Origin of the sequence: Variovorax sp. OK212 (assembly GCF_900112425.1) — a bacterium.
Lineage (GTDB): Bacteria > Pseudomonadota > Gammaproteobacteria > Burkholderiales > Burkholderiaceae_C > Variovorax.
In genome coordinates, this window is sequence record NZ_FOLP01000006.1 from 392179 (window position 1) to 445466 (window position 53288).

Consider the following 53288-nt stretch of genomic DNA (forward strand, 5'->3'; position numbering starts at 1 on the left):
CAGGTGCTGGTCGATTCGGCGCCGGGCATGGGCCGCAAGGGTGGGGTGGGGCGCACGTACGCCGATGCACCGGAGATCGACGGCACGGTTCGCCTGCTGCCGCCCGAGAAGATCAGCAAGACGCTCAAGGTCGGTGAGTTCACGCGCGCGCGCATCGTGGGCGCAGAAGGCCACGACCTGATCGCACTGCCGGTTTGATGCGGATTCGTACAGACAAGAAAAAAGCCACCGGAGACCGGTGGCTTGTTTCGAATGACCTGGCGGGGGTCAGCTTGTATTTGGTGCCCAGAAGAGGACTCGAACCTCCACGATGTTACTCGCTAGTACCTGAAACTAGTGCGTCTACCAATTCCGCCATCTGGGCTTCACACCTGCCGAAGCAGCTGTGTTTTTTTGCTTTTCAGCAAAGACTACGAGTATACACAATTTTCTGCGGCTTCCTGACAGAGATGTTCGCTTGCGCGCGCATTTTTGTTTTCGAAGCCGGCGGCATCGCCCGCGTTGCCCGTTTGATGCAGATTCAAACGGCCATGAAAAAAGCCACCGGAGACCGGTGGCTTCAATCGGATGACCTGGTAAAGGTCTGTTTAAACTTGGTGCCCAGAAGAGGACTCGAACCTCCACGATGTTACTCGCTAGTACCTGAAACTAGTGCGTCTACCAATTCCGCCATCTGGGCCCACAGAACTGCCGAAGCAGTTATGTTTTGAATTTCAGGAAAGAAGGAGATCATATCAAAAATAATGTCACTTCCAGCAGCTTGTTGGACGAATTCGAAGGCACTGTTCAAGGACATCGCGACGGGCACGGTTTTGTGCAGCGCGACGACGGTGAAGCAGACATCTACCTGCCCCCGAACGAGATGCGCGCGGTGCTGCACAAGGACCGCGTCAAGGCGCGTGTCGTGCGGCAGGACCGCCGCGGTCGCCCCGAAGGGCGCGTGGTGGAAATCGTCGAGCGTCCCGAGCAGCCGATCATCGGCCGCTTGCTGCATGAAGGCGGTATCTGGCTCGTTGCCCCCGAAGACAAGCGCTACGGACAAGACGTTCTGATTCCCAAGGGTGCCACCGGTCCTGCGAAGGTCGGACAGGTGGTCGTGGTGCAGCTCACCGAGCCGCCGGCGTTGTTCGGCCAACCCGTGGGCCGCGTGAAGGAAGTGCTGGGCGAGATCGACGACCCCGGCATGGAAATCGAAATTGCCGTGCGCAAGTACGGCGTGCCGCACGAGTTCTCCGCGGAGTGCCTGGCCGAGGCCAAGGCATTGCCCGAGAAGGTCCGTCCCGCCGACAAGAAGGGGCGCGTCGACCTCACCGACATCCCGCTCGTCACCATCGACGGCGAAGACGCGCGTGACTTCGACGACGCCGTCTATTGCGAGCCCGCGAAGGTGGGCCGTGGCAAGGGCTGGCGCCTGCTCGTGGCCATCGCCGACGTCAGTGCCTATGTGCGCACCGGTTCGCCTATCGACATCGACGCCTACGACCGCGCCACCAGCGTCTACTTTCCGCGCCGCGTCATTCCGATGCTGCCCGAGAAGCTGTCGAACGGCCTGTGCTCGCTGAACCCCGATGTCGAACGCCTGTGCATGGTGTGCGACATGCTGGTCGCGGCCGACGGCGAGATCTACGCGTACCAGTTCTATCCGGCCGTGATGTTCAGCCATGCGCGCTTCACGTACACCGAGGTGGCCGCCATCCTCGGCAACACGCGCGGCCCCGAAGCGGCCAAGCGCAAGGACCGCGTGAAGGACCTGCTGAACCTCGCCGACGTGTACAAGGCGCTGCTCAAGCAGCGCGGCAAGCGCGGTGCGGTCGACTTCGAGACCACCGAGACGCAGATCATCTGCGACGACGCCGGCCGCATCGAGAAGATCGTGCCGCGCACGCGCAACGAGGCGCACCGTCTCATCGAAGAAGCGATGCTCGCAGCCAACGTCTGCAGCGCCGACTTCATCGCCGAAGGCAAGCACCCGGGCCTGTTCCGCGTGCATGAGGGCCCGACGGCCGAGAAGAAGGAAATCCTGCGCGGCTACCTGAAGGCGATGGGCGTGGGCCTGAGCATCACGGACGACCCCAAGCCGGGCGAGTTCCAGGCGATTGCCGTGGCCACCAAGGAGCGCCCTGACGCGCAGCAGATCCACACCATGCTGCTGCGCTCGATGCAGCAGGCGATCTACACGCCGTTCAACAGCGGCCACTTCGGCTTGGCCTACGAGGCGTACACGCATTTCACGAGCCCGATCCGGCGCTATCCGGACTTGCTGGTGCACCGCGTGATCAAGGCGATCCTCACCAAGTCGCGCTACCAGTTGCCGATGCTGCCCACGCCCGGCGAAGCGCATGCGAAGCTGGCCAAGCGGCTCGCGTCGCGCGTGAAGGCGCCGACGGCCAAGCCGCAGAAAGCCACCATCGCGCCCAGCAAGGAAGTGCTGGCATGGGAAGCCGCGGGCCTGCATTGCAGCGCCAACGAGCGCCGCGCCGACGAAGCCAGCCGCGACGTCGAGGCCTGGCTCAAGTGCAAGTACATGCGCGAGCACCTCGGCGAGGAGTACGGCGGCGTGGTCACCGCGGCCACCACCTTCGGCATCTTCGTCACGCTCGACGCGATGTACGTCGAAGGGCTGGTGCACATCACCGAGCTCGGCGGCGAGTACTTCAAGTTCGACGAGATGCGCCAGGAGCTGCGCGGCGAGCGCACCGGCATCCGCTATGCCATCGGCACGCGCGTGCGGGTGCAGGTGAGCCGCGTCGACCTGGACGGCCGCAAGATCGACTTCCGCCTCGTGCGCGAGGGCGAAGACCTGATGTCGCGCGCGATGAAGGACAAGGGCGCGGCATCATCGGGCGTGCCGGTCAAGGCATCGGCCAAGCGCGGTTCGCGCCACAAGGCCGACGCCTCGGCCGACCAGCCGCGCGCCGAGCGCGGCACCTCGGTTGCGGCCGGGCCGCAGTCGGCGATGCAGGCCTTCAAGTCGGCGGTCAAGAAGGCCGCCAACAAGATGAAGGGGCGCAAGCCGCGCCGCTGATGCCCTGCCGCATGAACCATCGACAAACTGACAAAAGAAAGAGACAGACCGCATGAGCGCTGAAGACAACAAAGGCCGCATCGCCATCGTCACCGGGGCGGGCTCCGGCATCGGCCGCGCCGCCGCGCTGGCGCTGCTGGGCGACGGCTGGAACGTGGTGCTGGCCGGTCGCCGCCTGGAGCCGCTGGAGCAGGTGGCGGAAGAGTCGGGCGCCGGTGCGCGCGCCTTCGCCGTGCCGACCGATGTGGCCAAGGCCGATTCGGTGCAGGCGCTGTTCGCGGCCGCGGTCGATCGCTTTGGCCGCGTCGACCTGCTGTTCAACAACGCCGGCGTGGGCAACCCGCCGGGTCCCTTCGAGGACTGGACGCCGGAGCAGTGGCAGGGCGTGGTCGACATCAACCTGACGGGCATGTTCTTCTGCATCCAGCAGGCGTTCCGCACGATGAAGGCGCAGACGCCGATGGGCGGGCGCATCATCAACAACGGCTCGATCTCGGCCACCGCGCCGCGTCCGAACTCGGCCGCCTACACGTCCACCAAGCACGCGGTCGAAGGCCTGACCAAGACGGCGTCGCTCGACGGGCGCAAGTACGACATCGCGGTGGGGCAGGTGGACGTGGGCAACGCCATGACCGAACTGGCCGCGCGCATGGCCAAGGGCGTGCCGCAGGCCAATGGCGAGCTGGCGATCGAGCCGCTCATCGACGTGAAGATCGTCGGCCAGTCGGTGCTCTACATGGCCAACCTGCCGCTGGAAGCCAACGTGCTGTTCCACACCATCATGGCGACGAAGATGCCCTTCGTCGGTCGCGGCTAAACCCGTCGGTCGATTGGTCGGTTGGTCGGTTGGTCGGTTGGTCAGGCGGGCGCGCGGCGGGCCAGCGTGCCCGCCGTGAGCGGGGCCGCATCGGCCGGCCAGGTGTCGGCGATATGGCCGTGCTGCCAGACGGCCTCGCAGGCCGCCTCGAACGGCGGCCGGCGCATCGCCAGCGCCGCGCCGACCATGCCGGCCAGCACGTCGCCAGTGCCAGCGCTTGCCAGGCGGGCATTGCCGGTCAGGTTGACGACCGGTGGCTGGTTGCCGGTGCCGGCAATCACGGTGCCTGAACCCTTGAGCACCGTCACGGCGCCGAACCGGGATGCCAACTGGCGGGCTGCGGCCAGCCGGTCGCCCTGCACCTCGCCAGCCGTGCAGCCCAGCAGGCGTGCGGCCTCCAGCGGATGCGGCGTGAGCACTGTCGGCGCGCCGCTTTTCCCTCGAGATACCAGCTGCGCTTGAAGCGCGGCATCGGCCGCGATGGCATTGAGCGCATCGGCGTCGAGTACCAGTGCCGCCGCCGTCGACAGCACGCTGGGCAGCAGGTCGCGAACGGCCTCTCCACCACCGCAACCGCACACCGCCGTCATGCCCGAGAGGTCAAGCGCATGGGCGTCTCGCAACATCAACTCCGGTTGCGAAACGTCCACCGGTGCCGCACTCGGATCCAGCAGCCCGACGAACACGCGTCCCGCGCCCGCATGCAGCGCCGCCGAGCCGGCCAGCAGCGCGGCGCCGGCCATCCCCGACGCGCCGCCGATCACCGCGACATCGCCGTAGCTGCCCTTGTGCGAGGCGTGGGTGCGCGGCTGCATGGCGGGCGTGCCTGCGATGCGTGCCGTTGGTGCGTGTTCCTTGGCGAATGCGCCGCAGCCGAGATCGTCGACCCACACCGCGCCCGCCGCATCGCGGCCCTGGGCCGTGAACAGGCCGGGTTTCAAGGTGAGAAAGGTGATGCAGGTGCGGGGCGACGTCTGTGCGTGATCGGCGCCATGGGGCAGGGTGCCCGTGTCCGCGTTCAGCCCCGAGGGCACGTCGACGCTGAGCACGGGCTGCGCACTGGCATGCATTCGCGCCAGCCACTCGGCCATCGTGCCTTCGGGCGGCCGTGTCGACCCGATGCCCAACAGCGCATCGATGGCCAGGTCATGGCTCGACGGCGGCGCCGCTGCGAAAGTGACGCCCGCATCGCGCGCTCGCTGCAGCGAGGCCCTGGCATCCGGCGGCAGCCGGCTTTCGTCGCCCGCGAACGTGACCACCGGAAAGAAGCCGCGATGCCGCAATTGCGCCGCAGCCTCGAAGCCATCGCCCCCGTTGTTGCCCGGCCCGCACGCCACCCAGATCGTTCGCGCATGCGGTGCGATCGCCATGGCGAGGCGCGCCACGGCAAGCCCCGCGCGCTGCATCAGCGTGTGGGCGGGCAGGGCGGTTGCCGCGGCCTGCTCGATGCGGCGCGTGGCGGCGATGTCGAACAGGTCGGCGGCGGTGGCGGACGTGATGCGGTGCATCGATCCATTGTGCCGCCGCGCCTGCGCTCTATCCGCTCTCTCTATCATCGGCCGATGACGTTCAAGACCCTTGGCTGGCTGCTGGTCCTGCTGCTGGCGTTTTTCGCCGGCCTGATCGGCACGGCCCTCGCGCTGATCGCCGGCGCAGCCTGGGCGCTCGGCCTGCTGGCCTTGGTGTGGGGGCTGTTCCTGCTGGCCGAGTCGTTGCGCCGCATCCCGCTGCGCGACGTGGCGTGGACCCTGGGCGTGGGCTATGGCTTCGGCGTGATGCACTGGCTCGACGTACCGGCCGAGGCAGGGTCGAGCCTGGCGAATTGGCTCTTGATCGGCGCGGACCTGCTGTGCCTGGTGTTTTTCGCGCTGGTGGCGCCGGCCATCCTGGGGTGGATTGCCGGCCGGTGGGCGCCGCCGCCCGAGCCCGAACTGCCGGTGGAAAAGGCGGCGACCCCGGAGCAACTGCGCCGCTGGGGCCCTAGAGACTGAGCCGTTCGACGCCGAGGCCTTCGAGGTCGATGCCCGGGTCCTGACCGGCGATCAGGTCGCCCAGCACGCGCGCGCTGCCGCACGACAGCGCCCAGCCGCTCGAACCATGCCCGAGGTTGAGCCACACGCCCGGAATGCCGCTGGGGCCCAGCACGGGCGGGCCGTCCGGCAGCATCGGCCGTGCGCCTTTCCACTGCTGCACACCGGACTGCAGCGTGGCCGCCCCCGGAAACCAGTCGTGAAGCACCTTGTAGAGCGTCTGGATGGCGGCCGGGTTCATCGTGTCCAGCGAGCCGCCGATCTCGGCGCTGCCGGCCACGCGCACACGCTGTCCGAGGCGCGAGATGGCGACCTTGTAGCGCTCGTCCATCACCGCGCTGCGCGGAGCGTTGAGCGGCTCGCGGATCGGCGCGCTGACCGAATGGCCGTAGACCGGCGCCATCGGAATGCGCAAGCCCAGCGGCCGCAGCAGCGAGGCCGAGTTCAGGCCGGCGCACATCACGACCGCGTCGTAGCGCACGGCTTCCGAGCCGCCCGCCAGCGACAGCGAGGTCGGCGCCGCGCGGCTCAGCGGCGCAATGTCGCAGTTGAAGTGAAACTGCGCACCGAAGGCCTCGGCCTCCCACTTGAGCAGCAGCGCGAACTGGCGGCAGTTGGCCACTTCGTCTTCCGGCAGGTGGATGGCGCCGGCCAGCGGCGTGTCGGGGTTCAGGGCCGGTTCGAGCAGCCGGGCCTCGTCGGCATCGACCTCGCGGAACACGCTGCCGGCCTGGCGCAGCACCTCGAGCCCAGGCTGCACCAGCTTCTTCTCGCGCTTGGAGCGCAGCAGCACCAGGTAGCCGTCGCTGCGCTCGTAGCTGAGTTCGCGCGCCTCGGACACTTCGTGCAGCCGGGTGCGGCTGTAGAAGGCCAGGCGCTGCATGCGGGCGCGGTTGGCCAGGTAGGTCTCGAGCTTGCAGGCCTTCTGCCAGCGTGACATCCAGCCGATGTCGCGCGAGTTGAGCGGCCAGCGCAGCTTGATGGCGCCGTGCGACGAGAGCAGCGAGCGCAGCACCTTGCCGCGCATGCCCGGGGCCGCCCAGGGCGTGACATATCCGGGTGCGACCACGCCTGCGTTGGCGAAGCTGGCTTCTTCTGCGGCGGCGCCTCGGCGCTCGAACACGGTCACTTCATGGCCGTCGGAAACCAGTTCCCAGGCGGTGGTGACGCCGATGATGCCGGCGCCCACGATCGCGATTTTCATTGAGGATATTTAGATAAAAGAAGCGGCTGACGCCCGGTGGGCGTGCGATGGCGGCTATTGTTTTTGTAGCGCATGCTCGGTCTGGAGTGCCACCGCGAGCACGGCGTCGTCGTGCAGGGCGGCATGCCACAGCATCAGGCCGACCGGCAGTTCGCCGTTGGCGTGGCAGGGCAGCGAGAGCGCGCAGCCGTCGAGCATATTCACGATCGACGGGTTGCGCAGCAGCAGTGCGTTGACGCGGAAGAATTCGTCGTCGCGCTCGGCGCCGGGGGCCACGCTGGCGATGGTCGGCGCGGTGATCGGCACGGTCGGCGAAAGCACGGCGTCGAACGGGGCAATGGCGGCTTCGACGCGGGCGATCCAGCCGTGGCGGGCGTTCAGCAGGTCGATGTATTCGTGCGCCTTCATGGTGGCACCGCGCAGGATGCGCTGGGCCACGCGCGGGTCGTAGCCGGCGCCGCTGCGCTCGAGCAGCAGGCGGTGCCAGGCATGGGCCTCGGCCGCCGAGAAGCCGCCGGTGGCGTTGATGGTCGCGAGTTCTGCCAGCTGCGGCAGCTCGATTTCCTCGATGCGGGCGCCGGCGGCGCGCAAGGTCTTCAGCGTGCGTTCGAAGGCGGTGGCGACCGCAGGCTCGATGCCGTCGAAGAACACGTTCCTGACCACGGCGAGCCGGTAGGCGGCCAGCGGCGCATTGCCGGCCGTGACGCGCCGCGCGGCGAGTATTTCGTGCGCGGCGATGGCGTCGCGCACCGAGCGGGTCATGGCGCAGACCGTGTCGAGCGTGGTCGACAGCGGCAGCGCGCCGTCTGCAGGCACGAGGCGGGCGGTGCTCTTGAAGCCGACGATGCCGTTGAGCGCCGCGGGAATGCGGATCGAGCCGCCCGTGTCGGAGCCCAGGCCGATGAAGGCGGCGCCGGTGGCCACCGAAATGGCCGCGCCGGACGACGAGCCGCCCGGAACGCGCGGCGTGGCGGCGTCGCTCACGTTGGCCGGTGTGCCGTGGTGCGGGTTGACGCCGACGCCGGAGAAGGCGAACTCCGTCATGTTGGTCCGGCCCGTGAGCACGCCGCCGGCGGCGCGCAGCCGGGCCACGGCCGTGGCATCGGCCTTGGCGGCGGGCGCGTGGGCCAGCACCACCGAGCCTGCTGGCGTCGGCTGGCCCTCGATGTCGAACAGGTCCTTGGCCGTGAAGGCGAGCCCGCAAAGGCGGCTGTCGGGGTTCGACCCGGCGGCGGCCTGGCGGGCCTCGTCGAACATCGTGCGGGTGAAGACGTGGGTGCAGGCCGGCGACTGGGCGATGCCGATGGAGCGCTCCATTTTGGTGCGTGCATCGGAGCCACCTGCCAGAAGGGTGAGACGGGTGGCGTGAAGGTCGTTCATGGGTGGCTGCAGGTGCCGCGCATGCGGCTCGGGTTCAGGAAAGAGGGGAGGCGGGCGTGCTATACTCTTTGGGTTTCGCTGGCCGAGCGACGGCTTCCGTTGCATCCAGCCAAACGCATCCGCAAACCGGCCCAATCAAGGTGTTGTGACTCCGTTCAAGAGAGCACAAAACGGGCTGGATTTTAGACCCAACCTTTGGAGTAATTTTCAATGTCTACCACCATGCGCGAAATGCTGGAAGCCGGTGTCCACTTCGGTCACCAAACCCGCTTCTGGAACCCCAAGATGGCTCCGTTCATCTTCGGTCACCGCAACAAGATTCACATCATCAACCTGGAAAAGTCGCTCCCGATGTTCCAGGACGCGATGAAGTACGCCAAGCAACTCACGGCCAACCGCGGCACGATCCTGATGGTCGGCACGAAGCGCCAGGCCCGTGAAATCGTGGCGGCTGAAGCCCGTCGCGCCGGCGTGCCTTTCGTCGACACCCGCTGGCTCGGCGGCATGCTGACCAACTTCAAGACCGTCAAGACCTCGATCAAGCGTCTGAAGGACATGAAGGCCCAGCAGGAAGCCGGCCTCGACTCGCTGAGCAAGAAGGAGCAACTGACCTTCTCGCGCGAAATCGCGAAGCTCGAAAAGGACATCGGCGGCATCCAGGACATGGCAGCACTGCCGGACGCCATCTTCGTGATCGACGTGGGCTTCCACAAGATCGCCGTGGCTGAAGCCAAGAAGCTCAACATTCCGCTGATCGGCGTGGTGGACTCCAACCACTCGCCCGAAGGCATCGACTACGTGATCCCCGGCAACGACGACTCGTCGAAGGCTGTCACGCTGTACGCCCGCGGCATCGCCGACGCCATCATCGAAGGCCGCAACAGCGCCACCGGTGACGTGGTCAAGGCCATCGCCGAAGGCAACGACGAATTCGTCGAAGTCGAAGAAGGCGCTTCGGCCTGATTGGCGCGCTCGCGAGCCTGAAGAAGGGGCTTTGGTGCCCCTTTTTTTTAACCTGATTTTTGGAATTACGGAGATACACAAATGGCTGCAATCACCGCAAGCATGGTTGGCGAACTGCGCGCTAAGACCGACGCGCCCATGATGGAATGCAAGAAGGCCCTGACCGAGGCCGAAGGCAACATGGAAAAGGCCGAAGAGCTGCTGCGCATCAAGCTCGGCAACAAGGCCGGCAAGGCATCGGGCCGCATCACCGCTGAAGGCGTGGTCACGGCTTTCGTCGACGGCGCTGCCGGCGGCATGATCGAAATCAACTGCGAAACCGACTTCGTCACCAAGAACGACAGCTTCCTGGCCTTGGCCAACGCTGCCGCCATGCTGGTCGCGAAGAACAACCCCGCGGACATCGCCGCCCTGGGTGCGCTGGCCTACGAGCAGGACGGTTTCGGCCCCACGCTCGAAGACGTGCGCAAGGGCCTGATCGGCAAGATCGGCGAGAACATGAGCTTCCGCCGCTTCAAGCACTTCGCCGGCAACGGCAAGCTGGCTTCGTACCTGCACGGCACGCGCATCGGCGTGATGGTCGAGTTCGAAGGCGACGACACCTCGGCCAAGGACGTGGCAATGCACATCGCCGCGATGAAGCCGGTCGCCATCCAGGCGTCGGACGTGCCTGCCGAGCTGATCGAAAAAGAGCGCGCAGTGGCTGCCGGCAAGGCGGAAGAAGACCGCAAGACGGCCGAAGCCGAAGGCAAGAAGGCTCAGCCTGCCGACATCGTTGCCAAGCGCATCGAAGGCGGCGTGCAGAAGTTCCTGAAGGAAGTCTCGCTGCACAACCAGCCGTTCGTGAAGAACGACAAGCAGACCGTCGAGCAGATGCTCAAGGCCGCCGACACCTCGATCAAGGGTTTCACCCTGTACGTGGTCGGCGAAGGCATCGAGAAGAAGGTCGACGACTTCGCCGCCGAAGTGGCCGCGCAAGTCGCCGCTGCCAAGGCAGCCGCCTGATTCTGCTGCCATACAAGCGGCGGTGCGCGAACGCGTGCCGCCGCTTTTTCACCGCTACGTTTTACACTCGCCCCCGCCAACCAAAGGAAATTGCCCATGTCTGATCCCCGCCCAGCCCACAAGCGAATCTTGTTGAAGCTGTCGGGAGAGGCACTGATGGGCGACGACGCCTTCGGCATCAACCGCGCGACGATCGTGCGCATGGTCCAGGAAGTGGCCGAAGTCGTGAACATGGGCGTCCAGGTGGCGGTCGTGATCGGCGGCGGCAACATCTTCCGCGGCGTCGCCGGAGGCTCCGTCGGCATGGATCGCGCCACGGCCGACTACATGGGCATGCTGGCCACCGTCATGAACTCGCTGGCCCTGGCCGATGCCATGGACAAGCAGGGTCTCATCGCCCGCGTGATGTCCGCCATTGCCATCGAGCAGGTGGTCGAGCCCTATGTGCGCCCCAAGGCCCTGCAGTACCTCGAAGAGGGCAAGGTCGTGGTGTTCGCGGCCGGCACGGGCAACCCGTTCTTCACGACCGACACGGCCGCCGCGCTGCGCGGTGCCGAAATCGGCGCCGAACTGGTGCTCAAGGCGACCAAGGTCGACGGCGTCTACACCGCCGATCCCAAGACCAACCCCAATGCGACGCGCTATTCCTCGCTCACCTTCGACGAGGCGATTGCGCAGAATCTCGGCATCATGGACGCCACGGCCTTCGCGCTGTGCCGCGACCAGAAGCTGCCGATCAAGGTGTTCTCGATCCTCAAGAACGGCGCGTTCAAGCGCGTCGTGATGGGCGAGGACGAGGGCACGCTGGTGCATGCCTAGGAGCCAATAAGATGACCATTGCAGATATTCAGAGCACGACCGACGCGAAGATGAACCAATCGCTCGCGGCGTTCCAGAGCAACCTCACCAAGATCCGCACCGGCCGCGCCAATTCGGCACTGCTCGACTCGATCCATGTCGAGTACTACGGTTCGCAGGTGCCGCTGAGCCAGGTGGCCAACGTGTCGGTGCTCGACTCGCGCACCATCAGCGTCCAGCCCTGGGAAAAGGGCATGGGCGCCAAGATCGAGAAGGCCATCCGCGAAAGCGACCTGGGCCTGAACCCCGCCTCGATGGGCGACCTGATCCGCGTGCCGCTGCCCGCCATGAGCGAAGAGCGTCGCAAGGAAATGACCAAGCTGGTGCGCAACGAAGGCGAGAGCGCCAAGATCGCCACGCGCAACCTGCGCCGTGACGCCAACGAAGCGGTCAAGAAGCTGGTCAAGGACAAGCTGGCGTCCGAAGACGACCAGAAGCGCGCCGAAGCCGAGATCCAGAAGGTCACCGACCGCCACATCTCGGAAATCGACCGCCTGGTCACGGCCAAGGAAGCGGAGATCATGGCCGTTTGAGGCCTGCCATGGCCTCTTCATCGCCGCGCATTCCCCACCACGTTGCCATCGTCATGGACGGCAACGGCCGTTGGGCGACGCGGCGCTTCCTGCCCCGCGTCGCGGGGCACAAGCAGGGCGTCGAATCGCTGCGCCGCTGCGTCAAGGCCTGCGCCGACCGCGGCGTGGGCGTGCTCACGGTGTTCGCGTTCTCCTCGGAGAACTGGAACCGTCCCGTCGAGGAAGTCTCCGGACTCATGGAGTTGATGGTCGGTGCGCTCGCCCGCGAGGTGCCCCGGCTCAGCAAGGACGGCGTGCGGTTGCATTTCGTCGGCGAACGAGCCGGCCTGTCGCCGAAGATGGTGGCGGGCCTGGTCGAAGCCGAGGCGGCCACCGCGCACAACGCGCGCATGGTGCTGAACGTCTGCTTCAACTACGGCGGCCGCTGGGACATCGCGCAGGCCGCGGCCAAGCTGGTTGCGCAAGGCGAAGCCATCACCGAGCTCAGCCTCGACCGCGCGATGGCGCTGGCCCACGTGGCCGACCCCGACCTGTTCATCCGCACCGGCGGCGAGCAGCGGTTGTCGAACTTCCTGCTCTGGCAAAGCGCCTACGCAGAGCTCTTCTTCAGCGACAAGCTGTGGCCCGAATTCGACGAGGCCGCGCTGGACGAGGCCATCGCCGCGTTCCAGGGCCGCGAGCGCCGCTTCGGTCAAACCTCGGCACAGGTCTCGGCCCCCCAAGGCCAGACGGCCTGACGGCCCGACAACCCCTCTCGCATGCTCAAACAACGCATCCTCACGGCGATCGTGCTGCTCGCGATCCTGCTGCCGGCGCTGTTCTATCCAAGCCACATTCCCTTTGCCTGCGTGATGCTCGTGCTGATCGGCGCGGCGGCCTGGGAGTGGGGGCGCCTGAACGGCTACGGCCAGCGGCTGTCGGTGTTCCTGGGCATCGAGACGGTGGTGCTGTGCGCGCTGTCGTGGTGGCTGGGCTTGCTGAACCAGCCGCTCGCATTGATGTGGACCCTGGCCAGCGCCGCATGGGTGCTGGGCGGCGCCGCACTGCTGCGCGTGGCGGTGCCGGGCTGGCCCCGCATTCCGCGCGGGCTGCGGCTGGTCGGCGGCCTGCTGGCGCTGTGGGTGGCCTGGCTGGCCGCGGTGCAGGCGCGCATGGTCGGCATCAACTTCCTGCTTTCGATCCTGGTGCTAGTGTGGGTGGCCGACGTGTTCGCCTATTTCGCCGGCCGCGCCTTCGGCCTGAAGTTCACCCGCAACAAGCTGGCCCCCGCGATCAGCCCCGGCAAGAGCTGGGAAGGCGTGTGGGGCGGCATGATCGGCGTGGTGGTGCTGGCCTTTGCCTGGGTCTGGGCCGACAAGGCGGCGGGCGCCACGGTGGCCAGCCTCTACACGCGGCTCCATGAGCGCGGCTGGTGGCTGTTGCTGCTCGGCGCGCTGTTCCTTGCGGCGATGAGTGTCGTGGGCGACCTTGTCGAATCTCTCATCAAACGCAGCGCCGGCGCCAAGGACAGCAGCCGGCTGCTGCCCGGCCACGGCGGCGTTCTCGACCGCGTGGATGCCCTCTTGCCCGCGCTTCCCATTGCCATGATGCTGGCCTTCCTGTGAACACTCCCAGACAACGCGTGACGGTGCTAGGTTCGACCGGTTCGGTCGGTGTGAGCACGCTCGACGTCATTTCGCGCCACCCCGAGCGCTTCGAGGTGTTCGCGCTTTCCGCGGCCACCAAGGTCGACGAACTGCTGGCGCAGTGCGCGCGGTTCTCGCCGCGCTTCGCCGTCATGGCCAGCGCGCCGCATGCGGCGCTGCTGGCCGAGAAACTCAAGCAGAATTCGCTCGATACGGTCGTCCTGACTGGGGATGATGCTCTCGAAAAGATAGCGTCGCACGACGAGGTCGATGCCGTCATGGCCGCCATCGTGGGCGCCGCGGGCCTTGCACCTTGCCTCGCGGCGGCGCGTGCCGGCAAGCGGCTGCTGCTGGCCAACAAGGAAGCGCTCGTGGTCGGTGGCGACCTGTTCATGCGCACCGTGCGCGAGGGCGGCGCCACGCTGCTGCCGATCGACAGCGAGCACTCGGCCATCTTCCAGTCGCTGCCCGAAGACCCGTCGACCTGGCCGCGGCGCATCGACAAGATCATCCTCACCGCTTCGGGCGGCCCGTTCCGCACGCGCGCGCCCGACACGCTGGGCACGGTCACGCCGGAGCAGGCCTGCGCGCATCCGAACTGGGTCATGGGCCGCAAGATCTCGGTCGACTCGGCCACGATGATGAACAAGGCGCTCGAGGTCATCGAGGCCCGGCACCTGTTCGGCGTGACGCCCGAGCAGATCGAGGTGGTCATTCATCCGCAGAGCGTGGTGCATTCGATGGTGCAGTTCACCGACGCCTCGGTCATCGCGCAACTCGGCACGCCCGACATGCGGGTGCCGATCGCGGTCGGCCTGGCCTGGCCGGAGCGCATCGAGAGCGGTGCGGCGCGGCTCGACTTCCGCCAGATGTCGGCGCTGAGCTTCGAGACGCCCGACGCCATGCTGTTCCCGGGGCTGGGCCTGGCCTGGCAGGCGCTGCGCGCCGCGCCGGGCACCACGGCCGTGCTGAACGCCGCGAACGAAGTGGCGGTCGAGGCCTTCCTCGACCGGCGCCTGCGTTTCGACCGCATTCATGCGGTCAACATGGAAACTTTGGAAGCGGTGTCGCCCTCCAAGCCCGCATCGCTCGCCGACCTGCTGGCGCTCGATGCCAGCGCCCGTGCGGCCGCGAATGCCGCGGCGCTGCGTTTCGCGGCCTGACACACCCCCTGGAAACCGAGGACTCCGATGTTGCTCACTGTCATAGCCTTTGTGGTCGCACTCGGTGTCCTGATCGCGGTGCACGAGTACGGGCACTACCGCGTCGCGGTGGCCTGCGGCGTCAAGGTGGAGCGGTTTTCCGTCGGCTTCGGCAAGGCGCTGCTCCGCTGGCAGCCCAAGCGCCAGCATCCGGGGCAGCAGACCGAGTTCGTGATCGGTGCGTTCCCGTTCGGCGGCTACGTCAAGATGCTCGACGAGCGCGAAGGCCCCGTGGCGCCCGAAGAGCGCCATCGCGCCTTCAACACCCAGCCCCTGCGTTCGCGCGCGGCCATCGTGGCCGCGGGCCCGATCGCCAACCTGCTGCTGGCAGTGGCGCTCTACACGGCGGTCAACTGGATCGGCGTTCAGGAGCCGGTTGCCAGGCTCGGGCGTCCCGTGGCGGCCTCGCTGGCCGAGGCGGCGGGCCTGCGCGGCGGCGAGCACATCACGCAAGCCGGCTTCGACGGCGACCTGTCGCCGGTGCAGTCCTTCGAAGACCTGCGCTGGCGCATGACGCGCGGCGCGCTCGACGGCCATGACCTGACGCTGGAGATCGCGGGCGAAGGCGGCAAGCCGGCGCGGCAGGTGCTGCTCCCGCTCAGCCGCATGGAGACCAAGGACGCCGATCCGCAGATGTTCCGCAAGATCGGCGTGCTGGCGCCGCTCACCCGGCCCGAGATCGGCGAGGTGATGGCGGGCAGCGCGGCGGAGCGTTCCGGCCTGCGCAACGGCGACGTGGTTCGCGCCATCGGCGACACGGCGATCGTCGACGGGCAGCAACTGCGCGAGGTGATCCGTGCTTCGGTCGACGGCGACCAGCCGCGCGTGCAGGCCTGGCGGCTCGAGCGCGGCGGCCAGCCACTCACCATCGACGTTAAGCCCGAGGTGCGGGAAGAGGGCGGCGCGAAGGTTGCCCGCATCGGTGCCTACGTGGGCGCGGCCCCTGAAATGGTGACGGTGCGCCAGGGCCTGGTCGACGGCGTCTGGCGCGGCGTGGTCCGTACCTGGGAGGTCTCGGCGCTGACCGTGCGCATGATGGGCAAGATGGTCATCGGCGAGGCATCGCTCAAGAATCTGAGCGGTCCGCTCACCATTGCCGACTACGCGGGCAAGTCCGCGAGCCTCGGTTTCACGCAATATCTGGTCTTCCTGGCGCTCATCAGCGTGAGCCTCGGGGTCCTCAATCTCATGCCGCTGCCGGTCCTCGATGGGGGGCACCTGATGTATTATCTTTGGGAGGGCCTGACCGGCAAGAGCGTCTCTGACGCCTGGATGGAACGGCTTCAGCGCGGGGGTGTCGCCCTGCTGCTGGTCATGATGTCGGTCGCACTCTTCAACGACGTCACGCGGCTCTTTGGTTAACTTTCTGCCGGCCCTTTCCGTGCCGGCTCAATTCACAGATGAACAAAAACTTCAATCGCTTTCGCCTGCGTAGCGTTGCCGCGGTGGTTGTCAGTGCGCTTGCGGCCACTGCAGCCTGGGCCGTAGAGCCTTTCACGGTTCGCGACATTCGCGTCGAAGGCCTGCAACGCGTTGAAGCCGGCACGATCTTCGCATCGCTGCCGCTGCGCGTGGGCGATACCTACAGCGACGAGCGCGGTTCGGCCGCCATCCGTGCGCTGTTCGATCTGGGGTTGTTCAAGGATGTGCGCATCGACGTCAACGGCAACGTGCTGGTGGTGATCGTCGAAGAGCGGCCCACCATCGCCGACGTCGATTTCGTCGGCACCAAGGAATTCGACAAGGCCGCGCTGCAGAAGGCGCTGCGTGAAGTCGGCCTGGCCGACGGCCGCCCGTACGACAAGGCGCTGGCCGACCGCGCCGAGCAGGAGCTCAAGCGCCAGTACGTGAGCCGCAGCCTCTACAACGCGCAGGTCGTGACCACCGTCACGCCCATCGAGCGCAACCGTGTCAACCTGACCTTCACCGTGACCGAGGGCGATTCGGCCCGCATCCGCGAAGTGCATGTGGTCGGCAGCAAGGCCTTCAGCGAATCGACGCTGCTGAGCTTGTTCGACCAGGACAGCGGCGGCTTCATGAGCTGGTACACGAAGTCGAACCAGTACTCGCGCGCCAAGCTCAATGCCGACCTGGAAACGCTGCGCTCGTACTACATCACGCGCGGCTACCTCGAGTTCCGCATCGACTCGACGCAGGTCGCTATTTCGCCGGACCGCAAGGACCTGACGGTCACGGTCAACATCACCGAAGGCGAGAAGTTCGTCGTGTCGAGCGTGAAGCTCGACGGCAACTACCTCGGCCGTGACGACGACTTCAAGTCGCTCATCACCATCAAGCCCGGCGAGCCGTACAACGGCGAGCAGGTCACCGAGACCACCAAGGCTTTCAACGACTACTTCGGCACCTTCGGCTATGCGTTCGCACGCGTGCAGGCGCGCCCGGAGATCGACCGAGTCAACAACCGTGTGGCACTCACGCTGCAGGCCGAGCCGGCGCGCCGCGTGTACGTGCGCCGCGTGTCCGTCGGCGGCAACAACAAGACCCGCGACGAAGTCATTCGCCGCGAGTTCCGCCAGTTCGAAGCCTCCTGGTACGACGGCGACAAGATCAAGCTTTCGCGCGACCGCGTGGACCGCCTGGGCTTCTTCACCGAGGTGAACGTCGACACGCAGGAAGTCGCGGGTTCGCCCGACCAGGTCGACCTGACCGTCAACGTGGCCGAAAAGCCCACGGGCAGCCTGCAACTCGGCGCCGGTTACTCGAGCGCGGAAAAGGTCGCGCTGACCTTCGGCATCTCGCAGGAAAACGTGTTCGGCTCGGGCAACTTCCTGGGCGTGCAGGTCAACACCAGCAAGTACAACCGCACGCTGTCGCTGACGACCACCGATCCGTATTTCACGCAGGACGGCATCTCGCGCACGATCAGCCTGTATCACACCACCACGCGTCCGTACTCGTCGTCGATCGACGGCGACTACAAGCTGGTGAACCAGGGCGGTTCCATCCGCTTCGGCGTGCCGTTCAGCGAAGTCGACACCGTGTTCTTCGGTGTCGGCCTCGAACGCTATGCATTCGACGCCAACAGTTCGACGGCCTTCTCGGGCCTGACCACGCCGCCGTCGTACCTGAGCTACTTCCAGTGCAAGAAAGACCCGACCGGCATCCTGGTGATCGGTTGCGACCAGAAGAGCGTCTGGGGTGTTCCGCTGAGCATCGGCTGGGGCCGCGACAGCCGCGACAGCGCGCTGATCCCGACCACGGGCCGCCTGCAGCGCGCCAACCTCGAGGTGGGCGCGGCTGGCGACATGAAGTACGTCAAGACGAACTACCAGTACCAGCAGTTCTTCGCGATCAACAAGCAGTACACCTTCTCGATCAACGGCGAAGTCGGCTACGCGAAGGCACTGGGCAACAAGGTCTACCCGATCTTCAAGAACTTCTACGCCGGCGGCCTGGGTTCGATCCGCGGCTTCGAGCAGAACTCGCTCGGCCCGCGCGACCTGCCGCTGTTCGGCCAGACCGAAGGCGCTGCCATCGGCGGCACCAAGAAGGCGATCTTCAATGCCGAGCTGAGCACGCCGTTCCCCGGCGCCGGCAACGACCGCACGCTGCGCCTGTACGGCTTCTTCGACATCGGCAATGTGTTCGGTTCGCGCGCTGCCGGCCTGACCGATGCACAGTGGAAGGCCGAGAAAAAGCTGCGCGCTTCCGTCGGCCTGGGCGTCAGCTGGATCTCGCCGCTGGGCCCGCTGCGCCTGGCTTATGCCTTCCCCGTCATGTCTCAGAAGGAAGTGGTCGATCCCAGCACCGGGTTCATCACGATCCCGAAGGATAGAATTCAGCGCCTCCAATTCCAGATCGGAACGTCTTTCTAAATGAAGCATTTGATTCGCGCCGCCGCCGGTGCGCTGTTGATTCCCGCGTTCGTGCTCGCTGCGGCGCCCGCGCAAGCGCAGGAAACCTTTCGCATCGGTTTCGTGAACCCGGACCGCGTGTTGCGTGAGGCTCAACCGGCAAAGACCGCGCAGGCGAAGCTCGAAGCCGAGTTCCTGAAGCGCGAGAAGGACGTGACCGCCCAGGGCGACGCCCTGAAGGCGGCTTCCGAGAAGTTCGAGCGCGAGGCGCCGACCCTGTCGGAAAGCCAGCGCACCAACCGCCAGCGCGCGCTGGTCGACCAGGACCGTGACTTCCAGCGCAAGCGCCGTGAGTTCCAGGAAGACCTGAACTCGCGCAAGAACGAAGAGCTGCAGCAGGTCTACGAGCGCGCCAACCGCGTGGTGAAGCAGGTCGCAGAAGCAGAGAAGTACGACGCCATCCTTCAGGAAGCGATCTACATCAATCCGAAGCACGACATCACCGACAAGGTGATCAAGGCGCTGAACGCGTCAGTCAGCTCTCCTGCGCCTGCGGCTGGCAAGTAACGCCGGGAGCCGGCGTGTCATTGCAGCTCGGAGCCATCGTTGACGCCCTTGGGGGCGAGCTTCATGGCGATGCGGCGCTGTCCATCGAGCGGCTTGCGCCGCTACAGAGTGCACAGCCCGATGCGCTCAGTTTCCTGAGCCATCCCAAATACCAGCAGGAACTGGCGGCCTCCAAGGCCGCCTGTGTCATCGTGTCGCCCGCCATGAGCGAGGCGGCCGCGGCGCGTGGCGCGTACATCGTCACGCCCGACCCCTACTTCTACTTTGCCCGCCTGACGCAGCTCTGGAAGGCGCATCACGCGCGTCCGGAGGCCGACCTGGTGCATCCCAGCGCGGTGATCCACGCCGACGCGCAGGTCGACCCGACGGCGCGCATCGGCGCGTTGTGCGTGGTGGAGCGGGGCGCGCGCATCGGCGCGGGCACCGTGCTGAAGTCGCGCGTGACCGTCAGCGAAGACTGCACGATCGGCGAGCGTTGCCTGCTGCATCCCGGCGTGGTCATCGGCGCGGACGGCTTCGGCCTGGCGCTGCACCAGGGGCAGTGGGTCAAGATCGAGCAGCTGGGCGCGGTGCGCATCGGCAACGACGTGGAGATCGGCGCCAACACCTGCATCGACCGCGGCGCGCTCGACGACACCGTCATCGAAGACGGCGTGAAGCTCGACAACCTGATCCAGATCGGCCACAACGTGCGCGTCGGCAAGAACACCGCCATGGCGGGGTGCGTCGGCGTGGCCGGCAGTGCCGTCATCGGCGCCAACTGCACCTTCGGCGGCGGCGCCATCGTGCTGGGCCACCTGAGCGTGGCCGACGGCGTGCACGTGTCCGCCGCCACGGTGGTTACCCGTTCGATCCACAAGGCCGGCCAATACACCGGCATGTTTCCCATCGATGACAATGCGAGCTGGGAAAAAAATGCGGCAACGCTCAAGCAGTTGCACAGCCTGCGCGAACGACTGAAGGCGCTGGAGAAGGCTCCCTCGAAAAAATGACGACGATGCAGGAACAGAACATCATGACCAAGCCAGCGATTGCGCTCGATATCCACCAAATCCTCAAGCTGCTGCCGCACCGCTACCCGTTCCTGCTGGTGGACCGCGTGCTGGACATGGAAAAGGGCAAGCGCATCACGGCGCTGAAGAACGTGACCATGAACGAGCCGTTCTTCAACGGCCACTTCCCGCACCGTCCGGTGATGCCGGGCGTGCTGATGCTCGAAGCCATGGCGCAGGCGGCCGCGCTGCTGTCGTTCCACTCGCTGGACATCGTGCCGGACGACAACACGGTCTACTACTTCGCGGCCATCGACGGCGCGCGTTTCAAGCGGCCCGTGGAACCCGGCGACCAGTTGACGCTCGAAGTCGAGATCGAACGCATGAAAGCGGGCATCTCGAAATTCAAGGGCCGAGCCCTGGTTGGCAGTGAACTCGCCTGCGAGGCGACGCTGATGTGCGCCATGCGCCAGATCAACTGATCCGGCTGCAGTCACCACAAGGCATGACCCAGGTTCATTCGACAGCCGTCATCGATCCCCAGGCCGAACTCGACGCCTCGGTGTCGGTCGGCCCCTATACCGTGATCGGCCCGCACGTGCGTGTGGGCGCGGGCACCACCATCGGCGCGCACTGCGTGATCGAGGGACGCACGACCATCGGCCGCGACAATCGGATCTTCCAGTTCTCGTCGCTCGGCGCCGTGCCTCAGGACAAGAAATACGCCGGCGAGCCGACCGAGCTCGTCATCGGCGACCGCAACGTGATCCGCGAGTTCTGCACCTTCAACCTCGGCGTGCCGGGGGCAGGGGGCGTGACGCGCGTGGGCAACGACAACTGGATCATGGCGTACACGCACATCGCGCACGACTGCCAGGTCGACAACCACACCACGCTGGCCAACAACACCACGCTGGCCGGGCACGTGCACCTGGCCGACTGGGTCACGGTGGGTGGGCTCACGGGCATCCACCAGTTCGTGTCGGTCGGCGCGCACGCCATGGTCGGCTTTGCCAGCGCGGTCACGCAGGACGTGCCGCCCTTCATGCTGGTCGACGGCAACCCGCTCGCGGTGCGCGGCTTCAACATCGTCGGCCTGCGCCGCCGTGACTTCTCCTCACAGCGGCTCGCGGCCGTGAAGCAGATGCACCGCCTGCTGTACCGCCAGAACAAGACGCTCGACGAGGCGCGAACCGGCATCGCAGCGCTGGCGGCCGAGATGCCGGAAGCATCCGGCGACGTCGCGCTGATGGAAGCCTTCCTCGCCAGCTCGACGCGCGGCATCGCGCGCTGACGTGACGGCGATGCAGAAGGACGGACAGCGGCGTTTCGCGCTGGTCGCGGGCGAAGCGTCCGGCGACCTGCTCGCCGGCCTGCTGCTCGACGGACTGCAAGCCCGCTGGCCTGGCCTCGAAACCGTCGGCATCGGCGGTCCCCGCATGCTGGCCCACGGCTTCCAGAGCTGGTGGCCGCAGGAAAAGCTGGCGGTGCGCGGCTACGTCGAGGTGCTGCGGCACTACGCCGAGATCGCCGGCATCCGCCGCCAGCTGAAGGCGCGGCTGCTGCGCGAATGGGCCGAACTGTTCATCGGCGTGGACGCCCCCGATTTCAATCTCGACCTCGAAGCCGGCCTGCGCAGCCGGGGCATGAAGACGGTGCATTTCATCTGCCCGTCGATCTGGGCCTGGCGCCCCGAACGCATTGAGAAGGTCCGCGCCGCCGCCGACCATGTGCTGTGCATCTTCCCGTTCGAGCCGGCCTTGCTGGCCGAGCACGGCGTGGCGGGCAGCTACGTGGGCCATCCGCTGGCCAACGTGATCCCTATGACGCCCGACCGCGCTGGCGCCCGCGCCGCCATCGGCCTGGCGCCCGATGCGCAGGTCGTGGCCCTGCTGCCTGGCAGCCGCCGCTCCGAAGTGCGCTACCTGGCCGCCCGTTTCTTCGCCGCTGCCGCGCTGATGCACAAGCAGCGCCCCGGCGTGCAGTTCGTGGCGCCCATCCTGCCGGGCCTGCGTGCCGAGGTCGAAGGCCTGCTGCAGGCCAGCGGCATGACCGGCCGCGTGAAGCTGCTGGACGGCCAGTCGCACGCCGCGCTGGCCGCCTGCGACGCCACGCTGATCGCCAGCGGCACCGCCACGCTCGAGGCGGCGCTGTTCAAGCGGCCGATGGTCATCGCCTACAACATGAACGCGCTGTCGTGGCGCCTCATGCAGCGCAAGCAGCTGCAGCCGTGGGTGGGCCTGCCCAACATCCTGTGCCGTGACTTCGTGGTGCCCGAACTGCTGCAGGAAGCCGCCACGCCCGAGGCGGTGGCCCAGGCCACGCTGGCCTGGCTCGACGCGCCCGAGAAGACGCAGGCGCTGCAACAAAGATTTTCAGAGCTGCATGTGCAATTGCAGCGCGATACGCCGACACTTTGCGCCGATGCGATCCAGAAAGTTCTTGAAGGCTGAACAGGCCCCGCTGGTGTGGGACGCTCCAGGCTTGATGGCGGGCGTCGACGAGGCGGGCCGCGGTCCGCTGGCCGGCCCCGTGGTGGCCGCCGCGGTGATCCTGGACGACCTGCGGCCGATCCGCGGCCTGGCCGACTCCAAGACGCTCACGGCGCTGCAGCGCGAACGCCTGCACGACCAGATCCTGGCCAAGGCGCTGTGCTGCTCCATTGCACAGGCCACCGTCGAAGAAATCGACACCCACAACATCCTGCAGGCCACCATGATCGCCATGCGGCGCGCGGTCGAGGGGCTGCGCCTGAAGCCGGTGAAGGTGCTGGTCGACGGCAACCGCCTGCCTACGCTCGACGTTCTGGCCGAGGCCATCGTCAAGGGCGACGCGCGCGTCAAGGCGATTTCCGCCGCGTCGATCCTGGCGAAAGTGCACCGCGACCGGCTCTGCGAACAGCTGCACAACGAGTTTCCGCACTACGGCTTCGCCGGCCACAAGGGCTACGGCACGCCCGAGCACTTGGAGGCGCTGCAGCGCCACGGTGCCTGCGTGCACCACCGCAGGTCTTTCAGCCCCGTGGCCGCGGCGCTCGCGCGCACGGGCGGCACGCTGAGCGTGGTGCTGCCGGCGGATGCGGCGCAACCGGCCATGGTGATCGGCATTGCCGAGCCGGTGCGCCTCGACCTGCGCACGGCGCCCTGAACCCCCGATGACCTCCGACACCGGCGCGAGCCATATCAGCTCGCGCGACAACCCGCTGCTCAAGGACCTGCGCAAGCTCGCGCAAGACCCGGGCGCCTACCGCAAGCTGGGCCGCATCTGGCTCGAGGGCGACCACCTGTGCCGCGCGGCACTGGCACGCGGCGTGAAGCCGGCCATTGCCGTGTTTTCAGAGTCTTTTTGGCCCAATGCGCCCGTCGAATGGTCGCATGGCGCTATCAAAACAGTAGTCGTGAGCGACGACCTGCTGCGCGGCGCCAGCGGGCTCGAGTCGCCCGCGCCGATGGGTTTCGTGCTCGACCTGCCGGCCCGCCCCGAACTCATTCCCGACGCGCCCAGCGTCGTGCTCGACCGCCTGCAGGACGCCGGCAACGCAGGCTCCATCCTGCGCAGCGCCGCCGCCTTCGGCTTCACCCAGGTGATCGCGCTCAAGGGCACGGCCGCGCTGTGGGCGCCGAAGGTGCTGCGCGCCGGCATGGGCGCCCATTTCGGCCTGCGGCTGATCGAGGGCGTGGACGCCGAGGCGCTCGACGCGCTGCGGGTCCCGCTGGTCGCCACCAGTTCGCACCGCGGCGACTGGCTCCACAAGGCCGACTTGCCGCATCCCTGCGCCTGGCTCATGGGCCACGAGGGGCAGGGCGTGTCGGCGGCGCTCGAGGCCCGCGCCACGCACCATATCCGCATTGCGCAGCCGGGCGGCGAGGAGTCGCTCAACGTGGCCGCCGCGGCCGCCATCTGCCTGCACGCGAGCGGAGCAGCCCTGCAGGGCAGATAACACACTCAGACCGAGCTACAATCGGGGGCTTACTCGCAATAGCGTCGCCCGGCCGCCTTCAACGCCAAAATCCCCTTAAGCAGCAGTCCGCAGGCAACGCGCCTGGGGCTCCGGGCGACCGTAACCATTCGGAGAACCCAGTGCTTTTGTCTCTCAAGGGAAGTTTCCCGCCCGCCATCCTGGCGCTCGCAGACGGCACGGTCTTTCAAGGCAACTCGATCGGAGCCGCCGGCTCCACGACCGGTGAAGTGGTGTTCAACACCGCGATGACCGGTTACCAGGAAATCCTGACCGACCCCAGCTACTGCCAGCAGATCGTGACGCTCACGTATCCGCACATCGGCAACTACGGCGTCAACGGGGAAGACATCGAAGCCGACAAGATCCATGCCGCGGGCCTGATCATCAAGGACCTGCCTCTCGTCGCGTCCAACTTCCGCAAGACCGCCACGCTGACCGAGTACCTCGTGTCCGGCAACACGGTGGCCATTGCGAACATCGACACCCGCAAGCTCACGCGCCACCTGCGCACCCACGGCGCGCAGAACGGCTGCATCCTCGGCCTGGCCGCGGGCGAGGCCGTGACGCAGGCGCTGATCGACAAGGCCATCGCCGCCGCCAAGGCCGCGCCGAGCATGGCCGGCCTCGACCTCGCCAAGGTGGTGTCGGTCACGCAGACCTACGAGTGGACCGAAACCGAGTGGAAGCTGGGCGCGGGCTACGGCGTGCAGATCACGCCCAAGTTTCACGTGGTCGCGTTCGACTACGGCGTCAAGAAGAACATCCTGCGCATGATCGCGCAGCGCGGCGCGCGCATCACCGTGGTGCCCGCGCAGACGCCCGCGGCCGACGTGCTCAAGCTCAAGCCCGACGGCATCTTCCTGGCCAACGGCCCCGGCGACCCGGAGCCTTGCGACTACGCCATCAGCGCCGTCAAGGAACTGATCGAGACCGGCATTCCCACCTTCGGCATCTGCCTGGGCCACCAGATCATGGCGCTGGCCTCGGGCGCCAAGACCTTCAAGATGAAGTTCGGCCACCACGGCGCGAACCATCCGGTGAAGGACCTGGACAACGGCCGCGTGAGCATCACCAGCCAGAACCACGGCTTCGCGGTCGACGAGAAGTCGCTGCCGGCCACCCTGCGTCCCACCCACATCAGCCTGTTCGACAACACGCTGCAGGGCCTGGCGCGCACCGACAAGCCCGCGTTCTGCTTCCAGGGCCACCCTGAAGCCTCGCCCGGCCCGCACGACATCGGCTACCTGTTCGATCGCTTCACGGCACTCATGGAAAAGCACAAGACGGAAAAGACGGAGAGCAAGAATGCCTAAGCGCACAGACCTCAAATCGATCCTCATCATCGGCGCCGGCCCGATCATCATCGGCCAGGCCTGCGAGTTCGACTACTCCGGCGTGCAAGCCTGCAAGGCGCTGCGCGAAGAGGGCTACAAGGTCATCCTGATCAACAGCAACCCCGCGACGATCATGACCGACCCGGCCACGGCCGACGTCACCTACATCGAGCCCATCACCTGGCAGACGGTCGAGAAGATCATCGCCAAGGAACGCCCCGACGCGATCCTGCCGACCATGGGCGGCCAGACCGCGCTGAACTGCGCGCTCGACCTGTGGCGCAACGGCGTGCTCGACAAGTACACGGGCGCTTCGACCAACAAGCCGGTTGAGCTCATCGGCGCCACGCCCGAAGCCATCGACAAGGCCGAAGACCGCCTGAAGTTCAAGGACGCGATGACCAAGATCGGTCTCGGTTCGGCGCGCTCGGGCATTGCGCACACCATGGACGAAGCCTGGGCCGTGCAGAAGACGCTCGGCTTCCCGACCGTGATCCGCCCGAGCTTCACGCTCGGCGGCACCGGCGGTGGCATCGCCTACAACCCCGACGAATTCGAGACCATCTGCAAGCGCGGCATCGAAGCCTCGCCCACCAACGAGCTGCTGATCGAAGAATCGCTGCTCGGCTGGAAAGAGTACGAGATGGAGGTCGTGCGCGACAAGGCCGACAACTGCATCATCGTCTGCTCGATCGAAAACCTCGACCCGATGGGCGTGCACACCGGCGACTCGATCACCGTGGCCCCCGCGCAGACGCTCTCCGACAAGGAATACCAGATCCTGCGCAACGCCTCGCTGGCCGTGCTGCGCGAGATCGGCGTGGACACCGGCGGCTCGAACGTGCAGTTCTCCATCAACCCGAAGGACGGCCGCATGGTCGTCATCGAGATGAACCCGCGCGTGTCGCGTTCGTCGGCGCTGGCCTCCAAGGCCACGGGTTTCCCGATCGCCAAGGTCGCGGCCAAGCTGGCCGTGGGCTACACGCTCGACGAGCTGCGCAACGAAATCACGGGCGGCGCCACGCCCGCGTCGTTCGAGCCCTCGATCGACTACGTGGTCACCAAGATCCCGCGTTTCGCGTTCGAGAAATTCCCGCAGGCCGACTCGCGCCTCACGACGCAGATGAAGTCGGTGGGCGAGGTGATGGCCATGGGCCGCACCTTCCAGGAATCGTTCCAGAAGGCCCTGCGCGGCCTCGAGGTGGGCGTGGACGGCCTGAACGAGAAGACGCAGGACCGCGAAGTGCTCGAGAAGGAACTGGGCGAGCCCGGTCCCGAGCGCATCTGGTACGTGGGCGATGCCTTCGCCATGGGCCTGAGCGTCGATGAAGTGTTCGCGCTGACCAAGATCGACCCGTGGTTCCTGGTGCAGATCGAAGAGATCGTGAAGATCGAGCTCGAACTCGAAACCAAGTCGCTCGACCAGATCGACAAGGACACGCTGCTCGCGCTGAAGAAGAAGGGCTTCTCCGACCGCCGCCTCGCCAAGCAGCTGAAGACCACCGACACGGCCATTCGCGAGAAGCGCCGCGCCCTGGGCGTGCGCCCGGTCTACAAGCGCGTGGACACCTGCGCGGCCGAGTTCGCGACCAACACGGCCTACATGTACTCGACCTACGAGGACGAGTGCGAAGCCGACCCGACGGACAAGAAGAAGATCATGGTGCTCGGCGGCGGTCCCAACCGCATCGGCCAGGGCATCGAGTTCGACTACTGCTGCGTGCACGCCGCGCTCGCCATGCGCGAAGACGGCTACGAGACCATCATGGTCAACTGCAACCCCGAGACCGTGTCGACCGACTACGACACCTCGGACCGCCTGTACTTCGAGCCGCTGACGCTGGAAGACGTGCTCGAGATCGTCGACAAGGAAAAGCCGCTCGGCGTGATCGTGCAGTACGGCGGCCAGACGCCTTTGAAGCTCGCGCTCGACCTCGAAGCCAACGGCGTGCCGATCATCGGCACCTCGCCCGACATGATCGATGCGGCCGAAGACCGCGAGCGCTTCCAGAAGCTGCTGCACGAGCTGGGCCTGCGCCAGCCGCCGAACGCCACCGCGCGCACCGAACCCGAGGCCCTCGAGAAGGCCGCGGCGCTGGGCTATCCGCTGGTGGTGCGCCCGAGCTACGTGCTCGGCGGCCGCGCGATGGAAATCGTGCACGAGCAACGCGACCTCGAGCGCTACATGCGCGAAGCGGTCAAGGTGAGCAACGACTCGCCCGTGCTGCTCGACCGCTTCCTGAACGACGCCGTCGAATGCGACGTCGACTGCATCCGCGACGGCGAAGGCGCCACGCTGATCGGCGGCGTGATGGAGCACATCGAGCAAGCCGGCGTGCACTCAGGCGACTCCGCCTGCTCGCTGCCGCCGTACAGCCTGAACGCGGACACCATCGCCGAACTGAAGCGCCAGAGCGCCGCCATGGCGAAGGCGCTGAACGTGGTCGGCCTGATGAACGTGCAGTTCGCCATCCAGCAGAAGGACGGCAAGGACGTCATCTACGTGCTCGAAGTGAACCCGCGTGCGTCGCGCACCGTGCCTTACGTGAGCAAGGCCACGGGCATCCAGCTCGCCAAGGTGGCGGCACGCTGCATGGCCGGCCAGTCGCTGGCGTCGCAGGGCGTGACGAAGGAAGTCACGCCGCCGTACTTCAGCGTGAAGGAAGCCGTGTTCCCGTTCGTCAAGTTCCCGGGCGTGGACACCATCCTCGGCCCCGAGATGAAGTCGACCGGCGAAGTGATGGGCGTGGGCAAGACCTTCGGCGAAGCTTTCGTGAAGTCGCAGATCGGCGCCGGCACGCTGCTGCCGAAGTCGGGCAAGGTCTTCATCTCGGTGAAGAACAACGACAAGGCGCGTGCGGTGGAAGTGGCGCGTGGCCTGGTCAAGCTCGGCTTCGTGCTGACGGCGACCAAGGGCACGGCGGCCGCCATCAGCGCGGCCGGTATCGAGTGCGCGACGGTGAACAAGGTGACCGAAGGCCGCCCGCACATCGTGGACATGATCAAGAACAACGAGATTGCGCTGGTCATCAACACGGTGGAAGAGCGCCGCAACGCGATCACCGACTCGCGGCTGATCCGCACCTCGGCGCTGCTGGCGCGCGTGACCACGTTCACCACGATCTTCGGCGCCGAAGCGGCCGTCGAAGGCATGGGCTTCATGGACGAGTTGGGCGTGATCTCGGTGCAGGAGATGCACGCGCAGCTGGCTGCGGCAGCCTGAGCGTCGCCATGCAAACGCAGCTCGTCGAACTGGGCCTGACGGACTGGAACGCGGCCACGCCCAACGAGGCGTGGATCGCAGAACTCGAAGCGGGCAAGGTGCTGTACTTTCCGCGCCTGGGCTTCGAGCTGCTGCCTGAAGAGCGCAGCCTGCTGACGCCCGGCCTGCTGTCGCCCGACGTGCGCAACATCAGCCTCGACGCCGCCGGCAAGCTCAAGGGCGCGGTGGGCGAGGAGGCCGTGCAACGCATGGCGGCGGCGATGGTGGGGCGCTTTCGGGCGCAGGCCACGCAGCTCATTCACGGGCTGCTGCCGCACTACACGCCGGCCCTGCGGCTGGCCCCCACCAGCTACCGGCCGGCGCAGGTCGAGACGCGCGTGCAGTCGTGGCGCGCGGACGATCGCCGGCTGCACGTCGACGCATTCCCGTCGCGCCCCAACTACGGCGAACGCATCCTGCGCGTGTTCACCAACGTCAACCCCGAAGGCGCACCGCGCGTGTGGCGCGTGGGCGAGCCTTTCGAGGACATCGCCCGGCGCTTCCTGCCGCGTGCCAAGCCGTATGTGCGCTGGCAGGCCAAGGTGCTGCGCGCCTTGCGTGTGACGAAGTCGTTCCGCAGCGAGTACGACCACCTGATGCTCCAGCTGCACGACGGCATGAAGTCGGACATGGCGTACCAGGAAAACTCGCCGCAGGAGACCGCCAAATTCCCGCCGGGTTCGGTGTGGGTGTGCTTCTCCGACCAGACCTCGCACGCCGTGATGGCGGGCCAGTACATGCTCGAGCAGACGCTTCATCTGGCTGCATCGAAGCAATACAATCCCGACTCGAGCCCGCTCGCCATCCTGAGCCGGCTGACCGGACGCACACTCGTCTGATCCTGTCCCTTACTCGACCGCCGAACGGCAGCGTTCGGCGGTTTCGCTTTATGGAGAACCAACAACATGGCCACCATCCCGATCACCAAGCGCGGCGCTGAAAAACTGCGCGCCGAACTGCATCAGCTCAAGACGGTGGACCGTCCCTGGGTCATCAATGCAATTTCCGAAGCACGCGCGCAGGGCGACCTGAGCGAGAACGCCGAATACGAGGTCGCCAAGGACCGCCAGGGCTTCATCGAAGGCCGCATCCAGGAAGTCGAAGGCAAGCTGTCGGCCGCGCAGATCATCGATCCGAGCGAACTCGATGCCGGCGGCAAGGTGGTGTTCGGCTCGACCGTCGAGCTCGAGGAAGAAGAATCGGGCGACGCCGTGAAGTACCAGATCGTCGGCGAGGACGAAGCCGACCTGAAGCTCGGCCTGATCAACATCTCCAGCCCGATCGCGCGCGCGCTGATCGGCAAGGAAGAGGGCGACACCGCCGAAGTGCAGGCCCCGGGCGGCCTGAAGCGCTACGAGATCGTGGGCGTCCGCTACCTGTGATTCGTCGGCAATGAAAGACCGCATTGCGCTGATGCTGGCCGCCTTCTGGTGGGGCAGCCTCACCACGATCGGCTTTCTGGTGGTGCCGATGCTCTTCGCCAGGCTCGGCAACCCGTCGGTGGCAGGCAACTTTGCCGGCCAGTTGTTCGAGGCGCAGAGCTGGATCGCGATCGGCTGCGGGCTGATCCTGCTGATCCATTTCAGGACCAAGGCGGACGAGCGCATGGATGGGCCGACCATGACGGCCATGTTCCTGATCCTGGCCGCACTGCTGCTGGCGCTGCTTCAGCAGTACGCCGTGGCGCCGCGCATCCTGGCGCGCGAAAACCTCAAGCTGTGGCATGCCATGGGCAGCGGCATGTACCTGGTGCAGTGGGTGTGCGCGGGCGTGCTGCTGTGGCGCATGGGCGCCCGCAAGCCCGGCTGAAAACCGGCTGAACAGCAGAGGCGGCAGCCGCAATGGCTGCGCCGCCTGCGCTCCTACTCTTTCCAGTATTTGGCGACCCAGCGCGCCGGCCTTATGTACCGGAAGGCGCGGTTGCGCCGGCCCGCCAGTGCGTCCGGCGGGTTGCACTCGCCATGGAACACCATGATGCGGGCGTCCTCGGGCACGAAGGGCTCTTCCCAGTAGTTGGTCGGCCAGGTCGGGATGCCGTGGTACTTGAAGCTCGGGCACCAGGCTTCGGGCCAATAGGCCAGCTTGCCCTGCTTATGGAGCACGTCCGACAGGTAGGCCTGCTCGTTGCGGTATTCCGCCTGCACCTTCTCCATGTTGGCGCGGAAGTACGCCAGCACGTCGGCATGGGCACCCAGCTCGAAGCGGTAGACCGACGAATTGCCCGTGATCCGCTCGCGCCGCCAGGGGCGGGCGTAGTCGTGAATGATCAGGAACTCGCCGGGCCGCTCGAAGAAGGCGTCCAGGCTGCCCACCACGACCACGTCGAGGTCGAGGAAGAGTGCGGTGCCGCGCAGGCCGTGCAGGTCCTGCTCGAAGGTGGTGAGCTTCTTCCAGGCGCCGTCACGCTGGCCAGGGGCCAGGTGCAGGTTGAGCGGTGGAATCGGCAGGCACGTCACCTCGGGGTGGATGCCATTGCCGTCGTCGGTCAGGCACACGAACTTGAAGTCACCGCGGAGATTGCGGCGGACCATTGCGTAGAGCCGGTTGACGTATTCGGGGCCGTATTTCGTGCCCCATTTCATGCAGAGGATATGGCGCTGGGCGCCTTGCGCTGCCGCCAAGCTCAATCTGCCTGGTTGCGCTTCTTGGCCGACAGCGGCCGCTTGGCCTTGGCGCGCTTGATGGTGCCGCCAGGGGTGAGGCGCTGGTTGCCGAGCACGCGCAGCGTCTTGATTTCGGGGCGCTGGCCGCCGCGCTTGCTGTACTTGACGATCTTCACGTCGCGCGGGCCTGGCATGCGGTCTTCGTCGATCACACGCTCTTTTTCGGGAATCGGACGCCACAGCACCAGCAGCTTGCCGATGTGCTGGATCGGGGCGGCGTCCAGTTCATCGGCCAGCTCGCGCAGCATGGCGTCGCGGGCAAGGCGGTCGTCGGAGAAAACGCGGACCTTGATCAGGCCATGGGCCTTGAGCGCCGCGTCGGCTTCCTTCTTTACGGCAGGGGTGAGCCCGTCTCCACCGACCATGACGATCGGATCCAGGTGGTGAGCTTCGGCGCGGTGCACCTTGCGCTCGGCAGGGGTAAGTTGAATGGCGGGCATCCCCGTATTATCGACGCGTACACGAAGACCCTCATGAGCACCAAAGCCAAAAGCAAAAAAGTCAATAAAGCGTGGCTTCACGACCATATCAACGACCCCTACGTGAAGCTCGCCACGCGAGAGGGATATCGGGCGCGCGCAGCCTACAAACTGAAGGAAATCGACGAGTCGTTCGGGCTGGTCAAGCCCGGCCAGCTGGTGGTGGACCTCGGCTCCACGCCGGGCGCCTGGAGCCAGTACCTGCGCCGGCGCATGTCGCCCGACGGCGCGGCGGCCGGCGCGCTGAACGGCACGATCGTCGCCCTGGACATGCTGGAGATGGAGCCCATCGAGGGCGTGACCTTCCTGCAGGGCGATTTCCGTGAAGATGCGCTTCTGCAACAGTTGCTGGGTGTGCTGGCCGGCCGCAAGGCCGACCTGGTGGTTTCGGACATGGCGCCCAACCTGTCGGGCATCCATTCGGCCGATGGCGCCCGGGTGGCGCACCTGATCGAGCTTGCAATCGAGTTCGCCCAGAACCACCTGAAACCCGAGGGCGCGCTGGTGGCCAAGCTGTTCCACGGCAGCGGCTACGACGATCTGGTGAAGCTTTTCAAGGCGAATTTCCGGACCGTGAAGCCCGTCAAGCCCAAGGCGTCGCGCGACAAATCGTCCGAGACCTTCCTTGTCGGTATAGGCCTGAAGGCCTCGGATACGCCTTGATACCTTGCCAAAGAAGGTGCGCAAGAGGTGCGCAATAGGTGCGCAAAGGGTGCGCTCAGGGCGCAAACCCCTGTCAGCCTATGGCTGCATTAGGGAAATGCCAGCTTTTCGCAGCTTGAAAAGCCTAAAATGGGGCGCAATTGCGTACCCATAGCGCGTTTTTTCATCCGTCTGTCACGCGCTTTCGACTGGAGCTTCGTTTGAACAATCAGTGGTTTTCCAAAGTTGCCGTATGGCTCGTCATTGCGATGGTGTTGTTCACTGTGTTCAAGCAGTTCGACACCCGCGGTGGCGTCGGCTCGGGAGCAGTCAGCTACTCCGAGTTTCTGGACCAGGTCCGGAACAACCAAATCAAGAGCGCCGTCATCCCTGAAGGCGCCGGCGGCGGCGAGATCATCGCCGTCACCAACGACGATCGCAAGATCCGCACGACCGCCACGGTGCTCGACCGCGGCCTCGTGGGCGACCTGATCGACCACAACGTCAAGTTCGACGTCAAGCCGCGTGAAGAGGGCTCGCTCCTCATGACGCTGCTGGTCAGCTGGGGCCCGATGCTGCTGCTGATCGGCGTGTGGATCTACTTCATGCGCCAGATGCAGGGCGGCGGCAAGGGCGGGGCGTTCAGCTTCGGCAAAAGCAAGGCCCGCATGATGGACGAGAACAACAACACGGTCACCTTTGCCGACGTCGCAGGCTGCGACGAGGCCAAGGAAGAAGTCCGTGAAGTCGTCGACTTCCTGAAGGACCCGCAGCGCTTCCAGAAGCTCGGCGGCCGCATTCCGCGCGGCCTGCTGCTGGTCGGCCCTCCCGGCACCGGCAAGACGCTGCTGGCCAAGTCGATCGCCGGCGAGGCCAAGGTGCCTTTCTTCTCGATCTCCGGCTCCGATTTCGTTGAAATGTTCGTCGGCGTGGGCGCTGCCCGTGTGCGCGACATGTTCGAGAACGCCAAGAAGAACGCGCCCTGCATCATCTTCATCGACGAAATCGATGCGGTGGGCCGTCAGCGCGGCGCCGGTCTCGGCGGCGGCAACGACGAACGCGAACAGACGCTCAACCAGATGCTGGTCGAGATGGACGGTTTCGAAACCAACCTCGGCGTGATCGTGGTGGCTGCCACCAACCGCCCGGACATCCTGGACGCCGCTCTGCTGCGCCCCGGCCGTTTCGACCGTCAGGTCTACGTGACGCTGCCCGACATCCGCGGCCGCGAACAGATCCTCGGCGTGCACATGCGCAAGGTCCCGCTGGGCCAGGACGTGAACCCGAGCGTCATCGCCCGCGGCACGCCCGGCATGTCCGGCGCCGACCTGGCCAACCTGTGCAATGAAGCCGCCCTGATGGCCGCCCGCCGCAATGCGCGCGTGGTCGAGATGCAGGACTTCGAGAAGGCCAAGGACAAGATCTTCATGGGCCCCGAGCGCAAGAGCATGGTCATGCCCGAGGAAGAACGCCGCAACACGGCCTACCACGAGTCCGGCCACGCCCTCATCGGCAAGCTGCTGCCCAAGTGCGATCCGGTCCACAAGGTCACGATCATTCCGCGTGGCCGTGCCCTGGGCGTGACCATGAGCCTGCCGGCGCAAGACCGCTACAGCTACGACCGTGAGTACATGCTGAACCAGATCAGCATGCTGTTCGGTGGCCGCATCGCCGAAGAAGTGTTCATGCATCAGATGACCACCGGCGCCAGCAACGACTTCGAGCGTGCAACCTCCATCGCCCGCGACATGGTCACGCGCTACGGCATGACCGATGCGCTGGGCCCGATGGTCTACGCAGAGAACGAAGGCGAGGTGTTCCTGGGCCGCTCGGTCACCAAGACCACGAACATGAGCGAGCAGACCATGGAAAAGGTCGACGGCGAAGTGCGCCGCATCATCGACGAGCAGTACGCCCTGGCGCGCGGCCTGATCGAAGCGAACAGCGACAAGATGCACGCGATGGCGAAGGCGCTGCTCGAATGGGAAACCATCGACTCCGAGCAGCTCGACGACATCATGGCCGGCCGCGCACCGCGTCCGCCCAAAGACTGGACGCCCCGCATCCCGCCGTCGGGCAGCGGCGGCAGCGGCGGTACGCCGGCCGTGTCCACCGACCCGGCTCCCAACGCAGCGTGAGCGAGAGCTTGGCGTCAAACCACAACGGGGCCTCTGGCCCCGTTTTTGATGGTGCGCTCGCAGGAACAACGGGAGCAGCGGGGGCAGGGGGGGGCGCCTGGCAGACCTCACGCTTTCGCATCGACCTTGCGCAGCCGCGCGTGATGGGCATCGTCAACGTCACGCCCGATTCCTTTTCGGACGGCGGCGCCCACGCCTCCACCCAAACCGCGCTGCAGCACTGCGAGCAGCTGCTGAAAGAGGGCGCGGACATCCTCGACATCGGCGGTGAATCGACCCGCCCCGGCAGCCCCGCGGTGCCGCTCGACGCCGAACTGGCCCGCGTGGTGCCCGTGGTGCGCGAAGCCGTGAAGCTCGGCGTGCCGATCTCCATCGACACCTACAAGCCCGAGGTGATGCGCGCGGTGCTCGACCTGGGCGCCGACATCGTCAACGACATCTGGGCGCTGCGCCAGCCGGGCGCGCGCGAAGCCGTTGCGGCGCACCCTTCCTGCGGCGTCTGCCTGATGCACATGCACCGCGATCCGCAGACCATGCAGGCGCTGCCGATGACGGGTGACGTGATCCCCGAGGTGTTGGGCTTCCTCGACGCGCAGGTGCAACTTCTGCGCGCGCTGGGAGTCGATCCGTCGCGCATCACGCTGGACCCCGGCGTGGGTTTCGGCAAGACCGTGGCACAGAATTTCGCCTTGCTGGCACGCCAGCGCGAGTTGCTTTCGTGCGGCTTGCCGTTGCTGCTGGGCTGGTCGCGCAAGTCGTCGATCGGCGCGGTCACGGGCATCGAGACGGCCGGCGAGCGCGTCGTGCCGAGCGTCGCCGCGGCGGTGCTGGCGGTGGACCGCGGCGCGGCCGTGGTGCGCGTGCACGACGTGCGCGACACAGTGGCGGCCATCGCTGTATGGCGCGCCATGAGGGAACAAGAGTCAGAACAATCAAACAAGCAGAAGCAACACCCATGACCCGCAAATATTTCGGTACCGACGGCATCCGCGGCACCGTCGGCCAGACCCCCATCACCCCCGATTTCGTGCTGCGCCTCGCGCACGCCGTGGGCCGCGTGCTCAAGAAAAGCCAGTCCCGTCCCACGGTGCTGATCGGCAAGGACACCCGCATCTCGGGCTACATGCTCGAGTCGGCGCTCGAGTCGGGCTTCAACTCGGCCGGCGTCGACGTGGTGCTGCTCGGCCCGCTGCCCACGCCCGGCGTCGCGTACCTCACGCGCGCCCAGCGCGCCAGCCTCGGCGTGGTGATCAGCGCGAGCCACAACGCGTACCCCGACAACGGCATCAAGTTCTTCAGCGCGCAGGGCACCAAGCTCGACGACGCATGGGAGCTGGCCGTCGAAGCCGCGCTCGAAGAGGCGCCGGTGTGGGTGGATTCGGCCAACCTCGGCAAGGCGCGCCGCCTCAACGACGCGCCCGGGCGCTACATCGAGTTCTGCAAGAGCACCTTCGCCAACGACCTGACGCTGCGCGACATGAAGCTGGTGGTCGACGCGGCGCACGGCGCGGCCTACCAGGTGGCGCCCAACGTGTTCCATGAACTGGGTGCGGAAGTGACCAGCATCGGCGTCTCGCCGGACGGCCTCAACATCAACAAGGGCTTCGGCGCGACGCATCCGCAGGCGCTGGTGGCCGCGGTGACGGCGCAGAAGGCCGACTACGGCATCGCGCTCGACGGCGACGCCGACCGCCTGCAACTGGTCGATGCCAGCGGGCGCTTGTTCAACGGCGACGAGCTGCTCTACCTGATGGTCGCCGAGCGCATTGCGCGCGGCGAGAAGCCCGCAGGCGTGGTCGGCACGCTCATGACCAACAAGGCCATCGAGGTGGCGCTGCGCGGGCAGGGCATCGAGTTCGTGCGTGCCAAGGTCGGCGACCGCTACGTGCTCGAAGAGCTCGACAAGCGCGGCTGGCTGCTGGGCGGCGAAGGCTCGGGCCACCTGCTGGCGCTCGACCGCCACACCACCGGCGACGGCATCGTCAGCGCCCTGCAGGTGCTGCAGGCCTGCGTGCGCAGCGGCAAGACGGTGGCGCAGCTGCTCGACGGCGTCACGCTGTTCCCGCAGACGCTGATCAACGTGCGCATTTCGCCCAACCAGAACTGGAAGGACAACAAGGCGCTGGCCAGCGAGACCGAACGCATCGAGGCCGAGCTCGGCGACGCGGGCCGCGTGCTGATCCGTGCGAGCGGCACCGAGCCGCTGGTGCGCGTGATGGTCGAGGCGCGTGACGCCGCACAGGCCGAGTCCTGCGCCCAGCGCCTCGCGGCCACGCTGCAGCCGGCGCAATGACGCAGATCGACGTTCGCCTGGTGGACTACCGCGACGCGGTGCAGGCCGCGGCGCTGGTCGAGCTGCTCGATGCGTATGCCAGCGATCCGGCCGGCGGCGGCACGCCGCTGGACGCCGCGGTGCGCCAGGGCCTGCCCGCGGCGCTCGCGGCGCGTCCGCAGGCCTTCAGCGTGCTCGCCTACGACGGCGAACAGGCCGTGGGCCTCGTCAACTGCATCGAGGGCTTCTCGACCTTCGCCTGCCAGCCGCTGGTGAACGTGCACGACGTGGTGGTGCTGGCCGGCCATCGCGGACAGCGCGTGGCGCAGAAGATGTTCGCGCTGGTCGAGCAGGAGGCACGCAAGCGGGGCGCCTGCAAGCTCACGCTGGAAGTGCTGTCGGGCAATGCGCCCGCGTTGCGCACCTACGCGCGCGAGGGATTCGAGGGTTACCAGCTGGACCCGGCTTTCGGCCACGCCGTCTTCCTGCAGAAGAAGCTCTGAAAGCAAAAAGGGCCGAGGCGCACTGAACGCCGTCGGCCCTCGTTTCTCGACCCTCTCCCGCAGGAGGAGAGGGAAGAAAAAAACCTGTCAGAAGCGCGTCACGGGCATTTCCGCATCGGCCTTGTTGGGTGCGTACTTGCCCAGCTCCCACTTGGCGATCGCGTTGCGGTGCACTTCGTCCGGACCGTCCGCGAAGCGCAGCGTGCGCGCGCCGGCGTAGGCGGCTGCCAGCGGGAAGTCGTCGCACATGCCGCCGCCGCCGTGGACCTGCATGGCCCAGTCGATCACCTGGCAGGCCATCGACGGTGCGACGACCTTGATCATGGCGATCTCGTTCTTGGCGACCTTGTTGCCGGCCACGTCCATCAGCCAGGCGGCCTTCAGCGTGAGCAGGCGAGCCATGTCGATCTTGCAACGCGCTTCGGCGATGCGCTCCTGCGTGACGGTCTGCGACGCCACGGTCTTGCCGAAGGCCACGCGCGACGAGGCGCGTTTGCACATCAGCTCGAGCGCGCGCTCGGCCAGGCCGATCAGGCGCATGCAGTGGTGGATGCGTCCCGGGCCAAGGCGGCCCTGGGCGATTTCGAAGCCGCGGCCTTCGCCCAGCAGGATGTTGTCGACGGGCACGCGCACGTTTTCGAAGTACATCTCGACGTGGCCGTGCGGCGCGTCGTCGTAGCCCATCACGTTCAGCGGGCGCACGATGCGGATGCCCTTGGCATCGGCCGGCACGATGACCATGCTCTGCTGCGAGTGGCGCGGCGCCTCGGGGTCGCTCTTGCCCATGGTGATGAAGACGGCGCAGCGCGGATCGGCCGCGCCCGAGATCCACCACTTGTGGCCGTTGATGACGTACTCGTCGCCCTGGCGTTCGATGCGCGTCGAGATGTTGGTGGCGTCGCTCGATGCCACTTCGGGTTCGGTCATCGCGAAGGCCGAGCGGATCTGGCCTTCGAGCAGCGGCTTGAGCCAGCGTGCCTTGATTTCTTCCGAGCCGTAGCGCGCAATGGTCTCCATGTTGCCGGTGTCGGGCGCCGAGCAGTTGAAGGCTTCGCTGGCCCATGGCACTGCGCCCATGATTTCGGCCAGCGGCGCGTATTCCTGGTTGGTCAGGCCCGCGCCGGCGTAGCCGGAAGCCGAGGCGCTGTCGACCGGCAGGAACAGGTTCCACAGGCCCTGGGCCTTGGCCTTTTCCTTGAGCTTTTCCACCGTCTTCAGCGCAGACCAGCGCTTGCCCGCCACCGTGTTGGCGGCCAGCTCGGCGTGGTACTCGGCCTCGGCCGGATAGATGTGGTCGTCCATGAACGCCTGGACGCGCTTCTGAAGGTCTTTGGTTTTGGCCGAGTATTCGAAGTCCATCTTGTGTCTCCTGGTGGGTCCTGTGTGAGTGGGGAGGCGCTGAAAGAAGGCTGCTACGCCTTCTGGGCGAACTGCCAGGCCATTTCAGCCATGGGGCGGGCGCCGCGGGCCGAAGCCACGGCTTGTTCGCTCGATGCGGTGCCAGCCTCGACCCGCTTGGCAATGCCTTGCAGGATCGCGGCCATGCGGAACAGGTTGTAGGCCTGGTAGAAGTTCCAGTCGGGCGCCAGCGCTTCCGGCGTGCTGATGCGGGTGCGTTCGCAATAGCGGCGGATGTATTCGCTCTCGGTCGGAATGCCCAGTGAGACCAGGTCCACGCCGCCAATGCCGCGTCCGGTGGTGGGCGGCATGTGCCACGACATGCAGTGGTAGCTGAAGTCGGCCAGCGGGTGGCCCAGCGTGGAAAGCTCCCAGTCGAGCACAGCGATGATGCGCGGCTCGGTGGCGTGGAACATCACGTTGTCCAGGCGGTAGTCGCCGTGCACGATCGACACCTTGCTCTCGTCGCGTGCGCTCGCCGGCATGTGCGCGGGCAGCCAGTCGATCAGCCGCTCCATGGCCTCGATCGGCTGCGAAAGCTCGGCGGCGCCATCCGCCGAAGCCTTGTACTGCTTGCTCCAGCGGCCGATCTGGCGGTCGAAGTAGTTGCCGGGCTTGCCGTAGTCGGCCAGGCCGCGGGCGGCGAAGTCGACCGTGTGCAGCGCGGCAATCACGCGGTTCATCTCGTCGTAGTGGGCCGCGCGTTCGGCGTTGCTGAAGCCCGGCAGCGACTGGTCCCACAGCACGCGGCCCTGCATGAATTCCATGACGTAGAAGGCCCGGCCGATGACGCCTTCGTCCTCGCACAGGCAGTACATGCGCGGCACCGGCACGTCGGTGCCGGCAAGGCCGCTCATCACCTTGAACTCGCGCTCCACCGCATGCGCGGAGGGCAGCAGCTTGGCGACCGGGCCCGGCTTGGCGCGCATCACGTAGCTCTGCGAGGGCGTGAGGAGCTTGTAGGTCGGGTTCGACTGGCCGCCCTTGAACATCTCCACCGTCAGCGGACCCTTGAACCCCTCGAGGTTCTTCTCGAGCCAGGCTGCAAGCGCATCGACGTCGAAAGCGTGCTGTTGCGAGACGGCACGGGTGCCGATGAAGTTGGAGAAGTCCTGGCTCATGTCGGTGGTCTTGTCTGTTCGTTGTTCTAGTCTTCAGCTTCGGAGACGCGCATCAGCGCCGCGCGGTCCAGCACCACGAGGCCGCCCGGCTCGATCCGGATGGTGCCCTCGCGCTCCATCGTCTTCAGCTCCTGGTTGACCCGCTGGCGCGATGCGCCCAGCAGTTGCGCCAGTTCTTCCTGCGCCAGTTGCAGGCCGATGCGCATCTGGCTGCCGTCGTCCAGGTTGGGCACGCCGTAGCTGCGCACGAGGTGAATGAGCTGCTTGGCCAGCCGTGCGCGCAAGGGCAGGGTGTTGAGGTCTTCCACCAGGCCGAACAGCGTGCGGATGCGCCGCGCCTGCAGCCGCATCAGCGCTTCGTACAGCTCCACGTGCGCGGTCAGGATCTTCTGGAAGTCGGCGCGCGCCACGCACAGGATCGTGCTGTCGCCATGCGCATAGGCATCGTGCGTGCGCCGGTCCCCGTCGAACATCGCCACGTCGCCGAACCAGATGCCCGGCTCCACGTAGGTCAGCGTCACCTGCTTGCCCGACACCGCCGTCGAACTCACGCGCACCGCGCCCTTGGCGCAGGCAATCCAATGTTCGGGCGGGTCGCCGCGGGCGGCGATCAGGTCGCCGTCCTTGTAGCGTTTGACGAAGGCGCATCGGAGGATGTCGTGCCGTAGCGATGGAGATAGGGAAGAAAACCAGCGACCACTGTTGATCGCTTCACGTTCTTCGATGGTAAGAATGGGGTCGTCCATTGGTCTGTCCTCTCGGCGACTGGAAAGCTGGTGGGTGTCACGGGAGCGACGCCGTCAGGCGTTACTCGTACTGCGGCGTCTTCTTGTCGAGGAACGCCGCGATGCCGATGCCCGCGTTCGCATGGTGGAGGTTGCGCACGAAGTGGTCGCGCTCCTGCGAGAGCTGCGAGGCCAGCGTGGCGCCGCGCGCGTCGCTCAGCAGTTCCTTGATGCTGGCCAGCGAGTTCGGCGCACGCGCGTTGAGCTTGGCGGCCAGGGCCAGCGCGCCCGCGAGTGCCTGGCCGTTTTCGGTGAGCTCGTTGACCAGGCCCAGCGCATGCAGCCGCGGCGCGCCGATGCGCTCGCCGTTCATGAGCCATTCGCTGGCCAGCTGGCGCGGCAGCTGCTGCCCCAGGTGCCAGCTCAGGCCGCCGTCGGGCGACAGCGCCACGTTGCTGTACGAGGCCGCGAACACCGCGTCGCGCGCCGCCACCACGAAGTCGCAGGCCAGCGCGAGCGAGAAGCCCGCGCCCGCGGCCGCGCCTTCGACCGCCGCGACGATCGGCTTGGGGAAGGTGCGGATCGAATCGATCCAGTTGTGCAGGCCCTCGATGCTCTCGGCCTGCACCGAGCGGTCGAGCTGGCGGTTGGCCAGCAGCCGCTGCAGCGAGCCGCCGGCGCAGAACCAGGCGCCTTCGCCCACGATGACCACGCTGCGGATCTCCGCGCTGCTCTCGGCGCCGTTGAGCGCCTCGATGCCCGCGGCATAGATCTCGGGGCCCAGCGCATTGCGCTGGGTGGGGTTGGCGATCGTCAGCACCATGGTGCTGCCTTCGCTCGTGCTCTTGAGTTCGGCGGTCATGTTCTTCGTTTGCTCATTCTTCTTCGTGCAGCAGGCTCAGGCCCAGCGCACCGCGGCGGCGCAGCCACGGGCTCGGGCGATAGCGCGGGTCGCCGTACACCGTCTGCAGGTTGAACAGCACTTCGAGCATGTTGGTCGGCCCGTAGAGGTTGCCCATGGCGAGCGGGCCGCGCGGATAGCCCAGGCCCAGCTGCACCGCGGTCTCCAGGTCGGCCGGCGTGCACACGCGCTGCTGGCACATGTCGGCCGCGATGTTGACGATGGTGCCGATCACGCGCTGCGTGACGAAGCCGCCGCTGTCGCGGATCACGCTCACGGCCTTGCCGTCGCGTGCGAAGAGGGCGTGCGCCATGTCGCGCATGTCGCGGCGCGTGGCGGGGTTGGTGGCGAGCACGCGGCGCTTGGTGGCGGCGTCGTCGATCAGCATGTCGATGCCGACCGTGCGCGTGGCGTCCAGGCGCTCGACCGCGGCCACCGTGGTCACGTCGAAGCCCAGCGGCGCGACCAGGATCAGCGAATGCGCGGCAGGCGCCGCGCCGCTGTCGATCTGCGCGCCCAGCGTGTTCACCAGGCGCAGCAGCTCGGCACGGCGCGCGGCGCGCGGCGACACCCAGACCGAAGGCGAGCCCTCGACCACCGGCGGCGCGGCCTCCGGCGTCTGCTGCATCACGCCGTCGGTGTAGCGGTAGAAGCCTTCGCCGGTCTTGCGGCCCAGCGCGCCGGCGGCCAGGCGCTGGGCGGTGATCACGCTCGGGCGAAAGCGCGGTTCCTCGAAGTACTGGTGGTAGATCGACTCCATCACCGGGTGCGACACGTCGAGCGCGGTCAGGTCCAGCAGCTCGAACGGGCCGAGGCGAAAGCCCGCCTGGTCCTTCAGGATGCGGTCGATGGTCGCGAAGTCGGCCACGCCTTCACCGACGATGCGCAGTGCTTCGGTGCCGTAGCCGCGGCCCGCGTGGTTGACGATGAAGCCGGGGGTGTCCTGTGCCTGCACGGCGCTGTGGCCCATCTGCGTGGCATAGCCCGCGAGCTGCTTGCAGACTTCGGGCGCGGTCTTGAAGCCCGCGACCACCTCGACCACCTTCATCAGCGGCACGGGGTTGAAGAAGTGGAAACCCGCGAAGCGCTCGGGGTGCTTCAGGCCCGCGGCAATGGCCGTGACCGAGAGCGAAGAGGTGTTGGTGACCAGCGTGGCGGTCTCGCCCACCACGCCTTCGAGCTCGCGGAACAGCTTGCGCTTGACCTCGAGGTCTTCGAGCACCGCCTCGACCACCAGGTCGCAGCCGGCGAGCGCCTGCATCGAGTCGACGGCCTTCACGCGGGCGACGTAGGCGTCGCGCGCGGCGGCGTCGATCTTGTTCTTTTCGAGCAGCTTGTTCCATTGGGCGGCGAGGGTTTCGCGGCCGCGCTCGGCGGCGCCCGCGAAGCTGTCGAGCAGCAGCACTTCGCTGCCTGCCTGGGCCGCGATCTGTGCGATGCCGCGACCCATGGCGCCGGCGCCGACGACGCCGATTCGGGTGTAGTTCACTGTCATTTGCTGGAGGGTTTCAATGGTTGAGTGGTATCCGGAGCCTGCCGTGCAGGCGTTGATGCGGGGGCCGCGAGGTGTGCTGCCGAAGGCTCCGATTTTGCAGTCCCGCGCGGGTGGGGCGTGACGGGTTTTACGCGGGGGCGGTTTTGGGCTGTCGCAGACCGGGAGAAAGCGATCAGGCCGGGCGGCCGCTGCGGTCGATGGCCACGCTGAGCGCCATGGCCGCCAGCAGCACCACGAAGCCGACCCAGCTCATCCAGGCGCCCGCGTCGTTGGCCAGCAGCCAGCCGCCGAGCGCCGCGCCCACGGCCTGGCCCGTGTAGATGCCCGAGCTGTTCAGTGCCACCGAGCCCGGCGCCAAGGTGGGCGCAAGGCCCACCAGGCGGGCCTGCTGCGCCGAATTGGTGGCGAAGCAGCCCAACCCCCAAGGCACCATCACCACGGCCAGCCACGCGAGCGTGGAGGCCAGCGGCCACAGCAGCAGGCTCAGCGTGATCAGCGCGCTGGTCACGAGCACCATGCGCCCGGCGCCCACGCGGTCGATGAAACGGCTGACCAGCATGTTGCCGGCCAGGCCGAAGAGGCCGAACAGCGCCCAGATCACGCTCAGCATGGTCGCGTCCGCGCCATAGCCCTGCTTGAGGATCGGGCCGAGATAGCTCGACAGCACGAACTGGCCGGTGCCCTGCAGCGCCGTGACCGTGACGATGCCCATCAGTACCGGGCTGCGTAGCACGCGCGACCATGCGGCGGCGGTCAGCGCGGCGGGGCGGATGGCGTTCGGCAAGGTGAACCAGATCGATGTCGCGCTCGCGACACTCAAGGCCGCAATCACCATGAAGGCCATGCGCCAGCCCAGGTGGCCGCCGATCAGCGCACCGATGGGCAGGCCCAGCACCGACGCGATCGACCAGCCGAGAAAGACGAAGGTGACGGCGCGCCCGCGCTGCTCGGGTGGCACCAGCAGGCCGGCGCAGGCGGCCGCCTGGGGCGTGAAGATGGCCGGCGCAATGACCGTGAGCATGCGGATGGGGAGCAGGGCGCCGAAGCTCGGCATCAGCGCCGCCAGCGCATGACCGGCGGCATACCAGAGCATGGTGAGCGCCAGCAGCCGGCGGCGGTCCCAGCCCGCGACCGCGGCGGCCAGCAGCGGCGCGCCGATGCACATCACCGCGGCGGCGGCCGTGATCAACTGGCCCGAGGTGGCCACGCTGATCGCCAGCGAGGTGCTGATTTCATTGAGCGTGCCGGGCACCACCATCACGCCAGTGCCGATCACGAAATTGCCCGCGAGCAGCGCCCAGAGCGCGCGTTGCGACGCGCGCCGTGGCGCAGCCCCGTTCACCGACGGACCTGCAGCGCGCCGGGATTCACGATGTTGGTGGGGTTGCCGTTGATGTAGCTCACGACGTTGTCGAACGCCTGGCCGAAGTAGCTCTCGTAGCTTTCCTGCTCGACGTAGCCGATGTGCGGCGTGCAGATGCAGTTCTCCAGGCGCAGCAGCGCGTGGCCCTGCAGCGGCGGCTCGCTCTCGAACACGTCGATGGCCGCCAGGCCCGGACGGCCGCGGTTCAGTGCGGCCAGCAGCGCGTCGGCCTCGACCAGCTCGGCGCGCGAGGTGTTCACGAAGAGCGCGGTCGGCTTCATGCGCGAGAGGTCTTCGAGCGTGATGAGGCCGTTGGTCTCGTCGTTGAGCCGCAGGTGCACCGACAGCACGTCGGCGGCGGCAAAGAATTCGTGGCGGTTCTGCGCCACCTGGAAGCCGTCGGAACGCGCCTTGGCGCAGCTGGCTTCACGGCCCCAGATCACGACCTGCATGCCGAAGGCCTGCCCGTAGCGCGCCACGAGCTGGCCGATGCGGCCGTAGCCCCAGATGCACAGCGTCTTGCCCTTGAGCACCGAGCCCAGCCCGAAGTTGGGCGGCATCGACGCCGACTTGAGTCCCGACTGCTGCCACGCACCGTGCTTGAGGTTGCTGATGTACTGCGGCAACCGGCGCATGGCGGCCATGATGAGCGCCCACGTGAGCTCGGCGGGCGCCTGCGGCGAACCCGAGCCCTCGGCCACCGCCACGCCGCGTTCGGTACAGGCCGTGACGTCGATGTGGCCGGCGACACGGCCGGTTTGCGAGATGAGCTTGAGCTTGGGCAGCTTTTCGATGAGCTGGCGCGAGATCTGGGTGCGCTCGCGAATCAGCACGATCACGTCGGCGTCCTTGAGGCGGACCGACAGTTGCCCGATGCCTTTCACCGTGTTGGTGTAGACCTTGGCCGCGTACGCGTCCAGCTTGGCGGCGCAGCGCAGTTTGCGCACGGCGTCCTGGTAATCGTCGAGGATCACAATGTTCATGGCGTGCCATTGTGCCTCGCAGCATTGGAATGTCGTGCCAGTGAACGTTTGGATACCCACCCCCGAGGCCCTGTCCAGGCGGCCTTGGGGGCTTTTTGCCTCAGTGCAGGCGCGTCGAGCGGTGGGCCGTGGTCATCATCTCGGCGGCCTCGATCGCGGCCAGCCGCTCGAGCTCGGCGCACACGTCGGCCATGCGGCCGGAGATCACGACGCGGTCGCTGCGCTGCTGGCCCTTGCCGTCGACCACGCGCACCACGCGCAGCGGGCGAGCGGGCGCGGCGGCGGCTGCTGCCGGCGTTGCGGTGCCACCCGAGCGCGCACTGCAGGCCGGCCGCACGGCCACGTAGCGCAGGCCGGCCGAGGTGTCGTTGTGGTCGAGGTGGTCCCTGTCGTGGGGCCGGCGCGCCGGAATGAGGCGGTTGGCCAGCGATTGCAGCGGCGACCAGAAATCAGCGATGGCGAGGAGGGCGATTCCCATGTGAACTCCAAAAAAGTATGAGGTTGAACACAGGCAGGATTTCTTGAATCGGCCTCGACAGGGTGATGGCGACTCCGCGCCATACGCCCGCCACCTGTCGGGGCCGGATGAGTTGCTGCCGCAGCAGGCCGCCGGGGCCTACATCAGCATCGTGTTGCGAATGAGGCCGACCGCAAGGCCTTCGATTTCGAAGGGCTCGCCGGGCTGCACGATGATGGTCGGGTAGTCGGGGTTTTCGGCGTGCAACTCGATGACCTGCTTGTTGCGCTTCAGGCGCTTGACGGTCACCTCGTCGCCCAGCCGCGCGACCACGATCTGGCCGTTGCGTGCTTCCTTGGTGGCTTGCACCGCGAGCAGGTCGCCGTCCATGATGCCGGCGTCGCGCATCGACATGCCGCGCACCTTGAGCAGGTAGTCGGGCTGGCGCTGGAACAGCGTGTTCTCGACGTAGTAGGTCTGGTCGACGTGCTCCTGCGCCAGGATCGGCGAGCCGGCTGCGACGCGGCCGATGAGCGGCAGCGCCAGCTGGGCCATGCCCGGCAGCGAGAGCGAGAACTGGCCGCCTTCGCGGTGGCGCGTTTCGTTGAGCGAGCGCAGGGCGTCACCCTTCAGGCGAATGCCGCGCGAGGTGCCGCTGACGAGTTCGATGACGCCCTTGCGCGCCAGCGCCTGCAGGTGTTCTTCGGCGGCGTTGGCCGACTTGAACCCGAGCTCGTTGGCGATTTCGGCGCGCGTGGGCGGCGCACCGGTGCGTGCGATGGCGCTCTGGATCAAGTCCAGGATCTGCTGCTGGCGGGCTGTAAGCTTCACGGCGAACTGCATATGTGGTTCCTTGCGGCACTGGCTAGATATCCAGTACCTGTATTTTTAACCAGTTTTTAAAAGTTGACAAGTGATGGTCAATTCCCTTTCGTCCGATCTGCGCCGCGTGGTGGTGCTGGGCACCGGCGGCACCATCGCCGGCAAGGCCGCGAGCAGCAGCGACAACATCGGCTACACGGCCGGCCAGGTGGACGTGGCCGACCTGCTGGGCGGCATCGATGCGCCGGCGGGCGTGACCCTGGTGGCGGAGCAGGTGGCGCAGGTCGACAGCAAGGACATGTCCTTCGAGATCTGGCGCACGTTGGCGCAGCGCTGCGCGCACTGGCTGGCGCAGGCCGACGTGGCGGGCGTGGTGATCACGCACGGCACCGACACGCTGGAGGAGACCGCGTTCTTCCTGCACTTGGTGCTGGCCGCGGCAAAGCCCGTGGTGCTGACCTGCGCGATGCGTCCCGCCACCGCCCTGGCGCCCGACGGGCCGCAGAACGTCAGGGACGCCGTCAGCGTCGCTGCTGCCGAGGGCGCGCGCGGCGTGACGGCGGTGTGCGCGGGCACCGTGCACAGCGGCGTGGACATCCAGAAGGTGCACACCTACCAGCTCGATGCCTTCGCGTCGGGCGATGCGGGGCCGGTGGGCTATGTGGAAGAGGGGGAGGTGCGCCTCGTGCGGGCGTGGCCCGAGTCCGCCGTATCGCAAGGATCGAGGATCTTCGAGGCGGGCACCGTGCAGTGGCCGCGCGTCGAGATCGTCATGAGTCACGCCGGTGCGAGCGGGGCCGTGGTCGAGGCGCTCATGCAACCGGGTGGGGGTGATGCAGAGCCGCTGCAGGGGCTGGTGCTCGCGGCAACCGGCAACGGCACGCTGCACCACGCGCTGGAAGCGGCCGCGCTGAAGGCGCAGGACGCGGGTGTCGCGGTGGTTCGCGCGACCCGCTGCGCCAACGGACGCATCCTGCCGAAAGCCGGCGATGCGCTGCGCGATGCAGGCGCGCTGACGCCCGTGAAGGCGCGTATCGCGCTGATGCTCGAATTGCTGAAGTGAAGCTGGACGCCGCCCTGCACCGAGGGCGGCCGTAGATCAGCTGCTCAGTGCGGCCAGCGCACGCTGCGTGATTTCGTCGACCGTGCCCACGCCCTTGATGGCGCGGTACTTGGGCGCGGCGGCCGGGTCGGTGTTGGCCCAGGCCGAGTAGTAGTCCACCAGCGGACGCGTCTGCTGGCTGTACACGTCCAGCCGCTTGCGCACGGTTTCTTCCTTGTCGTCTTCGCGCTGGATCAGCTCTTCGCCCGTGACGTCGTCCTTGCCTTCCACCTTGGGCGGATTGAACTTGACGTGGTACGTGCGGCCCGAAGCCGGGTGCGAGCGGCGGCCGCTCATGCGTTCGATGATGTCGCTGAAGGGCACGTCGATCTCGAGCACGTAGTCGAGCTTGACGCCCGCGGCCTTCATGGCATCCGCCTGCGGAATGGTGCGGGGGAAACCGTCGAACAGGAAGCCGCTGGCGCAGTCTGCCTGCGCGATGCGTTCCTTCACGAGATTGATGATCAGGTCGTCGCTGACCAGTGCGCCCGCATCCATGACGGCCTTGGCTTGCAGCCCCAGGGGGGTGCCGGCCTTGACGGCGGCGCGCAGCATGTCGCCGGTCGAGATTTGCGGGATGCTGTATTTCTGGCAAATGAAGGCCGCTTGCGTGCCTTTGCCCGCCCCGGGCGCGCCCAGCAAAATTAGTCTCATGGTGTCCTCGGACGGTTCTTAGATTTTGTGTCGCACCAAGCGTCGGCCCGAGGGCAGGGCTAGGCGGAGTTGCTTCGAGGATAGCACGCGTGCCCGCGGGGAAATCTCCGCAGTTTCAGCAGGCATGGCGGCCGCCTCAGGGCTTGGAACCGGCCGCGAAGACCGCGCGCACGCGCGCCAGGTCTTCGGGCGTGTCGATGCCCGGTCCGGGTGCGACATGGCTCACATGCACCGCGATACGGTGCCCATGCCACAGCGCGCGCAGCTGTTCGAGCGCTTCGGTCGCCTCGACGGGCGCCGGCGGCAGCGAAGGAAACCTGCGCACGAAGCCCGCGCGGTAGCCGTAGATGCCGATGTGGCGCAGTGGCGCCGGGCTGGGCAGTGCAACGGGCGCGGCACCGTTGGCCGAGCCGTCGCGCCACCAGGGAATGGGTGCGCGGCTGAAGTACATGGCGTTGCCTTGTGCGTCGAGCACGGCCTTCACCACGTTCGGATTCATGAAGTCGCCGACCGAATCGATCTCGTGCGCCGCGGTGCTCATCGCGGCTTCCGCATGCGTGGCCAGCGTGGTCGCCACGGCGTCGATCAGGGCGGGGTCGATCAGCGGCTCGTCGCCCTGGACGTTGACCACGATGTCGTCGCCGTCCAGGCCCAGTTGCTCGCAGGCTTCGGCCAGCCGGTCGGTGCCGCTCGCATGGTCCTGGCGGGTGAGGATGGCCTCGACGCCATGCGCCTGGCATGCTGAAACGATGGAAGCATCGTCGCCGGCCACGACCACGCGCGTTGCGCCGGACTCGCTGGCGCGTTGCGCCACGCGCACCACCATGGGCACGCCGGCGATATCGGCCAGGGGTTTGTTGGGAAGCCGTGTCGACGCCAGGCGCGCCGGCACCAGAACGGTGAAGTTCACAGCCCGAGCTCTTCGTCGGACAGCGTGCGCGCCTCGTTTTCGAGCAGCACCGGAATGCCGTCGCGCACGGGGTAGGCGAGGCGCGCGCTGCGCGAACAGAGCTCCTGCTTCTCGGGGTTCCAGGTCAGCGGACCCTTGGTGACGGGGCAGACGAGCAGTTCAAGCAGCTTGGTATCCATCGAGCGATGATAACTTTGCGTCGAGCGCGCTGAAGAACTCCGCGCAGGGCGTGAACTCTAGCGGCACGGCCAGCGCGTCGGGCGCCTTGCGCCACAGCTTCACGGCGTCTTTTTCGGTGCACAGCAGCGGTTGTTCCGCGCTGGCGGGGCGTTGCCAGCTCTCGAAATCGCTGTGATCGGGCAGGGCGAATGTTTGCGCGAGCGTCAGGCCGCGCGCGCGCAGCATGTCGAAAAAAGCCTCGGGCCGTGCGATGGCAGCCAGTGCGATCGCCGGCTTGCCCGCCAGGGTGCGCAAAGGTATGCGGCGGCCGTCGCTTGCCAATGCGTCCTGCGCAAGGCTTCGCGTCGCGGTGTAGCCACCCGCGAATGCCGGCTTCGAACCGCTGTGCAATACGAGGTCGCAAGGCCGCGGCCAGGCCTCGCGCAGCGGGCCGGCGGGCAGCCGCCAGCCGTTGCCGATGCCGCGGTCGTCGAACACGCAGATCTCGATGTCGCGGCCCAGCGCAAGGTGCTGCAGGCCGTCGTCGCTGACGATGACCTGCGTGGCCGGATGCCGCTGCAGCAGCGCACGCGCCGCCTCGATGCGCTTGCGGGCCACGAAAACTGGTGCCTTCGTGGCGTGGTGGATCAGCGCGGGCTCGTCGCCGACGTCGCGCGGATCGCTTTCGTCGAGCACCTCGCGGCAGTCGTCGGTGCGCCGTCCATAGCCGCGCGACACCACGCCCACCTGCAGGCCGCGCGCATGCAGGTGCCGCACCACGGCCATCACCACGGGCGTCTTGCCGGCGCCACCGGCGATCACGTTGCCGACCACGATGACGGGCACCGGCACGCGTTCGGTCCGCGACCATCCGAGGCGATAGAACAGGCCCCGCAGGGCGAAAAGCGCTGCGTACAGCAGCGACAGCGGCCACAGCAGGCAGGCCAGCGGACCGCGCCGCAACCAGGCAGCCTGAAGGCGCGAGGCCGACGGCGAACCGGTGCTGCTGGGGCCCTCTGCAGGCACTCAGTGCCCGGCTTGTGCCGTCGACTGTGCGGCGAAGGTGATCTGCATCAGGCCCGCGCGGCGCGCGGCTTCCATGACCGTGATCACGGCCTGGTGCGGGCTGGTCGCGTCGGCGCTGATGATCACCACGCTGTCCTTGCCGCCGGTGGCGGCCGCGGCGAGCGCTGCCGTCACGGTTTCCACGCTGCGGTCGGCCACCGGGGTCTTGTTGATCGAATAGCGGCCGTCGGCCGACACCGCCACGATCACTTCCTTCGGGTAATCGCGCTGCGCGTCGACGTCCGCCGTCGGCAGCCGCAGCTGCATCTCCGTGAACTTGCTGTAGGTGGTCGACAGCATCAAAAAGATCAGGATCACCAGCAGCACGTCGATGAACGGGATCAGGTTGATCTCCGGCTCGTCGCGCGCGCCGTGGCGGAACTGCATGCGGCCGCGGCTCATTTGCGCAGGGCGTTCAGGTGGCGGGCGAAGCGCTCACCGGACAGTTCGAGGTTCAGCAGGTATTCGTCGACGCGGCTGCGGAAGTAGCGCCAGAAGATCAGCGTCGGAATGGCCACGATCAGGCCGAAGGCGGTGTTGTACAGCGCGATCGAGATGCCGTGCGCCAGCTGCGCCGGGTTGCCCGAGCCCACGGCGCCGCTGCCCGGCGACTGCGAGCCGAAGATCTCGATCATGCCGATCACCGTGCCCAGCAGGCCCAGCAGCGGGGCGGCCGAGGCGATGGTGGCCAGCGCGGGCAGGTAGCGTTCCAGCTTGTGCGCCACGGTGCGGCCCGAGGCCTCCATGGCCGCGCGCAGGTCGTCTTCGCTGCAGCGGGGGTTGGCGTTCAGCGCCCGCAGGCCGGCGGCCAGCACCTGGCCGAGCATCGAGTTGCGTTCCAGCTTGGTCACCACGTCGGGCCCCGGAATGGCGCCGTGCGACACGGTAATGGTTTCGTCGAGCAGCTTCGGCGGCAGCACCCTCACGGTTTTCAAACTCGTGAAACGTTCTATAACCAGCGCGAGCGCAACGATCGAACAAGCGAGCAAGGGCCAGATTGGCCAACCCGCGGCAACTATGATGGAAAACAAGAAATTCCTCCGGCCCGTAGACTGCAAATGCGCGGCGATTATCCACTGAGCCAACCCACGGCACGCGCCTACTTTTCGTGTCGGCAGGGACGCACAGATTCTGTGGATAACTTTGTGATTAACCTGCTGCGCAACGGGCCCGAACCCGCATGGGACGGCCTTTCCGCTAGAACGACTGAATTTTGAGCAGCACTTTTTTCAATGAAATCAACGGCTTGCACGAGGAACCGTGCGCCTGTCCCGCTGTGCGGGCCGCATGCAGGGGCCCCATTGCCCGTTGTGGAAGAGTGGCGTCGCGCCGTGCGTGCATGCGGTGAGCATGCGTGACACGAATTCCGCACCTGGGCCGCGCGTGTGGGCGGTTGGCGCCCTGTGCCGAGCGGTCGCCGACGCGCTCGATGCACGCTTCAACCCGGTAACGGTTCGTGGCGAGATTTCTGGTTTTTCGCGAGCCTCGAGCGGGCATTGTTACTTCTCGCTCAAGGACGAGTCGGGCCAGTTGCGTTGCGCGATGTTCCGCCGTGCGGCCGGCCTGCTCGACTTTTCGCCGCGCGACGGCGACCAGGTCGAGGTGCGCGGCCGCCTTGCCGTCTACGAGCCGCGCGGTGATCTGCAGCTGGTGGTCGAGAGCCTGCGGCGGGCCGGGCAGGGCGCCTTGTTCGAGCAATTCATGCAACGCAAGGCGCGGCTCGAGGCCGAAGGGCTCTTCGACCCGGCGCGCAAGCGGGCGTTGCCGGCCATGCCGCGCGCGGTCGGCGTCGTCACGTCGTTGGGGGCCGCCGCCCTGCATGACGTGGTCACGGCGCTGCGGCGGCGCGTTCCGCACATTCCGGTCGTGCTCGCACCGGCGGCGGTGCAGGGCGCCAACGCGCCCGGCGAACTGGTGCGCGCGCTGCAGTCGCTCTATGAACTCGAGCCTGCGGTCGACGTCATCCTGCTGGTGCGGGGCGGAGGCTCCATCGAGGATCTCTGGGCCTTCAATGACGAGACGCTGGCACGCACCATCGTCCAGAGCCCGGTGCCGCTCATCAGCGGGGTCGGGCACGAGACCGACTTCACCATCGCGGACTTTTGCGCCGACCTGCGCGCGCCGACGCCCACGGCCGCGGCCGAGCTCGTCAGCGCGCCGCGCGACCTGTGGCTCGGTGCCATCGACCTGCTGGACGAGCGCTTGAGCGACGCGCTGGGCGGTCGTCTCGACGCGCTCGGGCAGCGGCTCGACCAGGCCGCAGGGCGCCTTGGCCGCCCCTCGAACCTCGTGGCGCGCCAGCAGCTTCGCCTCGCGCACCATGCGCAGCGCCTGCAGTACGCCGTGCTGTCGCGGCACGAGCGCCTGGCGCAGGTGCCGCGCGCCATGGCCGCCGACTTTCCGCTGAAGTTCGAGCGCGCGCTCACGCAGCGGCGCGAACGCCTCGAGCGCGTGGCCCTGCGCCTGCGGCTGCTTGACCCGGCATTGGTCCTGCAGCGCGGCTATGCATGGCTCACCGATACAGATGGTCATGCCATCGTCAGCGCCAGGCAACTCGAGGCCGGCGACGCGGTCACGGCACGGCTGGCCGATGGTGAGGTCGACATGACCGTCACATTGAGCGATGCGACGGGAACGCGTCCGACGCGACCGCGGTGATTAATTCCTAGAATCCTTGATTCCCACAACCAACCCACGAGAAAAAACCATGGAACATGTCCTCCCCCCCCTGCCGTACGCACTCGACGCACTGGCACCCGAATATTCGAAGGAAACCCTCGAGTACCACTACGGCAAGCACCACAACGCGTACGTGGTGAACCTCAACAACCTGCAAAAGGGCACCGAGTTCGAGGCCATGACG

General features: G+C 67.0%; 52 protein-coding genes, 2 tRNA genes and 1 pseudogene (1 of these 55 running past the window's edge). 33 read left to right on the forward strand and 22 right to left on the reverse strand.

The features are described from left to right. Window positions 1-198 carry the final stretch of a 30S ribosomal protein S12 methylthiotransferase RimO gene (gene rimO / locus BM004_RS20705; RefSeq protein ID WP_093129884.1) on the forward strand. 1209 nt of this gene lie to the left of the window's left edge, so only the last 198 of its 1407 coding nucleotides appear in the window; the start codon falls outside the window, past its left edge; its stop codon occupies window positions 196-198. Between the two features lie 81 nt (window positions 199-279). Here the strand turns inward: rimO and BM004_RS20710 are convergent. Beyond that, window positions 280-364 (reverse strand) — tRNA-Leu (locus BM004_RS20710). Window positions 365-594: 230 nt separating this feature from the next. Next, a tRNA-Leu gene (locus tag BM004_RS20715) sits at window positions 595-679 on the reverse strand. An 81-nt stretch (window positions 680-760) separates the two neighbouring features. Between BM004_RS20715 and rnr the strand changes: the two genes are divergently transcribed. Next, complete coding sequence (gene rnr / locus BM004_RS20720; RefSeq protein ID WP_371270080.1) at window positions 761-3025, forward strand: ribonuclease R; 2265 nt, start codon at window positions 761-763, stop codon at window positions 3023-3025. 52 nt (window positions 3026-3077) lie between these two features. Beyond that, a complete protein-coding gene (locus BM004_RS20725) occupies window positions 3078-3842 on the forward strand; it encodes an SDR family oxidoreductase (RefSeq protein ID WP_093129885.1) in 765 nt (254 codons plus the stop codon). 41 nt (window positions 3843-3883) lie between these two features. Here the strand turns inward: BM004_RS20725 and BM004_RS20730 are convergent, their stop codons facing one another. Continuing rightward, complete coding sequence (locus BM004_RS20730) at window positions 3884-5350, reverse strand: NAD(P)H-hydrate dehydratase (RefSeq protein ID WP_093216259.1); 1467 nt, start codon at window positions 5348-5350, stop codon at window positions 3884-3886. 54 nt (window positions 5351-5404) lie between these two features. Here BM004_RS20730 and BM004_RS20735 point away from each other — a divergent pair, with 54 nt between their 5' ends. Next, window positions 5405-5833, forward strand: a complete 429-nt coding sequence (locus tag BM004_RS20735) for a hypothetical protein (RefSeq protein ID WP_093216262.1) — start codon at window positions 5405-5407, stop codon at window positions 5831-5833. Here the strand turns inward: BM004_RS20735 and BM004_RS20740 are convergent. Continuing rightward, window positions 5823-7076, reverse strand: coding sequence for a D-amino acid dehydrogenase (locus BM004_RS20740; protein ID WP_093129888.1), 1254 nt, complete (start codon window positions 7074-7076; stop codon window positions 5823-5825). The genes BM004_RS20735 and BM004_RS20740 overlap by 11 nt on opposite strands. 54 nt (window positions 7077-7130) lie before the next feature. Further along, a complete protein-coding gene (locus BM004_RS20745) occupies window positions 7131-8456 on the reverse strand; it encodes an amidase (protein WP_093216264.1) in 1326 nt (441 codons plus the stop codon). Between the two features lie 210 nt (window positions 8457-8666). Here BM004_RS20745 and rpsB point away from each other — a divergent pair, with 210 nt between their 5' ends. The 21 genes from rpsB to BM004_RS20850 all read left to right on the forward strand — a co-directional run bounded on the left by rpsB (window position 8667) and on the right by BM004_RS20850 (window position 30382). After that, entirely contained in the window at window positions 8667-9419 is a 753-nt protein-coding gene (rpsB, locus tag BM004_RS20750) for a 30S ribosomal protein S2 (RefSeq protein ID WP_093129890.1), read from the forward strand. Between the two features lie 81 nt (window positions 9420-9500). Continuing rightward, window positions 9501-10424 carry a translation elongation factor Ts gene (tsf, locus tag BM004_RS20755; protein WP_093129891.1) on the forward strand — a complete coding sequence of 308 codons (924 nt, stop codon included), beginning with the start codon at window positions 9501-9503 and terminating at the stop codon, window positions 10422-10424. A gap of 96 nt (window positions 10425-10520) precedes the next feature. Further along, entirely contained in the window at window positions 10521-11243 is a 723-nt protein-coding gene (pyrH, locus tag BM004_RS20760) for a UMP kinase (RefSeq protein WP_093129892.1), read from the forward strand. 11 nt (window positions 11244-11254) lie between these two features. Next, window positions 11255-11815, forward strand: coding sequence for a ribosome recycling factor (frr, locus tag BM004_RS20765; protein WP_093129893.1), 561 nt, complete (start codon window positions 11255-11257; stop codon window positions 11813-11815). 8 nt (window positions 11816-11823) lie between these two features. Continuing rightward, window positions 11824-12552 (forward strand): polyprenyl diphosphate synthase, encoded by a 729-nt coding sequence (gene uppS / locus BM004_RS20770; protein ID WP_093216267.1) that lies wholly within the window; start codon window positions 11824-11826, stop codon window positions 12550-12552. Window positions 12553-12573: 21 nt separating this feature from the next. Continuing rightward, the gene (locus tag BM004_RS20775; RefSeq protein ID WP_093129895.1) at window positions 12574-13419 is read left to right on the forward strand and encodes a phosphatidate cytidylyltransferase; all 846 of its coding nucleotides are present in this window, start codon (window positions 12574-12576) and stop codon (window positions 13417-13419) included. Continuing rightward, window positions 13416-14603 carry a 1-deoxy-D-xylulose-5-phosphate reductoisomerase gene (ispC, locus tag BM004_RS20780; protein ID WP_093216269.1) on the forward strand — a complete coding sequence of 396 codons (1188 nt, stop codon included), beginning with the start codon at window positions 13416-13418 and terminating at the stop codon, window positions 14601-14603. The genes BM004_RS20775 and ispC overlap by 4 nt, the downstream gene beginning before the upstream one ends. A gap of 27 nt (window positions 14604-14630) precedes the next feature. Next, the gene (rseP, locus tag BM004_RS20785; RefSeq protein ID WP_093216272.1) at window positions 14631-16004 is read left to right on the forward strand and encodes an RIP metalloprotease RseP; all 1374 of its coding nucleotides are present in this window, start codon (window positions 14631-14633) and stop codon (window positions 16002-16004) included. Between the two features lie 38 nt (window positions 16005-16042). Beyond that, window positions 16043-18478 (forward strand): outer membrane protein assembly factor BamA, encoded by a 2436-nt coding sequence (gene bamA, locus BM004_RS20790; RefSeq protein WP_093216274.1) that lies wholly within the window; start codon window positions 16043-16045, stop codon window positions 18476-18478. After that, on the forward strand, window positions 18479-19024 hold the full coding sequence (locus tag BM004_RS20795; protein WP_093129899.1) for an OmpH/Skp family outer membrane protein: 546 nt from the start codon (window positions 18479-18481) through the stop codon (window positions 19022-19024). 14 nt (window positions 19025-19038) lie between these two features. Beyond that, entirely contained in the window at window positions 19039-20016 is a 978-nt protein-coding gene (gene lpxD / locus BM004_RS20800; RefSeq protein ID WP_093216277.1) for a UDP-3-O-(3-hydroxymyristoyl)glucosamine N-acyltransferase, read from the forward strand. Between the two features lie 23 nt (window positions 20017-20039). After that, the gene (gene fabZ / locus BM004_RS20805) at window positions 20040-20498 is read left to right on the forward strand and encodes a 3-hydroxyacyl-ACP dehydratase FabZ (protein WP_007836981.1); all 459 of its coding nucleotides are present in this window, start codon (window positions 20040-20042) and stop codon (window positions 20496-20498) included. 23 nt (window positions 20499-20521) lie between these two features. Then, on the forward strand, window positions 20522-21310 hold the full coding sequence (lpxA, locus tag BM004_RS20810) for an acyl-ACP--UDP-N-acetylglucosamine O-acyltransferase (protein WP_093216279.1): 789 nt from the start codon (window positions 20522-20524) through the stop codon (window positions 21308-21310). A 10-nt stretch (window positions 21311-21320) separates the two neighbouring features. Continuing rightward, window positions 21321-22469, forward strand: a complete 1149-nt coding sequence (lpxB, locus tag BM004_RS20815; protein ID WP_093216377.1) for a lipid-A-disaccharide synthase — start codon at window positions 21321-21323, stop codon at window positions 22467-22469. Then, entirely contained in the window at window positions 22441-23163 is a 723-nt protein-coding gene (gene rnhB / locus BM004_RS20820; RefSeq protein WP_093129902.1) for a ribonuclease HII, read from the forward strand. The genes lpxB and rnhB overlap by 29 nt, the downstream gene beginning before the upstream one ends. A 7-nt stretch (window positions 23164-23170) precedes the next feature. Further along, window positions 23171-23956, forward strand: a complete 786-nt coding sequence (locus BM004_RS20825; RefSeq protein ID WP_093216282.1) for a TrmH family RNA methyltransferase — start codon at window positions 23171-23173, stop codon at window positions 23954-23956. 140 nt (window positions 23957-24096) lie between these two features. After that, complete coding sequence (gene carA, locus BM004_RS20830) at window positions 24097-25290, forward strand: glutamine-hydrolyzing carbamoyl-phosphate synthase small subunit (RefSeq protein ID WP_093129904.1); 1194 nt, start codon at window positions 24097-24099, stop codon at window positions 25288-25290. Then, window positions 25283-28534 (forward strand): carbamoyl-phosphate synthase large subunit, encoded by a 3252-nt coding sequence (carB, locus tag BM004_RS20835; RefSeq protein WP_093129905.1) that lies wholly within the window; start codon window positions 25283-25285, stop codon window positions 28532-28534. The genes carA and carB overlap by 8 nt, the downstream gene beginning before the upstream one ends. Before the next feature lie 8 nt (window positions 28535-28542). Further along, window positions 28543-29412, forward strand: coding sequence for a Kdo hydroxylase KdoO (locus BM004_RS20840; protein WP_093216284.1), 870 nt, complete (start codon window positions 28543-28545; stop codon window positions 29410-29412). Window positions 29413-29478: 66 nt separating this feature from the next. After that, window positions 29479-29955, forward strand: a complete 477-nt coding sequence (gene greA, locus BM004_RS20845) for a transcription elongation factor GreA (RefSeq protein WP_093216287.1) — start codon at window positions 29479-29481, stop codon at window positions 29953-29955. Between the two features lie 10 nt (window positions 29956-29965). Continuing rightward, complete coding sequence (locus tag BM004_RS20850) at window positions 29966-30382, forward strand: DUF4149 domain-containing protein (protein ID WP_093216290.1); 417 nt, start codon at window positions 29966-29968, stop codon at window positions 30380-30382. A gap of 53 nt (window positions 30383-30435) precedes the next feature. Here BM004_RS20850 and BM004_RS20855 read toward each other — a convergent pair whose 3' ends face one another. Together BM004_RS20855 and BM004_RS20860 are read right to left on the reverse strand one after the other, a co-directional pair. After that, window positions 30436-31155: a glycosyltransferase gene (locus BM004_RS20855; RefSeq protein WP_256219968.1), complete on the reverse strand. Its 720-nt coding sequence runs from the start codon at window positions 31153-31155 to the stop codon at window positions 30436-30438. Between the two features lie 41 nt (window positions 31156-31196). Beyond that, the gene (locus tag BM004_RS20860) at window positions 31197-31676 is read right to left on the reverse strand and encodes a YhbY family RNA-binding protein (RefSeq protein WP_093129909.1); all 480 of its coding nucleotides are present in this window, start codon (window positions 31674-31676) and stop codon (window positions 31197-31199) included. 33 nt (window positions 31677-31709) lie between these two features. On the opposite strand from BM004_RS20860, the gene BM004_RS20865 reads away from it, so the two are divergent. From BM004_RS20865 to BM004_RS20885, 5 genes are all read left to right on the forward strand, one after another. Then, the gene (locus BM004_RS20865; protein ID WP_093129910.1) at window positions 31710-32378 is read left to right on the forward strand and encodes an RlmE family RNA methyltransferase; all 669 of its coding nucleotides are present in this window, start codon (window positions 31710-31712) and stop codon (window positions 32376-32378) included. 200 nt (window positions 32379-32578) lie between these two features. Continuing rightward, window positions 32579-34495: an ATP-dependent zinc metalloprotease FtsH gene (gene ftsH, locus BM004_RS20870; protein WP_093129911.1), complete on the forward strand. Its 1917-nt coding sequence runs from the start codon at window positions 32579-32581 to the stop codon at window positions 34493-34495. A gap of 143 nt (window positions 34496-34638) precedes the next feature. Continuing rightward, window positions 34639-35454, forward strand: coding sequence for a dihydropteroate synthase (gene folP, locus BM004_RS20875; protein ID WP_093216293.1), 816 nt, complete (start codon window positions 34639-34641; stop codon window positions 35452-35454). Then, window positions 35451-36788 (forward strand): phosphoglucosamine mutase, encoded by a 1338-nt coding sequence (glmM, locus tag BM004_RS20880; protein WP_093129913.1) that lies wholly within the window; start codon window positions 35451-35453, stop codon window positions 36786-36788. Before folP ends, glmM begins: the two co-directional genes overlap by 4 nt. Continuing rightward, window positions 36785-37270, forward strand: a complete 486-nt coding sequence (locus BM004_RS20885; protein WP_093216295.1) for a GNAT family N-acetyltransferase — start codon at window positions 36785-36787, stop codon at window positions 37268-37270. The genes glmM and BM004_RS20885 overlap by 4 nt, the downstream gene beginning before the upstream one ends. Before the next feature lie 87 nt (window positions 37271-37357). Here the strand turns inward: BM004_RS20885 and BM004_RS20890 are convergent, their stop codons facing one another. From BM004_RS20890 to lexA, 9 genes are all read right to left on the reverse strand, one after another. Then, entirely contained in the window at window positions 37358-38629 is a 1272-nt protein-coding gene (locus tag BM004_RS20890) for an acyl-CoA dehydrogenase family protein (RefSeq protein ID WP_093129915.1), read from the reverse strand. A 53-nt stretch (window positions 38630-38682) separates the two neighbouring features. Beyond that, window positions 38683-39789 carry a phosphotransferase gene (locus tag BM004_RS20895; protein WP_093216298.1) on the reverse strand — a complete coding sequence of 369 codons (1107 nt, stop codon included), beginning with the start codon at window positions 39787-39789 and terminating at the stop codon, window positions 38683-38685. Between the two features lie 26 nt (window positions 39790-39815). Then, window positions 39816-40535, reverse strand: a complete 720-nt coding sequence (locus BM004_RS20900; RefSeq protein ID WP_093129917.1) for a Crp/Fnr family transcriptional regulator — start codon at window positions 40533-40535, stop codon at window positions 39816-39818. A gap of 61 nt (window positions 40536-40596) precedes the next feature. Then, a complete protein-coding gene (locus tag BM004_RS20905; protein WP_093216301.1) occupies window positions 40597-41376 on the reverse strand; it encodes an oxepin-CoA hydrolase, alternative type in 780 nt (259 codons plus the stop codon). Window positions 41377-41389: 13 nt separating this feature from the next. Further along, window positions 41390-42910, reverse strand: coding sequence for a 3-hydroxyacyl-CoA dehydrogenase (locus BM004_RS20910; RefSeq protein WP_093216303.1), 1521 nt, complete (start codon window positions 42908-42910; stop codon window positions 41390-41392). A gap of 172 nt (window positions 42911-43082) precedes the next feature. Continuing rightward, a complete protein-coding gene (locus BM004_RS20915; RefSeq protein ID WP_093216306.1) occupies window positions 43083-44252 on the reverse strand; it encodes an MFS transporter in 1170 nt (389 codons plus the stop codon). Continuing rightward, entirely contained in the window at window positions 44249-45256 is a 1008-nt protein-coding gene (locus BM004_RS20920) for a D-2-hydroxyacid dehydrogenase family protein (protein WP_093216308.1), read from the reverse strand. The genes BM004_RS20915 and BM004_RS20920 overlap by 4 nt, the downstream gene beginning before the upstream one ends. 100 nt (window positions 45257-45356) lie before the next feature. Beyond that, window positions 45357-45734 carry a hypothetical protein gene (locus BM004_RS20925; protein WP_093216311.1) on the reverse strand — a complete coding sequence of 126 codons (378 nt, stop codon included), beginning with the start codon at window positions 45732-45734 and terminating at the stop codon, window positions 45357-45359. A gap of 138 nt (window positions 45735-45872) precedes the next feature. Then, a complete protein-coding gene (gene lexA / locus BM004_RS20930) occupies window positions 45873-46556 on the reverse strand; it encodes a transcriptional repressor LexA (protein ID WP_013541704.1) in 684 nt (227 codons plus the stop codon). A 73-nt stretch (window positions 46557-46629) separates the two neighbouring features. Between lexA and BM004_RS20935 the strand changes: the two genes are divergently transcribed. Continuing rightward, window positions 46630-47598, forward strand: a complete 969-nt coding sequence (locus BM004_RS20935) for an asparaginase (RefSeq protein WP_093216313.1) — start codon at window positions 46630-46632, stop codon at window positions 47596-47598. 36 nt (window positions 47599-47634) lie between these two features. Here the strand turns inward: BM004_RS20935 and adk are convergent, their stop codons facing one another. From adk to BM004_RS20965, 6 genes are all read right to left on the reverse strand, one after another. Beyond that, a complete protein-coding gene (gene adk / locus BM004_RS20940) occupies window positions 47635-48291 on the reverse strand; it encodes an adenylate kinase (RefSeq protein WP_093216316.1) in 657 nt (218 codons plus the stop codon). Window positions 48292-48427: 136 nt separating this feature from the next. Next, window positions 48428-49201, reverse strand: a complete 774-nt coding sequence (gene kdsB, locus BM004_RS20945; protein ID WP_093216318.1) for a 3-deoxy-manno-octulosonate cytidylyltransferase — start codon at window positions 49199-49201, stop codon at window positions 48428-48430. After that, window positions 49198-49380, reverse strand: coding sequence for a Trm112 family protein (locus BM004_RS20950; RefSeq protein ID WP_007836935.1), 183 nt, complete (start codon window positions 49378-49380; stop codon window positions 49198-49200). The genes kdsB and BM004_RS20950 overlap by 4 nt, the downstream gene beginning before the upstream one ends. Then, window positions 49361-50386 carry a tetraacyldisaccharide 4'-kinase gene (lpxK, locus tag BM004_RS20955; RefSeq protein WP_093216321.1) on the reverse strand — a complete coding sequence of 342 codons (1026 nt, stop codon included), beginning with the start codon at window positions 50384-50386 and terminating at the stop codon, window positions 49361-49363. The genes BM004_RS20950 and lpxK overlap by 20 nt, the downstream gene beginning before the upstream one ends. Continuing rightward, on the reverse strand, window positions 50387-50812 hold the full coding sequence (locus BM004_RS20960; RefSeq protein ID WP_371270115.1) for an ExbD/TolR family protein: 426 nt from the start codon (window positions 50810-50812) through the stop codon (window positions 50387-50389). It abuts the gene before it with no gap. 11 nt (window positions 50813-50823) lie between these two features. Next, the gene (locus BM004_RS20965) at window positions 50824-51456 is read right to left on the reverse strand and encodes a MotA/TolQ/ExbB proton channel family protein (protein ID WP_093129928.1); all 633 of its coding nucleotides are present in this window, start codon (window positions 51454-51456) and stop codon (window positions 50824-50826) included. A 319-nt stretch (window positions 51457-51775) separates the two neighbouring features. On the opposite strand from BM004_RS20965, the gene xseA reads away from it, so the two are divergent. Together xseA and BM004_RS20975 are read left to right on the forward strand one after the other, a co-directional pair. Continuing rightward, entirely contained in the window at window positions 51776-53083 is a 1308-nt protein-coding gene (xseA, locus tag BM004_RS20970) for an exodeoxyribonuclease VII large subunit (RefSeq protein ID WP_093216380.1), read from the forward strand. A gap of 49 nt (window positions 53084-53132) precedes the next feature. Continuing rightward, window positions 53133-53288 (forward strand): annotated as a pseudogene (locus BM004_RS20975) (superoxide dismutase [Fe]); the annotation flags it as partial.

Bases quoted from the DNA above. Each gene is read 5' to 3' on its own strand.
- BM004_RS20725 (WP_093129885.1), top strand. From the start codon at position 3,078: ATGAGCGCTGAAGACAACAAAGGCCGCATCGCCATCGTCACCGGGGCG.
- BM004_RS20730 (WP_093216259.1), bottom strand. From the start codon at position 5,350: ATGCACCGCATCACGTCCGCCACCGCCGCCGACCTGTTCGACATCGCC.
- BM004_RS20735 (WP_093216262.1), top strand. From the start codon at position 5,405: ATGACGTTCAAGACCCTTGGCTGGCTGCTGGTCCTGCTGCTGGCGTTT.
- BM004_RS20740 (WP_093129888.1), bottom strand. From the start codon at position 7,076: ATGAAAATCGCGATCGTGGGCGCCGGCATCATCGGCGTCACCACCGCC.
- BM004_RS20745 (WP_093216264.1), bottom strand. From the start codon at position 8,456: ATGAACGACCTTCACGCCACCCGTCTCACCCTTCTGGCAGGTGGCTCC.
- rpsB (WP_093129890.1), top strand. From the start codon at position 8,667: ATGTCTACCACCATGCGCGAAATGCTGGAAGCCGGTGTCCACTTCGGT.
- tsf (WP_093129891.1), top strand. From the start codon at position 9,501: ATGGCTGCAATCACCGCAAGCATGGTTGGCGAACTGCGCGCTAAGACC.
- pyrH (WP_093129892.1), top strand. From the start codon at position 10,521: ATGTCTGATCCCCGCCCAGCCCACAAGCGAATCTTGTTGAAGCTGTCG.
- frr (WP_093129893.1), top strand. From the start codon at position 11,255: ATGACCATTGCAGATATTCAGAGCACGACCGACGCGAAGATGAACCAA.
- uppS (WP_093216267.1), top strand. From the start codon at position 11,824: ATGGCCTCTTCATCGCCGCGCATTCCCCACCACGTTGCCATCGTCATG.
- BM004_RS20775 (WP_093129895.1), top strand. From the start codon at position 12,574: ATGCTCAAACAACGCATCCTCACGGCGATCGTGCTGCTCGCGATCCTG.
- rseP (WP_093216272.1), top strand. From the start codon at position 14,631: ATGTTGCTCACTGTCATAGCCTTTGTGGTCGCACTCGGTGTCCTGATC.
- bamA (WP_093216274.1), top strand. From the start codon at position 16,043: ATGAACAAAAACTTCAATCGCTTTCGCCTGCGTAGCGTTGCCGCGGTG.
- BM004_RS20795 (WP_093129899.1), top strand. From the start codon at position 18,479: ATGAAGCATTTGATTCGCGCCGCCGCCGGTGCGCTGTTGATTCCCGCG.
- fabZ (WP_007836981.1), top strand. From the start codon at position 20,040: ATGACCAAGCCAGCGATTGCGCTCGATATCCACCAAATCCTCAAGCTG.
- lpxA (WP_093216279.1), top strand. From the start codon at position 20,522: ATGACCCAGGTTCATTCGACAGCCGTCATCGATCCCCAGGCCGAACTC.
- lpxB (WP_093216377.1), top strand. From the start codon at position 21,321: ATGCAGAAGGACGGACAGCGGCGTTTCGCGCTGGTCGCGGGCGAAGCG.
- rnhB (WP_093129902.1), top strand. From the start codon at position 22,441: ATGCGATCCAGAAAGTTCTTGAAGGCTGAACAGGCCCCGCTGGTGTGG.
- BM004_RS20825 (WP_093216282.1), top strand. From the start codon at position 23,171: ATGACCTCCGACACCGGCGCGAGCCATATCAGCTCGCGCGACAACCCG.
- carB (WP_093129905.1), top strand. From the start codon at position 25,283: ATGCCTAAGCGCACAGACCTCAAATCGATCCTCATCATCGGCGCCGGC.
- BM004_RS20840 (WP_093216284.1), top strand. From the start codon at position 28,543: ATGCAAACGCAGCTCGTCGAACTGGGCCTGACGGACTGGAACGCGGCC.
- greA (WP_093216287.1), top strand. From the start codon at position 29,479: ATGGCCACCATCCCGATCACCAAGCGCGGCGCTGAAAAACTGCGCGCC.
- BM004_RS20850 (WP_093216290.1), top strand. From the start codon at position 29,966: ATGAAAGACCGCATTGCGCTGATGCTGGCCGCCTTCTGGTGGGGCAGC.
- BM004_RS20855 (WP_256219968.1), bottom strand. From the start codon at position 31,155: ATGAAATGGGGCACGAAATACGGCCCCGAATACGTCAACCGGCTCTAC.
- BM004_RS20860 (WP_093129909.1), bottom strand. From the start codon at position 31,676: ATGCCCGCCATTCAACTTACCCCTGCCGAGCGCAAGGTGCACCGCGCC.
- BM004_RS20865 (WP_093129910.1), top strand. From the start codon at position 31,710: ATGAGCACCAAAGCCAAAAGCAAAAAAGTCAATAAAGCGTGGCTTCAC.
- folP (WP_093216293.1), top strand. From the start codon at position 34,639: ATGGGCATCGTCAACGTCACGCCCGATTCCTTTTCGGACGGCGGCGCC.
- glmM (WP_093129913.1), top strand. From the start codon at position 35,451: ATGACCCGCAAATATTTCGGTACCGACGGCATCCGCGGCACCGTCGGC.
- BM004_RS20885 (WP_093216295.1), top strand. From the start codon at position 36,785: ATGACGCAGATCGACGTTCGCCTGGTGGACTACCGCGACGCGGTGCAG.
- BM004_RS20890 (WP_093129915.1), bottom strand. From the start codon at position 38,629: ATGGACTTCGAATACTCGGCCAAAACCAAAGACCTTCAGAAGCGCGTC.
- BM004_RS20895 (WP_093216298.1), bottom strand. From the start codon at position 39,789: ATGAGCCAGGACTTCTCCAACTTCATCGGCACCCGTGCCGTCTCGCAA.
- BM004_RS20900 (WP_093129917.1), bottom strand. From the start codon at position 40,535: ATGGACGACCCCATTCTTACCATCGAAGAACGTGAAGCGATCAACAGT.
- BM004_RS20905 (WP_093216301.1), bottom strand. From the start codon at position 41,376: ATGACCGCCGAACTCAAGAGCACGAGCGAAGGCAGCACCATGGTGCTG.
- BM004_RS20910 (WP_093216303.1), bottom strand. From the start codon at position 42,910: ATGACAGTGAACTACACCCGAATCGGCGTCGTCGGCGCCGGCGCCATG.
- BM004_RS20920 (WP_093216308.1), bottom strand. From the start codon at position 45,256: ATGAACATTGTGATCCTCGACGATTACCAGGACGCCGTGCGCAAACTG.
- BM004_RS20925 (WP_093216311.1), bottom strand. From the start codon at position 45,734: ATGGGAATCGCCCTCCTCGCCATCGCTGATTTCTGGTCGCCGCTGCAA.
- lexA (WP_013541704.1), bottom strand. From the start codon at position 46,556: ATGCAGTTCGCCGTGAAGCTTACAGCCCGCCAGCAGCAGATCCTGGAC.
- BM004_RS20935 (WP_093216313.1), top strand. From the start codon at position 46,630: ATGGTCAATTCCCTTTCGTCCGATCTGCGCCGCGTGGTGGTGCTGGGC.
- adk (WP_093216316.1), bottom strand. From the start codon at position 48,291: ATGAGACTAATTTTGCTGGGCGCGCCCGGGGCGGGCAAAGGCACGCAA.
- BM004_RS20950 (WP_007836935.1), bottom strand. From the start codon at position 49,380: ATGGATACCAAGCTGCTTGAACTGCTCGTCTGCCCCGTCACCAAGGGT.
- BM004_RS20960 (WP_371270115.1), bottom strand. From the start codon at position 50,812: ATGCAGTTCCGCCACGGCGCGCGCGACGAGCCGGAGATCAACCTGATC.
- xseA (WP_093216380.1), top strand. From the start codon at position 51,776: ATGCGTGACACGAATTCCGCACCTGGGCCGCGCGTGTGGGCGGTTGGC.